We start from the raw sequence: 57,671 nt of genomic DNA, 5'->3' as shown, positions 1-57,671 counted from the left end.
AAGCGGAACGAATTTCGGTTTCCATTTTCATCGCTTCAAGAATAATAACCACATCCCCGTTGGACACAGCATCACCTTCAGATACTAAAACTTTGAACACATTGCCGGATAACGGAGCATTGATTGCCTGTCCGCCAGCCGGTGCGGCTGTGCTGCTTTGAGCCGGTGCGCGCGCTGTTTCGGCCGGTGTAACACTGGTCAGCGTGCCGGATTCAGCCACTTCCACGTGATACACTTTGCCGTCTACTTTCACATCGTAACTTGAGGGCTGTCCCGCGGCGTTTGGAGCAGCAACAGGTGCTGTAGCCACTTCCGGCTCCTTGCCCGGCGCAGGTTCAAAGGCATCCGGGTTGCCGCGGTTTTGCAGGAACTTCAGACCGATTTGCGGGAACAATGCGTAAGTGAGTACGTCGTCAACTTGCTCTTCCGCCAACAGGAAGCCTTTTTCTTTGGCCAATGATGCGAGGTCGTCAGTCAGGCTTTCCATTTCCGGCTTGATCAAATCAGCCGGACGGCAGGTAACCGGCTCACCACCATCAAGCACACGGGCCTGCAATTCAGCATTCACCGGCGCAGCAGTTGCGCCATATTCGCCTTTCAGTACACCCGCCGTTTCTTTGGAAATACTTTTATAGCGCTCACCGGTAAGCACATTCAGCACCGCCTGTGTGCCCACAATCTGCGAGGTGGGTGTGACCAGAGGAATGAACCCCAAATCTTCACGCACACGGGGAATTTCTTTCAATACTTCGTCAAACTTATCTTCTGCGCCCTGCTCTTTCAGTTGGCTTTCCATATTCGTCAACATGCCGCCGGGTACTTGCGCCAGCAATATACGGGCATCCACACCTTTGAGGCTGCCTTCAAAACTGGCGTATTTCTTTCTCACGTCGCGGAAGTAAGCGGCAATGTCTTCTAACCCCTCAAGCGACAAGCCAGTGTCTCTTTCTGTGCCTTCCAGAGCCGACACGATAGTCTCTGTGGCGCTGTGACCGTATGTCATACTCATTGAAGATATAGCGGTATCCAGCATATCAATGCCGGCATCGATGGCCTTCTGATAGGTTGCAGTACTCAGGCCGGTTGTGGCGTGACACTGCATGGCGATAGGTACCTGCACGGTTTCTTTCAGGCGGGTAACCAGCGTTTCACACTCGTAAGGTTTAAGTAAACCGGCCATGTCTTTGATACAAATGGAGTGCACACCCATGTCTTCTAATTTTTTAGCCATATCCAGCCAGCCGTCGATGGTGTGCATAGGGCTAATGGTATAGGACATGGTACCCTGAGCATGCGCGCCACAATCAATAGCAGCCTTAACTGCCGTTTGCAGATTACGAACATCGTTCATCGCATCAAATATGCGAAAAACATCTACACCGTTTTCATGGGCACGTTCAACAAACCGGGTAACCACATCATCAGCATAGTGGCGGTATCCTAATAAGTTCTGCCCACGCAGCAACATTTGTTGCCGCGTTTTCGGCATGGCTTTTTTCAGCGCCCGGATACGCTCCCACGGATCCTCCCCCAGATAACGGATACAGGCATCAAACGTTGCCCCTCCCCAGGATTCAACAGACCAGAAACCTGCATTATCGAGCTCGCCTGTAATGGGTAACATGTCTTCCAGGCGCATGCGGGTAGCCAGTAAAGACTGGTGTGCATCACGCAATACAAGTTCTGTCAGTGCCAGTGGCTTAGACATAAAAAATCCTCTTTAATGCTATTTTTGATTGTTTCTGTGCTGATGAATGGCTGCTGTGATGGCAGCTATGGTTTGCCCGCTTACGGCTGACTGAGCAGGTGCTGATGGCGTTCTTACCGGTGCAGCGACGTCTTCATTGCCTGGATAACGCCGGCAGTACCAGGCAATGGCTTTAACACCTGCGATGAGCAGTGCCAGAAAAGCGAACACAAATACCATGCCGGTTAACATTAATGTGGCAGCTTCACCAAGCAAACTAACTAACGAATCCGATGCCATGTCAGAACCTGTTTATATTGTGATGTGAGTATTAAGAATAAGTAACATGTTAAACATGCAGAAACAATGCGACTTCGGCCTTATATTCACCAACAAAAGCAACATTTTGCGATGAAAATCAGACAGAACACCGGACAAACCTGCACATGTGCTATGCATTCAGTGTGGGCGATATTTAAGCAATCGCAAGGTAGAAAAGTCAAAGAGGAAGGTTAAAACGAAAAAAGCCCACCTGATGGTGGGCTTTCCGGTATGGCGCGTGTGGAAGGATTCGAACCTCCGACCGCCTGGTTCGTAGCCAGGTACTCTATCCAGCTGAGCTACACACGCTTTAACTGTACTTTTACGTTTTACCGTAAAAGGTGGTGCTTTTATAAGATGGCGCGTGTGGAAGGATTCGAACCTCCGACCGCCTGGTTCGTAGCCAGGTACTCTATCCAGCTGAGCTACACACGCGCATTAAAACTTATTGTTGGCCACCACGTCCAACCTTGAACAATGGCGGAGAGGGAGGGATTCGAACCCTCGATACCAGTAATAGGTATGGTTCCTTAGCAGGGAACTGGTTTCAGCCACTCACCCACCTCTCCGTAACAGTGGTGCGCATTTTACTGATACTCGTGAGGGAGTCAAACCCTTTTTTCAATAAAATGAATCGTATGCTGCCATTTTAAACAAATCGGATAAAAAGCCCGCTCTGTCATACCTCAGAGTCAAAAAAGGCCGGTTCAACCGGCCTTTTTCTATCGGGATTATTCGGTAACACTGTTACCCGGCTGCCCGCCTTTCTCAGCCTGTATACGCATGTAAATCTCTTCACGATGCACTGATACTTCTTTCGGCGCATTCACACCAATTCGTACCTGATTTCCTTTAACGCCTAATACGGTAACCGTTACATCATCACCGACCATCAGGGTTTCACCTACACGACGAGTCAAAATAAGCATTCGCTTGCTCCTGATCCTTTACAAATGAAAATATCCTTTAACCTTATGTCACTCGCCGGCACGACCCGACGGTAACGACAGTGATTCCGTGTTTTTGTGTCACTCCAAAAACTCACTGATTACCTTACAATCTGGATTATAGCTTATCTGACAAATATGCGTTAACCGAAGCCAATGCACTTGCCAAATTTTCTGGCTGACTACCACCAGCTTGCGCCATGTCTGGTCTGCCACCACCTTTTCCGCCAACCTGTGAGGCAATAAAGTTTACTAATTCGCCTGCTTTCACTTTGCCGGTAAGCTGTTTGGTCACACCAACTATCAAACTGACTTTCGCACCATCAGCCATACCTAGTACTACGACCCCTTCGCCGATTCGGTTTTTAAGATCGTCCATCATTCCACGCAACGCTTTCGACTCAACGCCTTCCAGTTCAGAAATTAACACTTTCACACCGTTAATTTCGATAGCCTGACCCAGCATGTCAGCGCCTTGTTGAGAAGCCAGTTTTTGCTTCGCCGCTGATAATGCTTTCTCAAGCTCTTTCGTTTGCGTTTGCAGTACACCGATACGGTCAACCAGTCCTGATACGTCAGTTTTCAGCAATCCGGCTGCGGTCTGTAATTGAATTTGTTGTTGTTGAACAAACTCAACTGCAGTTGCGCCGGTTATCGCCTCTATGCGACGAACGCCTGATGCGATACCACTTTCTGACACAATCTTAAATAAACCTATATCACCTGTACGTTTGACGTGAGTACCACCGCAAAGTTCAACAGAGAACGGACCCATTGTGACAACGCGTACTTTCTCGTCGTACTTCTCACCGAACAATGCCATCGCACCAGAGGCTTTGGCTTCATCCAGTTCCATTAATTCAGTTTGCAGCGCATGGTTAGCGCGAATTTCTTCATTTACCCGGTTTTCAATTGTCAGTAACTGCTCTGCCGTCACGCCCTCAAAATGGGAGAAGTCAAAACGCAGGCGTTGTGCTTCTACCAGAGAGCCTTTCTGAGTGACATGATCACCTAAGATTTCTCTCAGCGCAGCATGCAGCAAGTGCGTCGCACTGTGATTTTGCTTCACTGCTTCACGATTACTGTTGTCGATAGCCGCAGCCGCTTTTTCGCCTTTACGTATTTCACCGACAACCTTACCTTTATGCGCGAATGCATTACCCATTTTCTGGGTATCAGTAACAATAAATTCACCGTTAGCCACTTTAAGCACACCACGGTCGCCGGCCTGACCTCCGGATTCGGCATAAAAGGGCGTCTGGTCTAATACCACAACACCTTCCTGTCCGTCGGTGAGCGATTCGCAAAATTGATTGTCATGAATAAGTTCGACAACGTTTGCCTCGCCTTCCACATCGGTATAACCGGTGAATGCTGTTTCATGTTCAACTTTCAGCAAGTCATTATAATTGGCACCGAAGTTACTGGCTTTCTGAGCACGGGCACGCTGAGCTTCCATGGCCTTTTCAAAACCGGCTTCGTCAATTTTTACATTGTGCTCGCGGGCAACATCGTTGGTTAAATCAACCGGGAATCCGTAAGTGTCATACAGTTTGAACACCACTTCACCGGGAATCGTATCGCCTTCCAGTGAAGATAACGTGTCATTGAGCATGTTCATGCCCCGTTCAAGAGTCTTACTGAATTGCTCTTCTTCAACCCGCAATACTTTCTCAATAACAGGTTGCTGATCAGCCAGTTCAGGGTAGAACTCACCCATTTCTTGCACCAGAGCCGCTACCAGTTTGTAGAAGAAAATGTCTTTCGCGCCAAGTTGATAGCCGTGACGTACTGCACGACGAATGATACGGCGCAGTACATAGCCGCGACCTTCGTTGCCGGGCATTACGCCGTCACATACCAGGAAGCCGCATGAACGGATGTGGTCAGCTACAACACGCAAAGACTTGTCTTCCAGGTCTTTAGCCCCGGTAATGTCAGCAGTCGCTTTTATCAGGTTCTGGAACAGGTCAATTTCATAGTTGCTGTGCACATTCTGAAGAATGGCAGAAATACGCTCCAGGCCCATACCGGTATCGATAGAAGGCTTAGGCAGCGGTTCCATGGTACCGTCTGCCTGCTTATTGAACTGCATGAAAACCAGGTTCCAGATTTCAATAAACCGGTCACCGTCTTCTTCAGGCGTTCCCGGAGGACCACCCCAAATGTGCTCACCGTGATCATAGAAAATTTCAGAGCAGGGACCGCAGGGGCCGGTATCACCCATCGACCAGAAGTTATCTGACGTGTTAATCCGGATGATTTTTTCTGCCGGTACGCCAATGTGGTTCTCCCACAAATCAAAGGCTTCATCGTCTTCTGAATAAACGGTTACCAGCAGTTTCTCTTTTGGTAATCCAAGCTCAACAGTCAGGAAATTCCAGGCAAAGGAAATGGCGTCTTTTTTGAAGTAATCGCCAAAACTGAAGTTACCCAGCATTTCGAAAAAGGTGTGATGACGGGCAGTATAGCCAACGTTCTCCAGGTCATTGTGCTTACCACCGGCACGCACACAACGTTGTGAAGACACTGCACGGGAGTAGCTGCGCTTTTCTGCGCCAAGGAAAACGTCTTTGAACTGGTTCATCCCCGCGTTGGTGAACAGGAGCGTAGGATCATCTGCAGGTACCAATGAGGAACTCGCCACTGCCTGGTGGCCGTGACTTTTAAAGTAATCGATAAACTTTTGGCGTATGTCAGCAGTTGATAATGTCATTGAAATCCTAACTTCCTACTCTTGTTAACGGTGAACATCGGGAGCACAAATTTACTCTGATAAAATGGCTCGTCAGATGCTGGGAATTGTGGTGCACAAGTCACTAAATCGGGCATACGGCCCGCAGGGCGCAAACATATCATGGAACACGCGCCGTTGTTAAGGCATTCGCGGTTAATTTAGTCACCATTTACGGCGTATTGGATGTGTTCCTGAGTAAAGCCCCGGTAATTGAGAAACTGCATTTGCTTTTGTCTGGCTTTGAAGTCCCGCTCCTGCCCTTCGCCAAATTTCTTCTCTTTTACCTTCAGGGCTAATTCAAACCAGTCAATATCGGCTTCGCTCATCGCAGATGCGATGGTAGCGTCATCGAGTTTATGCTGCGCCAGCTCACGCTTTATTCTGGCCGGCCCCTGACCTTTCGATGCGCAGGCGCGGACGCGCATTTCGGCGTATCTGGCATTACTTTGAATATCAGCGTCGGTGAATTCCTGCAAAATAGCCGACGACAAACCGGCGTCGAAACCTTTCTGTGTCAGTTTTGTCAGTACCTCCACATGGCTGTGCTCTCGTCGTGCCAGCATGCGCGTAATCGCGTCGATAATGATTTTGCGGTCAGGGTCTGTCATGTTGAAGAATGTTTAATTTAGCTCTAATGTAAACGTACCGGCATTCATGGAAGAGTTCGTCGCAGTACAATGCAGTGACTAACCACGATACAGCAGTGAATTAAAACGTGTTTACTGCGAAAGTAAAAATGAAATATACCACATCCTTTATCTCATCGATTAAAGACATTGATTCATCACAGTGGCAGGCACTTGCACGGGATGCAGGTCCTTTTCTGCAATATCCGTTTCTTGCTGCCATGGAAGCATGTCACTGCGTGGGTCCTGAAACAGGCTGGCAACCTCATCATTTGAGAGTCTGCGACGGTGATAAACTCGTTGCGGTGATGCCGGGGTATCTGAAAGAAGACAGTTACGGGGAATATGTTTTTGACCACGGCTGGGCACATGCTTACGATCAGCACGGGCTGAGTTATTATCCTAAGTGGATAAGTGCAGTGCCTTTTACACCGGTCACCGGCATTAGACTTCTGATATCCCCTGAGTATGAAGAAAGGGACATTCTCCAAGTAGCGGTGCCTGCTCTGAAGGCATTATCAGAACAAGGATGCTCTTCTTCCCATATTCTTTTTTCTCCATACCACAACAGCAAAAGCTGGTATGAACAAGGCTTTGCCCGCCGTTATTCCGTGCAGTTCCAGTGGTACAACTATGGCTATCAGACGTTCAGTGACTTTACCGCCGCACTGACATCGAGAAAGCGTAAAGCCCTGCGTAAGTCACGGGAGAAACTTGAACAGACCGGTGTTTCGCTGACAAGAATTACCGGTGATGCCCTCACCTCTGAACACATTGAATTTTTCATCCGCTGCTATCAGCAAACTTATTTAAAACGCTCCGGCCACACGGGATATCTGACTCCGGCTTTTTTTCGCCAGATCTTCAGCTCTATGGCATCGAATGTTTTGTTGGTCGTCGCCGCACAAGAACAGGAACCTGTAGCCAGTGCACTGTTTTTCTATGACGATAACGGGCTTTACGGGCGCTACTGGGGTGCGATGAAAGAGGTCGACGGCCTGCATTTCGAAACTTGTTACAATCAGGGCATTGCTTTTGCAGTCGAGCGTGGCATACCTTTATTCAACCCCGGCACACAGGGCGAACACAAGATTTTACGGGGCTTTGAGCCCACCTGGTGTGTATCTCTTCACAAATTGTATGATGCAGATTTCCACCATGCTGTAGAACAATTTTTACAGCAGGAAACGCCACAGATTGCCTGTTACTTTCAACAGGCAGCCACTGTGTTACCTTTCAATGAAGCGATGCAAACAACACTAAAAACAACAAGTACAGCAGTGGTCACTCCGGACGCTGCAACAACAAAAAAGAGAAACGACAATGAAGTATAAATTACTCGCTGCCACCATTGCAGCGGCCTTAAGTTTAACCGGTTGTAGCAAGCCGGAACAAAACACCACAGCCTCATCATCAGAGTCACAGTCTGCCGTACAGAAAGGCAGTGCGGAACTAGGCAGCTTCGGCATCGACCTGACAGCCATGGACAAAGCCGTAAAACCCGGCGACGACTTTTTTTCCTACGCCAGTGGCACCTGGTATAAAAATTATGAACTTCCGGCAGATAAAACCCGCTTTGGTGCATTTAATGCCCTGCGGGATCGCAGCGAAGAACAGGTTAAAGCCATCATCGACGACCTGATGACCAGGCAAGATCTGAATGCTGAAGAACAGATGGTAAAAGATTTCTACACCGCTTATATGGATGTGGAAGGCATAAATGCGAAAGGTATTGAGCCTGTTTCGGATGTATTGTCGAAAATTCAGGCCATCGATAACCGTCAGGCACTGACAGAGGTGTTCGGGAATGCCTGGTTGTACGGCACAGCAACGCCTCTGCTGGGCAGCATGTGGTACAACCGTCTTGATCCCAACGAGTATCAGGTCAGTGTCAGTGTTGGCGGCCTGGGTCTGCCTGACCGGGACTATTACTTAAGTGATCAGGAACGCTTTGTTGATATTCGTGAAGCATACCTGTCTCATATCGAAAAAATGCTATCGTTTGCCGGTGTTCAGGACGCTGCACAGCAGGCACAACAAATTATGGACCTGGAAACCCGTATTGCTCATGCTCAATGGCCGCGGGAAAAACGCCGGGACCGTGATCTGACATTAAACCAGATTGAAAGAGCGTCTCTTTCCGATGCGTATCCGGGTTTTAACTGGGATACCTTTTTCGCACAAAGTGGCTTAAAAGTACCTGAACTGAACATCACTACCCCGCAACCCGTTAAAGATGTCATTACCATCATCAACGAAACGGATCTTGCTGTGTGGAAGGCGTATCTGACATTCCATACTCTGAGTGAAAATGCCTCTCTGCTGCCGGAAGAGATTTATCAGACATCTTTTGAGTTCTATAACAAAAAGCTGAATGGTCAGGAAGAACCGGAAGCCCGCTGGAAACGCGCTGTTGCACAAATGTCCGGTACGCAGTCTCTGGGTTTCGCGCTGGGCAAGATTTATGTCGACCGTTACTTCCCCCAGTCTTCGAAAGAGCAAATGTCTGAGCTGGTTGAAAACCTTCGCGCAGCGCTGGGCAAGCGCATTGACAACCTGGACTGGATGGGTGAAGAAACGAAAAAAGAAGCGAAAGAAAAACTGGCAGCTTTCCATCCTAAAATCGGCTATCCGGACGAATGGGTAGATTTAAGTGGTCTGGAGATATCTTCAGATAAGCTGGTGCAAAACATTCGTAACCTCCGCAAATTCTTTAACGCTAAAGATGTGGAAGCAGAACTTAAGCCGACTGACCGCGAACGCTGGGGCATGACACCGCAAACGGTCAACGCATATTACAATCCGTCATTTAATGAGATTGTATTCCCTGCTGCCATTCTTCAACCTCCTTTCTTCGATCCGAATGCAGACCCTGCTGTGAACTATGGTGCTATCGGCGCTGTTATCGGACACGAAATGGGACACGGTTTCGACGATCAGGGTGCCAAGTCAGACGCCAAAGGTATTCAGCGCAACTGGTGGACTGAAGAAGATCTGGCTTCTTTTACTGCCAAAGTTGACCAGTTGGGTGCTCAGTATGATCAGTATGAACCAATCCCCGGCAACCATGTAAATGGTCGTCTGACCATGGGTGAGAACATTGGTGATGTGGGTGGTTTGTCAATGGCCTATGAAGCCTACAAGCTGAGCCTGAATGGCAAAGAAGCCCCTGTCATCGACGGCTTCACCGGCGATCAACGCTTCTTCCTCGCCTGGGCACAGGTATGGCGTGAGAAACGCACTGAGCAAAGCCTGATTAACCAGCTCCGCTCTGATCCGCACTCTCCGGCCCGATACCGTACACAGGCGCCACGTAATCTGGATATCTGGTATAAAGCTTTCGACGTCCAGCCCGGCGATGCCTTGTATCTTGCACCGGAAGACCGCGTTCAGATCTGGTAACACGCTGACAAACATGCTCCTCCGCACGGGGGAGCAAAATAATCTCCTAATGCCCTCCAACAAACTATTTTCCTTACTACTTCCTCACACCTGAGAAACCAATATTTATTAAATACTTTGACACCAAATGCCACCGGTAGCATTATTAACTCATTGTAAATATTGTAAATCAATTAATTTCCCGCAGTTGTAACACGACTCTTTCGGGAATACCGGAGCTTTCATGATATTCCGCCTTACCCTGATCCTGTGTTTTCTGATCCCGCTATCAACCCGTGCTTCTACTGAGCAAGACTGGCGAATTGCGACCGGAATTTTGCAGCAAATACGCTTGCCGGACATTCCGGATAAACAGTTTGTTGTCGAAGACTCACCTTCAATCAGAAAGGCTGCCAGACAAACCATTCAGCAAACTATCAACAAAGCTGCGGCTGCCGGTGGTGGTATTGTTCATATTCCGGAAGGTATCTGGCATGTTAACGGGCCTTTACACCTGAAAAGTAAAATCAATCTGCATCTCGGGAAAGACGCCACACTTCTCTTTTCAGCTACGCCCTCTGAATTTCTCCCGGTTGTGAAAACACGCTGGGAAGGAACGGAAGTATTTACTTACTCACCAATGATTTACGCTGCCAATGTGGAAGATGTGGCTATCACGGGTGAAGGCACAATAGACGGCAATGCAAACTCTGCTTTTATCAACTGGTACGAAAAGCAAAATACTGACATGCATGCGCTGAGAAGAATGGGTTTTGACAGTGTGCCTGTGCAACAAAGGCAATTCGGTGAAGGGCATTTTCTTCGCCCCCCGCTTATCCAGTTTTTCCATGCCAAACGTGTTCTGCTGGAAGGCTACACGGCCAAAAACTCCCCCTTCTGGGTTAATCATCTGGTATACACCTCTCACGCAACGGTTCGCAGGGTGAAAGTAGACAGCCACCTGTACAATAACGACGGACTGGACATTGAATCCAGCCAGTTTGTACTGGCAGAAAACAACCATTTCCGCACCGGTGATGACGGTATTGTAATTAAGTCCGGCCGCGATGCGGATGGCCGTAACATAGGTATTCCCAGTACTGATATTGTTGTAAGAAATAATGATCTTGGTGGCGAAGACGGCATTGGTCTGGGGTCGGAAATGTCCGGTGGCATCAAACGGGTATTCTTTGAGAATAATACCCTCCACGAAGGAGATTCGGCTTACCGTTTCAAAAGCAACTTAGATCGTGGCGGACGTGTTGAAATGATACGGATCCGCGGAAGTAAAGTCGCCTCGTTTAAACATCTTTTCTGGTTCCAGCTCAATTACCCGAGCAATCTGCACGGTAATTTTCCGGCAACTTACACTGACATCATCATTGAAGATATGACCGTAGAGAATGTGGGTACTGTGCTTGAAATCCATGCTCCGGATGCAGCCCCTGTTCACGACGTGACCTTCCGGAATATCCGTATCAAAAAGGCTGACATCCCGCTGATCCTGGAAAATGCAAAAAATATTCACTTTGAGAATGTGCAGATTGGCAACCAGTTCTGGAACGGTAAATTCTCTGCGTTGAAGGATGCGGAAGCGGTGAAAGATTAGTTAACTATTTTGTAATCGCGATCACATTTTTATTGACAATATAATTAACAATTCTGTAACGTTACGCTTAATTTGCCACCGGTGGCAAATTTAACACTGCCCATTTCACACATACATTTTCATTTATAAATATGTGTGAACATGGCTGTCATACCCTACGACACCCATTGTTGATTTCGTGCGGCTGTTAAGCACCCTACAACAATGCAGGACGAACTGAGCAGAGGAACACCATGAATAAAAACCGTTTCCGTAAAAACCCTGTATTCAGCGCGATGATTGTTGCGCTGAGCTGTTCTACTCCTTCCCTGGCATTTGCACAGGAAGTACAAACTGAAGATACCACAGCAGAAGATTATGAAATCATTGAAGTCAGCGGCTTTCGTGGCGCGCTGAACCGTGCATTGTTTGAAAAACGCAGTGCTGTGACTTCAAAAGAAACCATACTCAGTGAAGACATTGGTAAATTTCCGGACCTGAACATTGCAGAGTCATTGCAACGGGTACCGGGTGTGGCAATTTCCCGCGAAGGGGGTGAAGGTCGCCAGATTACGCTGCGTGGCTTAGGTCCCGACTTCACCCGTACCACGTTAAATGGAATGGAAGTCCCGTCCAGTACCGACGGAACCGATTCCGGTGGTGGTGTAAACGGTGGACGTGCTTTTGACTTCAACGTCTTTGCTTCGGAGTTATTTAACCGGGTAGACATTCAGAAAACCTCGTCAGCATCTACGGAAGAAGGCGGTATTGCAGGTACTGTCGACCTGTATTCCGCGAAACCTTTCTCTAATCCGGGCTTTCACGTAGCTGCGTCAGGTCAGGCCGGATATAACGATGTTACGGAAGAAGTCGATCCGCGTATGGTCTTTATGATCAGCAACACCTTTGCTGACGACACCATCGGCGCGCTGTTTTCCGTTGCCAAATCACAGCGTACCGTCCGCCAGGAAGGGTTCGGCACCGTCCGTTGGACCACGCCGGTAAGGGACGGTGGTGGTATTTATACCAACACCAGTAACACAATCGTCAACGGCACAATCAATTCCGGTCCCTGTGAAGCTGACGGCGAAGCTGTCGACCCGGCAAACTGTTTGTGGACACCCCGCCTGCCCCGCTATGATTTCTTCGGTAACAATCAGGACCGTCTGGGCATAACCGGTTCATTGCAATTTGCAGTCGGAGACGCAGGTACAATCACTTTCGATACCCTGCATTCCACGCTGGAGAACCAGCGTACCATGTACAACAACTTTGAAATGTTCCGCAGCACATTCAGCGATATCACACCGGTGTCACTGACAGTGGATGAAAGCGGTAAGCAGGTTGTTGCCGGTACCTTTGACAATATGACATCCCGGGTAGAGAGTCGTCAGCAGTTATCAGAAACCGACTTCAGCCAGTATGTGCTGAGTGGTGAATTCTATTTATCTGATGAACTGAAAATGAATGCTATGGCCGGTACCGCTAAATCAGACGCCCGTTCTGAACAGTACCGCTATAACATGACGAACCTGACACCCCATACGTTCAGTTTTGATTTCAGTGGCAATGCCAATGTTCCGGTGATGGATTACGGTTACGATATCACCGACGCCAGCCTGTACGATTTATCTGATGGCCGGTTACGGGCCACTGACGTTGAACGCAAGAACGACACCGCGAAAGTCGACTTTATCTATACCAATGACAGTGTAGAAATCAAAATGGGTATGGCCTGGAACGACCGTACCGTCGGCTACAGTGAAGAGCAAATTAACGGCTTCCCTGATCAGGACTCGGCGGTAGGATTTGCAGAACTCATCCCTTACGACGACTTTGGTAACGGATTTGACGGAGAACTGAATCGCTTTATTGTGGCTGACTTTGGTGCCATCGAGTCTCAGCTGCTGGATAAAACCTGGACTCCCCGCACAGAGCAAAGCTGGGAAGTTGGCGAAGAAACGCTGGGTGGTTACCTTGAGTTTAATTCTGAGTACGATATCGCTGACATGAGCTTACGCACTAACTTCGGTATGCGTTATGTGAAAACCACGTCCACGGCCTCGGGCTACATTCAGTTGGATGAAGTCACGGTTGAGAACGACTATGACAATTTCCTGCCATCGATGAACCTGTCTTTGTCGGTGACTGAAGATGTCATTGCCCGTCTGGGTTTATCACGCACTATGACCCGTCCGAGCCTCAGTTCACTGAACCCGGGTAATCCTTCATTTTCTTACGTAAACGGTACTGTCAGTTCCGGTAACCCGTATCTGGACCCGTTCACGTCTAACAACGTCGATTTGGGACTTGAATGGTACTTTGCGGAAGAGTCTTTGCTGGCAGCTAACTACTTCTATAAAGATATAGAAACGTTTATCACCTCAGCAACAGAAGAGCGCCTGGTTGATGCGGTATATCTGCCATTTATTGATTCGGATCCGCAGTACGATCCTGCACTGGCCCTTGACCCGCGAACTGTGCCGTATACACATACCTCACCAGTGAACGGTGAAGGCACTACAGTAAATGGTTTTGAGATTATTTATCAGCAGCCTTTCCGTTTTCTGCCGGCTCCGTTTGACGGTTTAGGCACGGTGATGAACTATACCCGTGTGTCAGCAGGTGAAATTACCGGTCTGTCAAAAAATACCTATAATGCGACCCTCTATTATGAGCGGGAAGATTACGGTATCCGCCTGTCGCTGAACAAACGTGATGACTACATTACGGATTACAGCGGCAGTAACGGTAACGCGGAAGAAGCCACTACCGGCCCGACATACGTTGATTTGTCTGCTTATTACAATTACAACGAGAACCTCACGTTTACCATCGAAGGCATTAACCTCACTGATGAATATGAGCGTTTGTTTACCACAGGTGACGGTTCACAAAACCTTATCCGTGAATACAACCATACAGGCACTCAGATTTTCCTGGGCGCCAGATACACCATGTAATTGCAGCCATGCCGGATAGATATCCGGCTCGTTCTGACTACGATTCAAACTAAAAAAGGCTTCCCCGGGGAAGCCTTTTTCAGTATTACTGAAAATTAATTAATTCAGTTACACGCTGGCAAGATGCTGGGTAGCTGAACCGCTACCCTCAGCCTTTCCCGGCTGATTCACCATTTCAACAGCTTTCGCCAGTGCCTCTTTACGTGTTGCACATACTGTCACACCACTTTGATGCGCATTGATGTTATTCAGTACCGTGTTAACTGCTTCAACAGCACCGCACATCAGTACCTGACGGCCAGCGGCCTTAGCATCAGAAGTAATGGTCTCAACGGCCATGGCAGCGGAAACATCCATGGCAGGTACACGACTGAAATCGAGGATAAGAGCACTTGAACCACCGCTGACTTTTTCGCGGACATGGTGCCCTAAGTCTGCTGCTGCACCAAAGCTCAGAGGACCGCCGAAACTGAAGATCTGCACCTTGCCTTTCGTCTGCTTGAGCAGCGCATCTTCTTCCGGATCCTGAAGTGTGTCAGGGATTTTCTTCACTTCATCTAACTGCAGTTGTGCAACCTGCTTAACATAGGCCAGGGCAGCCAGAACAACACCCACACCTACTGCCGTAATCAAATCGACAAATACAGTCAGTCCCAGTACCAGCAGCATCAGCGCGAAGTCCCAGCGAGGCCCGGTGTGGGCACGCTTCAGATAACTCCAGTCGATAATATCAAGACCTACCTTCACCAGAATGCCAGCCAGAACAGCATGAGGGATCTTAGCCGCAAGAGGACTCAGACCCAGCACAATAGCCAGTAACACAAGCGCGTGGACCATACCTGATAAACGATCTTTACCACCGCTACGGATATTCACCACAGTACGCATGGTTGCACCGGCACCGGCAATACCGCCAATCAAACCGGCAACCGTGTTACCCACACCCTGCCCGATCAGTTCTTTATTACTGTCGTGACGGGTACGGGTCATGTTATCAGCAACCAGGGAAGTCAGTAATGAATCGATAGCACCCAGAATCGCCAGAATGAAAGCAGCTTCAAACACCAGCAACGCCTTAGACTGGTCGAATACCGGCATGTGCAACTCAGGCAATCCTGTAGGAATGTCACCTAATACCGGGGTTTCCAGAGACAAACTCACCAGTGTGCCGATGATAAGGGCAGCCAGCGCGCCGGGTACAATTTTGCCAAGTTTGGCAGGCCACTTATAGGCAATAATAAGCGTGCCCAATCCCAGACCCAGGGTCACAAAATCGATATCAGCAAGAGCCGTAGGCAGATAGATTAATGCGCCCATTGTACCGCCCGGAGGCTCATGGCCCATTAACCGGCCCAGTTGCAGGATGATGATGATCGCACCGATGCCTGACATAAAACCGGAAATGACCGGGTAAGGCACAAGCCGGATATACTGACCAACCCCGGTGAAGCCCATTATGATTTGCAACAAACCGGCAAGCATAACAGCGGTAAATATGAGGCCTAAGTCTCCCGACAGAGATGCAAACAGACCAGCCAGAACCACAACCATCGGACCTGTCGGACCGGAAATTTGCGAAGGTGTACCACCCAGCAAAGCTGCAAAGAAGCCAACGGCAATCGCGCCGTATAAACCCGCCATCGGGCCTACGCCCGACGCAACACCTAACGCCAGCGCGAGAGGTAGAGCAACAATACCGGCCGTTAACCCGCCGGTAAGATCACCACGTACATTATTAAATAAGCCTTTCATGGGTTATTCCCCCTTGCTGTCTTTTTTACCGAAAGGCTTACCGCCGTAAACCTCTTGTAACAGTCTGAATTCTTCAGCTTTTTCGTCGTAGCAAAGTACATTGCCTGACTCTATGTCGTACACCCAGCCATGCAACTGCACCTGCTTTGTAGCAATTTTAGCTGCAACGGCAGGATGGGTTCTGATGTGCTGTATTTGCTGTAACACGTTTTCTTTAGTGACTTCATCAAGGTGATCAGCTGTCAGCTTTCCGTGTTTTTCTTTCACCACTTCTGTGGCACAACGACAGTGACTCAACCAGTCTTTTACATGCGGCAGGGCGTCTAACTTTTCAGGTGCCAGTGCGCCTTTCATTGCACCGCAGTCTGAGTGTCCGCAAATGATGATATGGCTTACGCCCAGAGCCGCTACGGCAAACTCAATTGACGCTGTCATACCACCGGTATGATTTGAATGCGGCGGTACAATGTTGCCCGCGTTACGGCAAATGAAGAGGTCACCCGGGCCGGTTTGAGTCACGAGGTTGGGGTCGATTCTCGAATCAGCGCAGGTGATGAACAGGACTTCAGGATTTTGGCCGTTTGCCAGTTTCTGAAAAACTTCTTTGTTTTTCGGAAAGACTTCTTTTTGAAACTTGGCAACGCCGGAAATGACATGATCCATGATAATTACCTCATATTAACATATTGTTATCATTATTTTCTAAAGAAAGTTTTAACTGATAGCTTCATAGAAAAACACCGTATCTCGCGATAGATAAAAACTATCAACATGAGATAAGTATCAAAAATGCAGTCAGATGAACGATATCGCAGTTAGCGGAGGTAAAGCAAAGGGGCCAAATTGCCGCCCCTTTTTAAAGGCCGGTACGAAAGTACCGGCAGGTTGGGAAAGGTAAGTTACCTATTGCTGAAACTGAATCGTTTCAACTTTGATATTTTTACTGTCAGCCTGATTAAGGTAGTCTTTCACCAGCTCTTTCACATCAAAGGCTACAGATTTACTCTTGGAGAAATCCAGTACAACTTTTGAATTGCCGGGAATAGAGTTAAGCTTTTTCAGAATGCTTGGTTTGTTGAAGAAAGACACTTCTTCGGCCATAACAATGTGGTGCGTTTTGCTGCCACCTTCGTCTTCGTTCACTGTTTCAGTGAACTGGTACGAGTTGCGGTAGCTGTGTTTAAGCGTAAAGAAAACACTCACACCCAGACCAACAACAACACCGGTCAGCAAGTCTGTGAACAACATTACGCCAATAGTAATGATAAACGGCAGGAACTGCTCCCAACCCGTTTTGTACATTACTTTGAACATAGCAGGCTTAGCCAGCTTATAACCTACAGTAATCAGAATAGCTGCCAGAGAAGCCAGCGGGATCTGATTCAGCATAGACGCAGCGGCAAATACAGCAATCAACAGAAACACACCGTGTAGAATGGCTGAAACTTTCGTTTTACCACCAAACGCAATGTTCGCAGAACTGCGTACAATTACCTGAGTGATTGGCAGACCACCAACCAGACCAGACACGATGTTACCGATACCCTGCGCTTTCAGTTCGCGGTTTGTGGGTGTGGTATTTTTCTTCGGGTCCAGTTTGTCAGTCGCTTCAACACAAAGCAGTGTCTCGATGCTGGCAACCGCCGCCATAACCAGCGCAATGGTGAAAACATCAATGTTCAGCATCTCTGAAAAGGCCGGAAACGCCATTTCTGCCTTGAACGCCTCGAAGCTGTCGATAACCGGTAAACTTACCAGTTGATCAGCCTGCAAAGGCATACCAGCCTGAGCCAGCATGACTGAAGCTACGATACCCAGTAACACAACGACAATCGGTCCCTGAATCAGCTGGAAGACTTTATGTGCCTTTGTAAGGTACTTATCCCAAATCACCAGCAGCGCAAGAGACACTGCCGAAATGGCAATAGCAGCCGGAGACATCATAGAAACCGCGTGCTCAATAGCAGAGAACGTATTCTCACCGTTAACCTGATTAAAAGCTTCTTCGCCCAGAAAATCAGAGTGCCAGCCGAACAGGTATGGCAATTGTTTAAGCACGATAAGCAAACCGATACCGGCAAGCATACCTGTGATAACTGACGTCGGGAAAAAGTACGCGACAAATCCGGCACGCATGAAGCCCAGAATTAACTGGAACACACCCGCCAGAACCACAGCACAAAGGAATAACTCCCAGCTTCCCAGGGTACCGATGGCATCAAAAACGATAACAGCAAGACCCGCCGCCGGACCACTCACACCAAGGCGAGAACCACTGGCCAGACCTACGATAATACCACCGATGATTCCGGCGATTACGCCGGAAAATAACGGTGCGCCGGATGCCAGGGCGATACCCAGGCACAACGGCAGAGCTACAAAGAAAACGACAATACTGGCAGGTAAGTCGCTTTTAATTTCTTTGAACGATAAATCAAGTTTCATAGGCTATCCTTATGCGCCTGCTACCAGAGTGCGCTCAGCATAGGCCTGTTCCATTTCCTTAAACGTTTCCGTTTTCGGGTCATAACAATGGATCATGCCGGTTTCAATGTCGTAAACCCAACCGTGAAGCTGAACGGCTTTCGTAGCCAGCTTCGCAGCAACAGCAGGGTGAGTACGTAAGTGTTGTAACTGCTGTAACACGTTTTCTTTGGTTACTTCGCCAAGCTGATCGGCAGTCAGTTCGCCGTGCTTTTCTTTCACAACTTCAGTGGCACAACGGCAGTGACCCAGCCATTCTTTAACATGTGGCAGGCTGTCCAGTTTCTCAGGCGCCAGTGCACCTTTCATTGCGCCACAGTCTGTGTGACCGCATACAACAATGTGCGTTACGCCCAGGGCAGCAACAGCAAATTCGATAGAAGCAGTCATGCCACCGGTTTGATTGCTGTGTGGAGGTACAATGTTGCCGGCATTACGGCAGATAAACAGTTCACCCGGGTCTGTTTGGGTAACCAGGTTAGGATCGATACGGGAATCGGCACAAGTGATGAACAACACTTCCGGATTCTGACCGTTAGCTAATTTTTGGAAAGTTTCCTTTTTCTCAGGATAAACATCACGCTGGAATTTAGCTACGCCAGAGATTACGTGGTCCATTTAATACTCCTAAATTAAATTGAATAAAATACTGCTACATTCAGATACTATTAAGATTGACTGATAGCTTTATAGAATTATAGAGTAAATGGAGATAGACATGAGCTATCAGAGACAGCGGATTTTAATCGAGTTAGCAGGACTACACCATGTTATTCAACGGCAAAACCCCATCGTTGAACCAGATCAGGTACTTCGTCACCGTCGCAAAACACCTCAATTTTCGCAGGGCGGCAAATATTTTAGGGATCAGTCAGCCCACTTTAACCAGCCAGATCAGTGCGCTGGAAAACACATTGGGTCTGATTTTATTCGAACGTTCCCGATCAGGCACGCTGTTATCAGCACAGGGGAAGTCGTTACTTGAATACGCAGAAGCTGTGCTTCAGTCGACGATGCAGTTCGGTGAGATGGCACGATCACTTGCCCAGGGCGAATCCACAACCTACCGGTTGGGGATCCCGCCGACGCTGGGCCCTTACCTGCTGCCCCATATTTTGCCGGACATTCATCGTCTGCGTCCCGGGCTGAAATTCTATGTCCGCGAAGCAGCACCCAAACAGTTGCTGCAAGGCCTGCTGACCGGCGAATTTGACATCACTTTGTCTCCCATGTCGAACCGTGACTCGCAAATTCAGGTTCAGCCTTTGTTTATAGAACCGCTGAAATTTGTATTGCCTGCGGACCACCCGATGTCCGGCAGGCAATTTATTGAACCGGAAGAAATTAGGGGCCAGAAAATTATGGCACTGGAAGACCGGCATCACTTTCACTATCAGGTACAGGAAATTTGTACTCAACTGGGCGCGAATGTGGACCGCGACTATGAGGGGACGAGCCTTGATACCTTGCGGCAGATGGTGGTTATGGGCATGGGAATGGCTTTTATGCCCGGACTCTATGTTCATTCTGAGTTGCATAACCCGGAAGCCCTTCATGTGTGTGAACTCGCTGATATGCCGGTAGTACGTCAGCACATGCTGGCATGGCGGAACACCTCCCCTGCCCGCGCTACGTTCAGAGAACTGGCGAGTCTGATGCGAAGTGTGATCAGCGACCGGCTGGCCACAGCGGTGTCTGTCACTGATATTTCCCCGTCCTGAGCAAGGTAAACCATTAGCCGGATATTGCGGCAGCTTCACCGCTGCCTTTCACAATCTATGAATTTAAGTGATACATTTAGCAAAACCAGTGAAATTTGCTCATTCCCGCTATGTTAGATCGTCAACACCTCAAAATTATTGCTGCCATTCATGACTACGGCACGCTCACAGAAGCCGCCGGACATCTGCATCTGACCCAGTCTGCACTGAGTCATAGTATGAAAAAGCTGGAACAGCACAGCGGTGCGCCGCTATGGGAAAAAGATGGCAGACGACTGCGACTGACAGATGCGGGCAATGCAGTACTTAATCTTGCCCACCGGCTGTTACCCCAGTTTGAGCACACAGAAGAGCAGCTGCGTCAGATCGCCTCGGGAAAACAAGGCGTGCTGCGCATCGGAATGGAATGCCATCCCTGCTATCAATGGCTCCTGAAGGTCGTCAAACCGTTTCTGGCGGATTATCCGGGGGTAGATGTAGACGTACGTCAAAAGTTTACGTTCGGCGGCCTGCAGGCGCTGCACGGCTATGATATTGATCTGCTTTTAACACCTGACCCTCTTCACCTGCCCTCTCTGCAATACGAGCCGGTATTCGGCTATGAGCAGGTGCTGGTAATGAGCCGCGACCACAGACTGGCAGCCAGTGAATGGGTACCGCCACAAGCGCTGGCAGAAGAAACCTTACTGACCTATCCGGTAGAGCCTTCCAGACTGGACATCTTTTCACACTTTCTGACGCCTGCGGGCTGTACAGTGAAAAAGCACAAAACCATTGAAACCACTGAAATCATGTTGCAAATGATCAGTGCCGGCCGGGGCATCGGTGCACTGCCTAAATGGCTGATTGAAGAGCAGGACGGCAGCTTAAACCTTACAACTGTCAGGCCGGGAAAAAACGGTATCGCCAAGTCACTGCACATGGGGTTCAGAAAGAGTGATGCTGATGCACCGTTTATCAGAGCCTTTATCGGACTCGCCAGAGCGTTAGGTACGCCCTGAGCAGGGGCAGCATGCCAATTAAAAAGAAACTGACAGATACGCTTTAAACGGCTGGCAGTTGCGGCGTTTCACCCGGGCGGCACAGCAATACCTGACAATGATGTTGGGTCAACGCCGTTCCCATATCTGAAAGCCAACTGTGATAATCATCTTCGCAGGCACAAAACACGGCTTTTATATCGTGTTTTTTCACCAGAGAAAGCAGCTCACTGGCGTAACGCAGTTCAACACCCAGTATAAAGGTGCGGTGATGCCAGGGCTCTTCATTCATAAAATAAGCCAGATGAAACGCAGGATTTTGCTGAATTCTGGTCGCCAGCTGGTATGACGGATAGTCAGTTCCTGCCACCACCACCGCCGCTACGGGTTGCGCTCTGAAACGGCTGAAAATACGTCGGATGTTAATCATTCATCGATAAAGCTTAACCGGTAGCACTTTACCCTCCGGCTTTGCTGGTTTAAGGTTATACAGTAGAAATATAATAAATTAATTCTTTTGCAGAACCAAAGCAGTTTGCCACTGACAACGGGTTCATGCTTTGCATTTTCAGGCTCAGGACCGGCGCACATACGCCTTTATTACTTAATCAGAGCCCTCACTATGAACAAAAAAATTTACTGTCTGACAGCCATTCTCAGCTTAATGGCGGCCGATGCGATAAGCTGTCAGTTCCATGAGCCGACGGAAAATAATATTCCTCAGTTTCCGCCGCTGAAGCCTGCGTTGCATCCGGTCATGTTGCAGCATTTCAGTCCGCCGGTACAGGCCCCTATCCAGGTTTCGCTGTCAGTGTCTAATGATGCCTTTAACCGCGCCAACCTGTTACTGAGCTATGAAGTCCACCCTGATTATCATAATGTGAAAGCTGACATTATTGCCGGCAAAGGCGTAAGAATAATGGGAAGAGACAGTCTTTATCTCACCCGTCTGAAAGAAGACAAGCAAATTCAGTATCGCAGTGGCAGCGGCGACGATAAACGGGTAAGAGTGCGCATTTCTGCAGTGCGTAACGGTGTGCCTGTTATTGTAGAAAAAAGAATTGATTTGACGACATAAAAAACGGTGCCGGAGCACCGTTTTTCAATGATTTTTGAACAGACCCGGCGTTCAGTTTTTTACCCACTGCAATAACAAATTATTGGCCGGCATTTCATGGATGTTCTCCAGCGTGAGTGCCGGCGCCCATGCCTGCAATTCCTGTATATCCCGGTAACCGCCATAGCCACTGGCTATCAGATGCTGATGAAACTCTCTGTTACTCTCGCTGCTGAATGCACCGTTGTCGGTAAACGGGCCATACTGGCAAAATACTGCACCTTGCGGTAGTAATTCAGACAGGCTCTGCATCATCATTTTAATTTCGGCTTTCTGCATAATATGAGCAGTATTCGCTGAATAAACACCGTCATATTCAGAAAAAGGCAACCTGTCTTTGCCCACGGTCAGGTTAAGCGGAGGTAACAGATTTTCAGACGGGTACGCAGCTATCCATTTCAGTACCCCTTCGTGATACCGGGGCTGATCGCTGGTCTGCCATATCAGGTGAGGTAACAAGGGTGCAAAGTGCACCGCATGCTGTCCAGTGCCACTACCCACCTCAAGCACACGCTTACATTGACTCAGGGCCACTTCCAAAATGGCAGAAATGGGCCCTTTGTTATTTTCGCATGCCTGTGAGAAAGGCAGTTCATCAGTCATAAGGGACTCCGGCTGTCAGGCGGGTTAATCATCCAGATTCGGCGCTAACCATTTTTTAGCTTCTTCTGTGCTCCAGCCTTTGCGCTGTGCGTAATCTTCAAGCTGATCACGCTGGATTTTTGCCACAGCGAAATATTTGGATTCAGGGTGCGAGAAATACCAGCCTGATACTGCTGCTCCCGGCCACATAGCGTAACTTTCTGTCAGCTTCATGGTGGTATGCGCTTCGGCATCGAGCAAATCCCAAATTAGCTGCTTCTCAGTGTGTTCAGGACAGGCTGCATAACCGGGCGCAGGACGGATCCCCTGATACTTCTCGCGGATGAGCGCATCGTTGTCGAAGAGCTCATCAGGCGCAAAGCCCCAGTAGTCTTTTCTCACCTGCTCGTGCAGATATTCGGCAAACGCTTCTGCCAAACGGTCAGCCACAGCTTTCACCATGATAGCGTTGTAATCGTCTCCGGCTTTATTGTAGGACTCAGCGAGTTCGTCTTCACCGATCCCGCCGGTAACAGCGAACGCACCGATGTAGTCAGCAATACCACTTTGCTTCTCAGCAACGAAGTCTGCCAGACAATAATTCGCAAACTTGTCTTTTAACGTTTGCTGACGCAAGTGACGGGACACGCCCAGCACGGCATCGCGGTTATCATCCCGATAAATTTCAATGTCGTCGCCAACCCGGTTAGCAGGGAATAAACCAATTACTCCTTTTGCCTGCAGACTGCCATCAGCAATGACTTTATCCAGCATTTTATTGGCATCGGCATACAGTTCTTTCGCCTGCTCTCCCACCACTTCATCATCAAGAATGCGGGGGAATTTACCGGCCAGTGACCAGGTCAAAAAGAACGGTGTCCAGTCGATATAATCTCTTAATGTCGCCAAATCGACGGACACAGGTGTTACGCCCGGCGTTTTGGGCTTTACAGGCAAAACAGAAAAATCCGGCTTATACGCATTTGCCCGTGCTTCTGCCAGCGTAACCGGCTTACTGCGGGGTTGTTTCCGGGCATGCTGGGCCCGTACTTTTCCATATTCGTCTGACAGCTCTTTTTCAAAGACTTTGCGGGACTCAGGGTTAATCAGCTTCTGGCACACACCCACGGCGCGGCTTGCATTAGGTACATAAGCGACCGGATGGCTGTAGTTTTGCTCAATTTTCACCGCAGTATGGGCTTTGGATGTCGTCGCACCGCCTATAAGCAGTGGTAAATCTAACCCCAGGCGCTCCATTTCTTTAGCCACGTGTACCATTTCGTCCAGCGACGGGGTTATAAGACCGGATAACCCGATCATATCCACGTTTTCGTCTTTGGCCACCTGCAAAATCGTAGCGCAGGGCACCATGACGCCCAAATCTACTACTTCGAAATTGTTACATTGCAGTACTACGCCGACGATGTTCTTGCCGATATCGTGCACGTCGCCTTTAACGGTGGCCATCAGGATTTTACCGTTACTCGATGACTTGCCGTCCTTTTCTGCTTCGATAAACGGTTGCAGGTGAGCAACCGCTTTTTTCATCACCCGGGCAGACTTCACCACCTGAGGAAGGAACATTTTACCTTCACCGAACAGGTCGCCGACCACGTTCATGCCGTCCATTAACGGCCCTTCAATCACATGAAGGGGACGTTCAGCCGCCAGCCGGGCTTCTTCAGTATCTTCTATGATGTAATCGGTGATACCTTTGACCAGCGCATGTTCAAGCCGCTTGTTCACCGGCTGCTCACGCCAGGTGAGATCTTCTGCCGCCGCGGCTTTGCCATCCCCCTGATATTTGGGTGCGATGTCCAGCAGACGCTCCGTGCCGTCTTCCCGACGGTTCAGGATCACATCTTCCACTGCTTCACGGAGTTCTTCTGGGATCTGATCATACACTTCCAGCTGACCGGCATTCACAATGCCCATATCCATACCCGCGCGGATAGCGTGATACAAAAACACCGAGTGCATGGCTTCACGTACCGGGTTATTGCCCCGGAACGAGAATGAAATATTTGATAGTCCACCGCTGATATGTGCGTAAGGACAAGTCTGACGGATTACACGGGTGGCCTCGATAAAGTCCACCGCATAATTGTTATGTTCTTCAATGCCCGTCGCGACAGCAAAAATATTCGGGTCGAAAATGATATCTTCCGGCGGGAATCCGACTTCTTCGGTGAGCACCTTATAGCTGCGCTGACAAATCTCAATTTTGCGCGCTTTGGTATCGGCCTGGCCGGTTTCATCAAACGCCATGACCACCGTTGCGGCACCGTAGCGCTTGATCAGTTTAGCCTGATGAACAAACTGCTCTTTTCCCTCTTTCAGGCTGATTGAGTTCACAATCGCCTTTCCCTGAACGCACTTGAGTCCGGTTTCAATGACTTCCCACTTTGAAGAGTCAATCATAATCGGAACACGGCAAATATCAGGCTCTGAAGCAATGAGGTTCAAAAACGTACGCATGGCCTCAACAGAATCTAACATGGCTTCGTCCATGTTGATGTCTATTACCTGCGCACCGTTTTCCACCTGCTGGCGGGCTACATCGAGGGCCTTTTCGTACTCAGCATTTAAAATTAAGCGTTTGAATACGGCCGATCCGGTAACGTTTGTCCGTTCACCGACATTAATAAAGGTTGAAAACTCTGCTGTCACAATAACACCTTAGTGAACAAAAGATTCTAGCCCGGAAAGGCGCATTTTAGGTTCAAAAACCGGCACGGTACGTGGTGTCACGTCTTTTACCGCTTCTGCCATGGCACGGATATGTTCAGGTGTACTGCCGCAACAACCACCTACCACATTCACCAGACCGGACTCTGCCCATTCTTTAATGTGTGCTGCCATTTCTTCTGCGCCCAAATCATATTCACCAAACTCATTGGGTAAACCGGCATTGGGGTGAGCCGAGACCAGGCATTCAGAAATATTACTGATTTCTTCAACGTACTGACGAAGTAAATCCGGACCCAGTGCACAGTTGAGGCCCATGGAAACCGGCGATACATGACGCATGGAATAGTAAAAGGCTTCAGCAGTTTGTCCTGACAAGGTTCTGCCCGATGCATCGGTAATGGTACCTGATACCATCACCGGTGCGCGCTCACCACGTTTCTCAAATACGGTTTCTACCGCGAATACTGCCGCTTTGGCATTCAGGGTATCAAAGATAGTTTCTATTAAGATGATATCTGAACCACCATCTAACAGCGCTTCTGTGGACTCGATGTAGGCTTCTACCAGCTCATCAAAGGTTACATTCCGCTTGCCGGGGTCGTTAACATCTGGTGATATCGATGCTGTGCGATTTGTGGGACCGAGGACCCCTGCCACATACCGGGGCTTATCCGGTGTTTTTGCAGTAAACTCATCACAGGCTTTACGGGCCAGCTTAGCAGCAGCAAGGTTAATGTCTTTCGACTGCGCTTCCATGTCGTAGTCAGCCATGGCGATGGTGGTAGCATTGAACGTATTGGTTTCAATGATATCTGCACCGGCTTCAAGATAAGCACAATGGATATTATAAATAATGTCCGGCTGAGTAATCGCCAGCAAATCGTTATTGCCTTTTACATCGCAATGCCAGTTAGCAAATGCCTCACCACGATAATCGGCTTCTTCCAGTTTGTGCTCCTGAATCATAGTACCCATGGCACCGTCCAGAATCAAAACGCGCTTTGCCGCTGCATCCAGAAGTTGTTGTTTTGTACCTGATGTCACTTATTACCTCTTTGGCCGGGGTTTCTCAGCCAGCTGACTCAAATCATAAGGTGTTGTCTGATAAACATAGTAGTTCAGCCAGTTATTGAACAGCAGACTACCATGGGAGCGCCAGCGAACCAAAGGCGCTTTTGCGGGGTCATCGTCTGTAAAGTAGTTAGCCGGCACTGCCGGATGGGTATCCGCCTGTAAATCACGGAAATACTCGTCATGCAGAGTTTCCGGATCGTATTCAGGATGCCCGGTAACAAACACCATACGCTTATCTTCAGATGCGATGGTGTATGCACCCGCCTCATCAGATTCCGTAATGACCTTCAAACCTTCAACACTGTTATATTCACCGGAGTCAATATACCCGAAACGGGAATGAGGCGCATAAAAAACCGGATCGAAACCTCTCAGCAACTCGTTATAAGGGTCGAGCACTTTATGCTCAAACACACCAGAAAGTTTGGTTTCCCTGAGTTTTCTCTGCACGCCGTAAAAATGATACATAGCTGCATGAGCCGCCCAGCACAGATAGAGTGTGGACTGCACATTACGTTGCGCCCACTCCAAAATTTCTGTCATCTGATCCCAGTATTTTACTTCCTCATAAGGCAAGTGAGCCAGCGGTGCACCTGTCACGATTAAACCGTCGTATTTCTTATCAGCAATTTCAGAAAAGTCGTGATAGAAGGCGTCCATGTGAGATTGCGGCGTGTGCTTTGGCGCTAATTTGTCTACACGGATCAGGTTCACGTTCACCTGCAGAGGTGTGTTAGACAGCAAACGTAAGATTTGCACTTCCGTTTCAATTTTATTGGGCATGAGATTCAGGATCCCCACTTCCATGGGGCGGATATCCTGTGTCGCTGCGCGGGTGCTGTCCATTGTGAAGATATTCTCACCTGACAACACATCCTGCGCGGGAAGTTGTTCGGGAATACAAATAGGCATGGCAGCTCCAACAATTAACGGATAATAACGTTATTGTGGCTGAATCCCGATAGATGTCAACATCTTTACGGCTGGACGTCTAAACGGCTCAATGCATTTATCTAACTCTGGTAGAAGAGAGAACTTACCGTTAGTTGCGCTGACGATGCATGCTGATAAGCAGCTCAGCTTCAGCCCGGGGCAGGTCGCAGGCTTGCATTACCTCTTCGACGTCAGCACCGGCTTTGACCAGCTCAGCGGCGCGGGTGTATAAGCGCATGGACGGGTCCTGACTTTTTACTTCACGTAGCTGGTTTTCGAGTTGTGTGCATTGATCTGCCAGCTCCCGCATGTGTTTGCCCTGTACCATCGAACGGGTTTGCATTTCACCGTTCTGGTTTTCCAGGTCATTAATTTCCAGTTGCAGGGTATCGATGTGTTCTTTTTGATAGCGGACAGTATCGTCGAGTTGTTTAAACTGACGGTTGAAGAAAAAATACATCCATATAACAGCAATGACGGCGAGTAACCCTGTAGCAACAGCGAGTAAAGATAGTGCCGGCACGTCCATATTGATGTGCTTTCTCCCTTTGATAATAGCGCGCGCTGAACAGCGCAGCGAAGATACAGGCATTGACAAGCGCCCGCCGGATTAGCAGGCGCTGCATGACATTACAGACTGCTCAGTTCATCCCACTCGTCATCACTGAGAAGCTTATTAAGATCTACAAGAATCAGCAATTCACCATCACGGTTGCTCACGCCCTGAATGAACTTGGCGCTCTCTTCAGTACCCACGTTAGGCGCACTGTCAATTTCAGATGATTTCAGATAAACCACTTCGGCAACGCTGTCTACCAGGATGCCGACAACCTGCTCATCGGATTCAATAATTACAATCCGTGTGTTGTCGGTCATATCGGTTGGCATAAGGCCAAAGCGGGCGCGGGTATCAATAACCGTCACAACATTACCACGCAGATTGATAATGCCTAACACATAATCCGGTGCACCGGGAACAGGCGCAATTTCGGTATAGCGTAAGACTTCCTGAACCTGCATTACGTTAATACCGTAAGTTTCGTCACCTAAACGATAGGTAACCCACTGAAGCACCTGATCGTTATCCGGCGCGTTATTCGTTGTGCTCTTGTCATTCATGAACCTGGCTCCCCGGGCTATGGCGTCTGGTCGTTACTGCCTAAGCCGCTATTTAGCATTGCGATTAACTGATATACGTCTATTAACGCACACATTTTTTCTTTTACCATGCCCGCTAACCATGGACGCTTGCCTCCTGACTCACGCCATTTTACCTCGTCCCTGGTCAATGTAACGGTGTTGACCAGTTTGTCGCTGGCTAAGCCCCACAAACTGTCCCCTAACATAATAAGATACTGATAGTTTAGCGTTTCTGCGAGATTTTGGTCGTATTTTTCTGGCATAACCCACATTGCAGTATCGACAACGTTTATTTTTTGATCACGATGAAGCATTACGCCCTTGAACCATTTGGGTTTTCCTATCAGCCCACCCACTTTTTCAATCCGGTGAATGCCACCTAAAGTGATAAGCGGTACAGCCAGCGTTAACCCCGCCACTTCAAAAAACAATGCCTGAAAACGATTTTCCAGCATGTCTTTCACAGGCGTGGTTTTGACCGGCGGAGGTACTGCCCCGCTCAGTTGTTCAACGGCCGTCTCCGTAACATCATCAGTGACTGGCGGCGCTATGACCGGCTCAGCCACAGGAGCAACCACAGGTTCTTTGGCGATAATGTCCGCCGTGGCCTGTTCCAGCAAACGGGCAGTGTTAGCCGTTACTTCAGCTGGATCTTCCGGACTTTGTAACAAGCTGTCGAGATACGCCTGCATCACATCTTCGCGGGCGAAGGGCGTACTTTTACTCATAGGTGACTCACTGCTCCAGTTCATCTAACAATTTGGTGTAGGCGTAAACGCCCCGTGCTTTCGGATAGACAACAGACGCAGGCGACTGCGCCTGGCTGGCATCACGGAAGCGGGTATCTACAGGAATCATCCCGTGCCAAACCTTATCACCGTAATCTTCGTTCAGTTTTTGTAGTGCCTGGATGGCCGCATTAGTCCGGCGGTCAAACATAGTCGGCACTATCAATGTATCAAATTCTTTTCTTAACGAACGACCCATAATCTCAAGTGTATGGATCATCCGGTCAAGGCCTTTTAATGCCAGAAATTCGGTCTGCACGGGCACAATGACTTTATGGCATGCAGCCAGCGCATTAACCATTAACACGCCCAGAACCGGCGGACAATCCAGCAATACGTAGTCAAATTCGTTGCGTACAGTATCCAGTGCTTTTTTGAGAATAAGCCCCATACCGTTTTGCATACCCATTTGCCTGTCCAGCGTGGCAAGTGCCATTGAGGCAGGCAAAATATACAGACTGTCTAATTTTGTCGGACATAAACAGTCAAGCACTCTATCGGCAGTAATCTGTTCATGATTAATAAAAATATCGTAAACAGAAGCATTTAGCTCCTCGGCATCCATACCAAAATAATAACTCAGCGATGCATGAGGGTCGGTATCAATAAGCAGAACGCGCTTTCCCTGTTGCGCCAGAATGCCGCCTAGCGTCACGGTGGTAGTGGTCTTCCCTACCCCGCCTTTCTGGTTAGCAATCGTCCATATTTTCAACCTTCAACTCCTGCTGACTGAACTATTTCTGCATCATTTCCGTGAGTATGCACGAAGCGATATTATCAATGGCTATGCTCTTTTCTGCGATGTTCGCTTTCGCTACCGCTTGTGGCATACCGTATACCACACAGGTGTCCTGATCCTGCGCCCACACTTTGGCGCCTTTAAGGTGAAGTGCTTCACAGCCTTCACGTCCATCAGATCCCATGCCCGTCAGAATAATACTCAGTACATCGCCGCCGTAAATATCCACCAGACTGTTAAGTGTAATATCCACACTGGGTTTGTAGGTATCTTTCTCATGTTCATGGGCATCACGGATAACAATATTTGGCAGTGATATAGACTCCACCACCATTTGCTTGCCCCCGGGCGCAAGATAAGCACAACCGGGTTTAAGAATATCCCCGTGCTCAGCTTCTTTTACCGAAATTTCGCAATTATTATTCAGCCGCTGGGCAAACGCATTAGTAAACGTGCCTGGCATATGCTGAACCAATAAAATCGGATAAGGAAAGTTAGCCGGCAGCCCTGACAACACTTTTTGCAATGCCACAGGACCACCTGTAGAAGCCCCGATGGCCAGACATTTATACCGCTTTCCTGATGCCTTGACTTTAGAAACAGTAGGCTGGGATGCAGTTTCAGTACGTCCGGTGAGAATAGACGAGCTTTTAAAAAACGTCGACTTGGGGGCATTGGCAGGCATTGGAGGAGCGGGCTTTGCCACAGGTTCTTTTCTGGAGATAACAGGGCGGCGTATGCCAACTCCCCGTCGCGCCAGTAAACGTACCTTGGTCCGTAGTAAGCCAACAGCTTCTTTACGCTCTTTAGAAATCTCCTCAAATTTTTTCGGCAGAAAATCCAGCGCACCGGCCTCAAGCGCATCCAGAGTTGCCTGCGCGCCGGCATGTGTTAGAGACGAAAACATGAGAATAGGTACAGGGCGTTTCTGCATGATCGCTTTTACAGCGGAAATACCGTCCATAACCGGCATTTCCACATCCATTGTCACTACGTCGGGTGACAACTTAATCAGCATATCCAGCGCTTCTTCACCGTTTTTGGCTTCGCCAACAACCTCGAGTTCTCTGTCCTCATCCAGAATTTCGCGTACACGACGACGATAAAACGTCGAATCGTCCACAACAAGGACTTTAAAAGCCATAGTAATGATGTTCCTTTAATAGCGACTATGACCTGCGCGCATATCGCTTAAGCAGACTCGGGATATCAAGGATTAATGCGATTCCGCCATCCGACGTAATGGTTGCACCAGCCATACCCGGTGTACCTTGTAATAAGGCATCCAGTGGCTTGATCACCACTTCTTCCTGACCAATCAGTGCATCCACCACGAAGCCCACCTGCTGCGTACCAATTTGTACTACAACAACATGACCTTTTTCTTTCTCGATATTTTTCGGGCCGCGGATAAGCCATTCACCAAGGAAGAATAACGGGATAGCCTTAGAGCGGACAATCATCGTCAACTGACCATCTACCGTATTGGTTTTCTTGATGTCCATGTTGATAATTTCGTTAACAGCGCCCAATGGCAATGCAAAGGTTTGCTGACCGACAACAATCATCAGAGTTGGCAGGATTGCGAGCGTTAACGGTACTTTGATTTCTAACCGGGTACCTTTGCCCAGATGAGAATCAATGTTTACGGTACCATTCAACTGGTTGATTTTGGTTTTAACCACGTCCATGCCCACACCACGACCGGAGATATCACTGATCTCTGTCTTGGTTGAAAAGCCCGGCGCGAATATCAGATTAAATGCTTCCACGTCGGACATACGGGCGGCCGCATCAGCATCAAGCACACCACGACTGATAGCGATTTCTTTCAGCTTTTCCGGATCCATCCCTTTACCATCATCGGTGATAGTAAGCAGGATATGATCGCCTTCCTGTGATGCAGCCAGTTTCACTGTACCCATGCGCGGTTTACCCGCATTAGCACGGTCATCCGGCATTTCGATACCATGGTCGACGGAGTTACGCACCAGGTGAACCAGGGGATCGGCCAGCGCCTCAACCAGGTTCTTATCCAGATCCGTTTCTTCCCCTTCAAGCTCAAGGGTAATTTCTTTTTTCAGGCTACGGGCAAGGTCGCGGACAACCCTGGGGAAACGACCGAAGACTTTCTTAATGGGCTGCATGCGGGTTTTCATTACCGCGCCCTGAAGATCACCGGTCACCACATCCAGGTTCGCGATAGCCTTCGACATATCTTCGTCATTGGTATTAATACCAAGGCTTAACAAGCGGTTACGAACCAGCACCAACTCACCGACCATATTCATAATCTGGTCAAGGCGTTTGGTGTCTACCCGAACAGTAGTTTCTGCCTGCGGGGCCTTTTCTTCTTTTTTAGGTGCAGCTTTGGCAGCAGGCGCTGCGGGCTTTGAAGGTGCAGCGGGTGCGGCTGGCGCAGCCGGAGCCGATTTTGCGGCCGGAGCAGGTGCCGCAGCTTTAGCAGGTTGAGCCGGCTTGGCAGGCTCTGCAGGTTTAGACTGTTCCGCTTTGGCAGCCTGAACGGCTTTGGTTGCCTGAGTGTCTACTTCAACACCACCGGCAATGCCGGGTCCCTGACCTTTACCGTGTAACTGGTCAAGCAAAGCTTCAAATTCGTCATCGGTGATTTCGTCACCGTCAGAACCGGCTGCAGCCTCTTCCGCTGCCGGAGCTGCGGCCGCTGGTGTAGCGGCAGGTGCGGCATCGCCACCAAACTGTCCTTTACCGTGAAGCTCGTCTAACAGAGCCTCAAATTCATCATCGGTGATATCTTCACCATCTCCGCCAGCCGCTGCTGCCGGAGCGGGCGCAGGTGCAGCTGGCTTAGAAGGTGCATCTGCTGACGGTCTGCCGGGCGCACCGGAACCATGCAGCTGGTCCAGTAACGCTTCAAATTCATCTTCGCTGATATCTTCAATGCTGTTATCGCCGGCAGGCTCAGCAACAGCGGCGGCTTCCGGTGCAACCGGTACCTCTTCAAAAATCAGCTCAGGTTCTTCTGCTACCGGCACTTCTTCTGCTGGTGCTGCCGTTTCCCCGCCAAAAATATTTTCGCCGGGGGCTTCTGGCTTGCTCAACTTATGCAGAACATCAACAAGATTTGAATCAGCGGCTTCGAGTGGTTCACGGGCTTTTACCCGCTCAAACATTTCCACTACGACGTCTGTCGCTTGCAGAATGACATCCATTAATTCCGGCGTCAGTGTACGCTGGCCATTACGCATTACGTCAAAGACGTTTTCTGCGCCGTGACAAATCTCAACCAGTTCAGTCAGAGATAAGAAACCTGCGCCACCTTTTACCGTGTGATATCCACGGAAAATCGCGTTGAGGAGGTCAGCGTCTTCCGGATTATTCTCCAGGTCAACTAACTGTTCCTGTAATTGTTCCAGGATTTCTCCGGCTTCGACCAGAAAGTCCTGTAATATATCCTCATCAACATCAAACGACATTCATTCGCTCCCCTAAAAACCAAGGCTCGACAGGAGATCATCCACGTCATCCTGGCCTTGTACTACGTCATCCCGCTTCTCAGCGTTCATGATTGGCCCTTCCGCTTCAACAGCGTCCGGCTTGTTCGTGGTGCTCTGTGCTTTAACAGGTGCATCCCGTTCACCGAACACGGTCAGCATGTTCACAAGGCTGTCTTCGACTTCTTTCACCAGGTCAATCACTCTGCGAATAACCTGGCCTGTCAAATCCTGATAACCCTGTGCCATTAATACTTCGGTCAAAAGGCTGTTAAGTTTAGAAGAATCTTTCGACATGTCCTTAAACAGGGCGTCGATATCCATACATAAACTCTTGAATTCACCGAGCTCAATCTGACGGGTCATAAGCTTTTGCCATTCAGGCTCAAGAGTTGTGATCCGGTCTGATAAAGATTCAGCAATGGGCATACAGGACTCTACAGCGTCCATTGTAGTATTAGCCGCTTTTTCAGTTTCTTCAATAACGTAGGTGAGACGCGTTTGCGCATCAGGAATATCATCATTAGCCAGACCAGCAATTCGCTCGTCTAACTGGAAGGTGTTGAGGGCGTCATGAAGTTGACGGGTAAGTTTGCCAACTTCAGCAAAAAGTTCGACAGACTCTTTGGCAGATACGGCTTCAAGCAGGGCGCTGGCGGAGTCGTCATCGCCCTGCTCAAGATATGCTACCAGCTGTTTTGCTTCTTCGAGCGAAATAGGGACTTTTTTAGTAGGAGACATCCAGTAATCCTCTTCTCTGGCGGGAGCGGCTGGATCAACCTAAACGCTCAAAAATCTTATCGAGTTTTTCCTTAAGTGTAGCGGCTGTGAAAGGCTTCACAACATATCCGTTTACACCTGCCTGTGCTGCAGCAACGATTTGCTCTTTTTTCGCTTCAGCTGTCACCATTAATACTGGCAAGTGCTTGAGTTTGTCGTCTGCACGAATAGCGCGTAACAGGTCGATACCCTGCATACCTGGCATGTTCCAGTCGGTCACGACAAATTCAAAGTCGCCTTGCTGGAGCATGGGGAGGGCCGTACTTCCATCGTCAGCTTCCTGAATATTGGAAAATCCAAGATCTTTAAGCAGGTTCTTTATGATTCGTCTCATAGTAGAGAAGTCGTCTACTACAAGAATTTTCATACTCTTGTCCAAAATAGCCTCCGGTGAGGATTATCAATCGTTATTAATATTAGTATGTTTTATTCTTCTGCCTGCCATGATTGCATTCGGGCTTTTAGTTTTAACATGGCCTGGCTATGAATCTGGCTGACCCTTGACTCACTGACTTCAAGAACTTCACCGATTTCACGTAAATTCAGTTCTTCATCATAGTACAGGGACAGTACAATTGCTTCCCGTTCAGGTAATGTTGTGATGGCATGCGCCAACGCCTTTTGAAACGCCCCCTGCATTAAATCTTCGAGGGGTGAATCATTACCTTTATTCTGTTCTGTGCTGATTACATCTTCTGACACACCCAGGTCTTCAATACCGACAAGTTTACCGGCATTCACCTCGTTAAGCATTTGATGATAATCATTAATACTGACATTTAGCTTAGCAGCAATTTCTGTATCACGCGCGTCTCTGCCAGTTTCTCTTTCAACTTGTGTTATGGCTTCCGTAATTGCACGGCTATTTTTATGCACTGAACGGGGTGTCCAGTCGCCCTTACGGATTTCATCCAGCATAGCACCACGAATACGGATGCCTGCGAAGGTTTCGAAACTGGCCCCTTTCGAGCCGTCGAAATTTCTGGCGGCTTCCAGCAATCCGATCATCCCTGCCTGAATCAGGTCATCCACCAGCACACTGGCAGGCAAACGCGCCATCAGGTGATGGGCAATACGTTTTACAAGGGATGCATGGCGCTCGACCAGCTGCGACTTGTCGGTCTGCTGCTGGTAAGCTGCCGCTTTACTATTCAACGTTGGCTTCCTACTGCTTGCTTCGTCACCAGTTGTTCAATGAAAAATTCCAGGTGACCACCCGGCTGAGCCGGTACCGGCCAGTTAAGCGCTTTGGTGGCTAACTGACTAATCGCTACGGCCGCAGGAGAACCGGGAAATGCATCCACAATAGCGGTTTGCTTTCTGACTGCCCGACGAATATTTTCGTCGAAAGGTACAGTTGCCACCAATTCTAGTGCCACATCCAGGAATCTGCCTGTCACTTTTGATAACTTGCTGAATAATTCCTGCCCTTCACGGATGTCCCTAACCATGTTTGCCACAATTTTAAAACGGAACACGCCATGCTCACGGTTTAAAATTTTAATCAATGCGTAGGCATCGGTCAGAGAAGTCGGTTCGTCACAAACCACGACCATGATGTCCTGCGAGGCACGGGAGAAACTCAGTACCATATCGGAAATACCGGCTGCGGTATCTACAATCAGCACGTCAATCTGCGACCGCAACTCACTGAAAGCACGGATTAATCCGGCATGTTCTGTGGGCGATAACTCAGTCATTGCCTGAGTACCTGAAGTCGCCGGAGCGATTTTAATACCGTGAGGTCCGGTTACCAGAACATCATCAAGTGTGCATTCACCGGACAATACGTGAGAAAGGTTCTTCTCAACACGCAGACCCAGCATGACGTCAACGTTCGCTAATCCTAAATCGGCATCGAGTACCATGACCCGCTTACCTTGCTTGGCCATAGCAATCGCCGTGTTTAATGTAATGTTGGTTTTACCAACACCACCTTTGCCGCCGGTAACGGCAATAACCTTTATGAGGCGTGATTGATTCATCTTTCGTAAGCTACTCGCTTGATCTTCGATCATACTGCCTGAACTGAATTAACTTCATGATTACGCTTAGTATGATTCAAACCGTACTTTTTATAAAGCTTTGCAGCGGCAGATACGAGAGATTTTGCATCAGCAACTTTAATATCTTCAGGTACCTGCTGCCCGTCGGTCACATAACTAACTGGCAATTGCTGTTCAACAGCAACACTTAAAACCTCACCCAAACTGTAGCATTCATCAACTTTCGTGAAGATACATCCGTCAAGCTTAACGGAATTATACGCTTCAATGATGCGTTGCAATGCAGGATATTGGGTATTTGCCTGCGCAACCAGGTATTTACGGACAGGTTGCATTTGTCCGTGATTAAATTGACCAAGTTGTTTAATTAAACGACTGTCGCGCTGACTGAAACCAGCCGTGTCTATTAATATTAGACGCTTATGGCGTAACTGGAAGAGAAGTTCGGCTAATTCTTCACTGCTTTGCGCCTTCCTTGTGGTACAGCCAATAATTTTGCCATACGTTGCCAGCTGTTCATAAGCGGCAATACGGTAGGTATCGATAGTGATCATAGCCACCTGATCAGCACCGTATTTTTGCGCATAGCGTGCTGCTAATTTAGCAACAGTCGTGGTTTTGCCTGTTCCCGTTGGACCAACAAGAGCAACCACACCGGTTTGGGTCAGGATATCATTACCGGAAACATTAAGGCGATTAGCCAAAAGGTTGAGAAGGTAAATCCATGCTTCCCGCTCGGTGTATTGAGAAGGGGTGTAGTGCACCAGTTGCTCAGCCAGTGAAGCACTCAGCCCCATACCGGTTAAACACTGAGTCAGATAGCTGTGTACGGGACGCTGACGCTGCTTTTTAGCATCCATCAAGTCTGCGACCTGATATTGTAAAACGCTGCGAAGAGAAGCCAGTTCCTCTTTTATCGCATCCAGCTCACTGGCAGGGGCACCGGCAGACTGCTGACTTTCCGCCGCTTTAAAGTCGGGGTTCATTTGAGATACCGGTGCAGGCTTGGGTTCTTTTGCAGAAAATACATCCGCAAATGAAAATGCCTCTTCGTTGTGAGATGCAACGGGTTGTGAATTGACTCCACGGGTTTCTCCGGCGAAGGCAGACGATGTTTGTGGTGCAGGAGAAACAGCAGGGTTCTGACCGTCCCTTCCGGCAGCCGTAGCTTTTTCTGCAGCCTGCTTTTCAAGTAACGCCCGTAAAGTATCCGGACCGTCGTCACCGATAATTTCGCTGAGGCTTGGCGTCCCCTTCTGTGCAGCTGGTTTACCTGATTCATGGCGGGTGTTGAGTTTTATTTTTGCATCCGGCTCTTTATCGTAAGCGGCGACCAGCTCAATACCGTCTGCCACTTTGCGATTCGACATGATTACGGCGTCACTGCCCAATTCTGCTTTTACCTGGCTTAATGCTTCCCGCATATCTTTGCCAAAAAACCGTCTGATTTTCATCTCAACCTCTTCACTCACCCGGCGTCAGATTATTGACCCACAGAGCTGACAATTTTGATTTGTTTGTCATCAGGGATTTCCTGATAAGACAACACATGCAGGCCAGCTACCGAATACTTCAGGAAGCGTGACAGCACAGGTCTTAACATGCCTGACGTCAACAGTACCGCAGGCTCGCCATTCAGTTCTTGTTGTTGTGCGGCCTGTTGCAGGGATTGTTGGAGCCGGTCTGCCAGTCCCGGTTCGATGCCGGCGCCGTCTTCTCCTCCTGCCTGAAGTGACTGGTGCAACATCTGTTCCAACTCTGGTGCCAGAGTTATGACAGGCACTTCTTTCGCTCCCTGACTGATTTCCTGCACAATCAAACGCTTCAGCGCAATACGCACTGCCGATACCAGCACATCCGGATCCTGACTGCGGGGGCCGTATTCCGACAAGGTTTGAACGATAGTACGCATATCGCGGATGGGAACGCCTTCGAACAATAAGGTTTGCAGTACTTTTACTACGGTGCTCAGCTGCAGAATATCCGGTACCAGCCCTTCCACCAGTTTAGGACTGGATTTCGCCAGCATATCGAGAAGTTGCTGCACTTCTTCATGACCGAGCAACTGGTAAGCATTGTTGCTGAGTAACTGGCTGAGGTGTGTCGCTACTACAGTAGCTGCGTCCACTACTGTGTAACCAAGGGTTTGCGCATGCTCCCGCTGATTCGGCCGTATCCACACGGCATCCAGTCCGAAAGCGGGGTCTTTAGTCGCCCGTCCTTCCAGCTTACCGAACACTTGCCCGGGGTTAATCGCCAGCTCTTCATCATGACTGATTTGCGCATCGCCGATGGTCACACCCAGCATGGAGATCGTGTAAGCATTCGGGTCGAGATCCAGATTATCGCGGATGTGCACCGGCGGAACCAGAAAGCCCAGTTCCTGAGACAGTTTCTTCCGCACACCTTTTATACGTGTAAGCAATTCGCCGCCCTGTGATTTATCCACCAGCGGAATGAGCCGGTAACCTACTTCAAGGCCGATAGTGTCAACTTGCTGTACGTCATCCCAACCCAGCTCTTTAATTTCCGGAGCAGGCTGGTCAGCACCACCTTCCATTTTGGCCGGCACAGCCGGTTTTTCTGCCGCTTTCTTCGCCTGCACACCTTGCCAGTATGCATAACCGGCAGCAATAGCAGAGAATCCCAGAAAGGCCACGTGAGGCATGCCGGGCACAATCCCCATGACAAACAGCACCGCTGCGGCAATATACAGAGCCTGCTGATTACCCAGCTGTGACCGGATTTCCTTACCCATTTCCTGGGTTTCGTTTTCACGGGTGACGATAATTGCCGTTGCCACCGACAACAACAGGGATGGGATCTGGGCAACCAGACCGTCACCGATGGTCAGGATAGTGTAAACTTCCAGCGCATTTCCGAAGGACAAGTCATGCTGAATCATGCCGATAAATAAACCACCGACGATGTTAATCATCATGATGAACAAACCGGCTACCGCGTCACCTTTAACGAATTTTGACGCACCATCCATCGAACCATAGAAGTCTGCTTCTGCAGTGATTTCTTCACGGCGCTTGCGGGCTTCATCCTGATCGATATAGCCGGCATTCAAATCGGCATCAATGGCCATTTGCTTACCGGGCATGGCATCAAGTGTAAATCTGGCGCTAACTTCAGATATACGGCCGGCACCGGCTGTCACTACTTTGAAGTTGATAATGAGCAGGATGGCGAATACCACCACACCCACCGCATAGTTACCACCAATAACCACGGCTCCGAAGGCTTCGATTACCTTCCCCGCAGCATCGCCGCCTTCATGACCATACAGCAAAACGACCCGCGTCGAGGCAACATTCAATGCCAGCCGCAACACCGTAGCAATCAGCAAAACCAGGGGGAATATACCGAAATCCACCGGCTTTTGGGTAAATACAGCTACAAGAATAATGACCAGACTGAGGGCGATGTTAAAACTGAAAAGAACATCGAGCAGAAAGGGCGGCATTGGCAAAATAACCATGCCCATGATCGCCAGCAAAACGACAGGCGCCCCCAGACCACTGGTGATATTTTGAATCTGGTTTTTGTCGAACCGCTGCAGATAGCCGGATAGCTGCATAAAATTTGCTCTCGCTAACAGAAAATTGACGCTTACTTCGTGTCTGTCAGTGTCAGTTCAACTAATGTGCCAGTTTGAAAATGTTTGTCTGCGTGTGCCCGCCAGTGTTTTTTGAACTATAGTTAAACTGGATGAGACATGCTCAGGACATCATGTGCCGGAATACCCGTTAAAACAGCGATATATTGCATTTAAGAATTATTTTCTTCCTGTTGTCGCCGCGACAGGCCTGATATGTATGTCTGATTGCACCTTTGCGGCACCGGCACAGGTATCTGCGCCCGACGATGCGGTTATCCGCGTCATTAAGTCTTTTCATCAGCACCCGCAGGAAACCGTGCTCGGTCTGGAAGAGATGCTTGATGATGTCCTGCCCGAATATACGCCTGCCACTATTCAATATCTGCTGTCGTACTTTTACATGAAACTGGGTGATTTCAGCCGCTCAGAGTCTCTTCTGGAACAGGGGCTTGAAAACGTAGATCAAATAGGCGAACCATTGCTTTATCACCGTCTGCTGCTGCAAAAATCGCAACTTTACGAAAAAACAGACCGCCAGGTACTGGCTCTGCATTATGTTGCTGTCGTCAGTGAGTGGGCGCAGCAGCAGACTGTCACCCAGCTGTACATCGGTGCATTAATGACGGAAGGATTAATTCAGCAATCACTACAAAACCGGGAGGCCGCGCTGACAAAGCTGATCATTGCCCACAGAATTGCATCGGAGAACGCTACTCAAATCCCGCCTGCTCACATAGCCGGTCTTATTGCATCGGTATTTCAGCAGGCTGAACAGTACGACAATGCCCTTCCCTATTTGCAGGAGGCACTGGAATTTGCCATCGCCAGGCACAACCGGGTTAATCAGCAAAACCTGTTACACAAGCTTGCTCTTTCTTACTTCTCAACGGGCGACGAAATTGCAGGGCAGCGTTACTTTGACGAAGCGATGACCATTGCCCGCGAACTGGCAGACAAAAACGCACAGGTTGAATTACAACTTCTTGACGCTGACAGGCTGATGAAAAAGAAAGCCTTTGCAGAGGCACTGGCTATTTACCAGCACTTAACGGCGATTCAGGAAATACTGCCGTCTGAACAGTATTACGGGGACATTTTACGGGGCTTATCAAATGCCCATTATCATACCGGCAACTTCGGCACCGCACTGGATACTCTGGCCCGCGCAGAAACGATCTCCGCATCCGCTACGCCCAAAGAAATGATTGAGTCACGGTTACTGGAATCAAGAATTCAGGCGGCGTTAGGCAACTACAGCGAGGCTTATCAAACTCTTGAAGACGCACGCAATAAACAAGTAAAGCGCCTGAATGAAATCAGTGCTGAAAAGCTGTTCAAACTGCAGACTCTTTTCGACGTTGATAAGAAAAATCAGGAAAATGCCGCCCTCAAAGCGATGACGAAAGCTCAGGAGTTGCGCATAAAAACCGAGCGCCAGCGGGGCTTCTTTATGATATCGGCGCTCGTTTTACTTTTCAGTCTGTGCGTGGCACTGGTTATTTTGCAGAAAAAGCGCGCCAGGTATCAGCATAAACTGGAACAGATTGCGATGACTGACAGCCTGACATCTCTGCTAAACCGCCAGCATACCTTTAAATTACTGGAAGAACAGACTGACATCGCCGGGGCCTGCGGCAAAAAGCTTGCTGTCGCCCTTCTCGATATCGATTTATTTAAACAGGTAAATGATAATTTTGGTCACGCTGCCGGTGATGAAGTATTACGCACCTTTGGCGCTCTGGTCAGAGACAATTTCAGAAAAACCGATATTACAGGCAGAATAGGGGGTGAAGAATTTTTACTCATATTCCCTGATGCAGATATTACAGAGGCAAAAGCTGCTACAAACAAATTCAGAGCAGCCCTGAAAGCGGCAGGTAATGCGCTTCCCTATGCATTGGGCCCGCTCACGGTATCCGGCGGGATAGGATACGTTACCGGACCGGATACGATGGCCGCAGAACTTGAAGCCATCGACAAAGCATTATATCAGGCCAAAGAAAAAGGCCGCGACGCCATCATTACTGTAGATTAAAGTACTGACGGGTTTACCGTCTGAGTTCAGGTGGGATCGGCAAGTCTTTCTTAAGTGGTTTAGGACGTTTGCCTTTACCCGCCTTAAATGCCCGTAATTGATACACATACGCCAGTACCTGTGCCACCGCCATGAACAATTTGTGGGGAATTTCGTGCTCAACTTCAGTGGAATAATAAATAGCCCTTGCCAGCATGGGTGACGGCACAACAGGCACTTCATGGGCACCGGCAATTTTACGGATGTGCATGGCCAATTCATCAATTCCTTTTGCCACCACCACTGGCGCTCTGCCGCCGTTATCATCGTATTTAAGTGCCACGGAATAGTGCGTCGGGTTAGTCACAACCACATCCGCTTTCGGTACTTCCTGCATCATCCGGCGGGCTGCTGCCTGATATTGCAGGCGACGAATACGTCCTTTCACCTGAGGATCACCCTCGGCATTTTTACGTTCGTCTTTCACCTCCTGCTTTGACATTTTCATTTCTTTGTTGTGCTTGTACAGCTGGTACGGCACATCAAAAATAGCGATGGGGATCATGCCCAGTGTCAGCAGGAAAAACGCCCATTCGAGCATATTCAGTGCGTGGAACAAATTATTCGGGTACAGCTCAAGGTCAAGATGCAGTGCTTCATCCTGAAAGTACATTAACGATACCAGTGCCATGGAACCGATAACGAAGAACTTGGCAATGGACTTAAGCAGTTCCACCAGGCCATTAATACCGAACATGCGCTTAAAGCCGTTTAGCGGATTCAGCTTATTCATTTTCGGCGACGCCGATTCCCAGGTGAAATTGTATCCGCCCAGCGCGATAGAGCCATAAATACCGGCGGCCATCGCCACGACCATGTACAGTAAAACAGGCGCTGCCACCGCAGAAAAACCATAAACCCAGGCACCAAACATGTGAGTTGCGTCATAGGTTTGGTCGCGGGAAAGCTGGAACATGTTTTTCATCATGCCGAAAATAGCCTGTGCGATGGTGCCTCCCATGACAAGAAACATGACGCCACTGACCACCAGAACCAGTGTCGTAGATAACTCTCTGGACCGGGCCAGCTGGCCTTTTTTTCGTGCGTCGTCGAGTTTTTTCCCCGTGGGGTCTTCTGTTTTTTCCTGTTCGTCAGCCATCGTCTACCTCACACGGGACAGATCATCAGCAACTCGCACATGAATTGCTGAGCACGTTGCCACTGGGTGGCAAAGTGGGACGTAAAATTATCGAGGGTAATCCAGATAATGATTAACCCCATGATTTGTGCAATGGAAAAACCAATGCTGAAAATATTTAACTGTGGCGATGCTTTGGTCATCACCCCGAACGCAAGGTTCACGATCAGCAGTGACACGATAGGCGCCAGCGATAACGTAATCGCAGACACAAACATCCAGCCGCCCCATTCTGCGATATCGCGGAACTGATCTGCTGTCCACCAGGCTTCGCCGATGGGAAACGCATCAAAGCTGATAACAATCATCTGGATCATGGCCAGATGGCCGTCAACGGTCCAGAACAGCAACGTCGCCAGGATGAGATAAAACTGACCGACTGCCGGCACGTTAATTCCGTTTACCGGGTCGACAATGGAGGCGAACCCCAGACCGGTTTGCATGGCGATGATCTGACCTGCCAGAACAAAGGTGTTCAGGACCATCATAGAAATAAACCCGATGGCGATTCCAATCAGCAACTGCTGAATAACCATCAGAAAAGATCCTACGCCGACCAAATCGTCCACGGGTACCGGTTTAACGACCGGCATAATCACCAGGGTCAGAAAGATAGCCAGCAGGGCTCTTACCGACTGGGGGATAGATTTGGCACTTAATCCAATCATGGCTGCAAACATGCCGCTGATGCGCATAAACGGCAGCAACATATCAGCCAGAAACTGATTAATGGTAGATAAATCCACGTTCACGGAACGTAACCTTTACCCGACGACCTGAGGGATTTGATTGACCATATGAAAGGTAAAGTCCATCAGTTGCTCCACCAGCCAGTTACCTCCCCACGCCAGTGCCAGCAAGGTCACGATAAGTCTGGGCAGGAAACTCATTGTCTGTTCGTTAATTGACGTGGCCGCCTGAAATACTGCCACAATCAGACCCACAATCATGCTGGGCACAATCACCGCAGACACCAGCAGGATAACCATAAACATGGATTCACGGAGAATCTGAACAAAGACTTCAGGTGTCATGTGTTGTCTCCTAAACGCCCATGCCGAAACTGGTTGCCAGGGTGCCGAATATCAGATTCCAGCCATCCACCAGTACAAACAGCATTAATTTGAAGGGCAGTGAAACAATCATCGGCGACAGCATCATCATACCCATCGCCATAAGAATGGATGCCACGACCAGGTCGATAATGAGGAAAGGAATAAACAACATGAAGCCGATTTGAAATGCGGTTTTCAGCTCGCTGGTCACGAATGACGGGATAAGAATGGTCAGCGGCACATCTGCTGGTTCATCATACTTGTCTTCATCGCCGGCAATACGGACAAAGGTTTCCAGATCTTTCACCCGGGTTTGTGACAACATAAACGCCCGCATGGGTTCTGCTGCTTCTTCCAGCGCCTGGCGGGAGGTCATTTCCTCGTTCAGATAAGGTTGCAGGGCGCGCTCGTTTACCTCTTCAAACACCGGCGTCATGATAAACATAGACAGAAACAGGCTCACGCCGATAAGAATTTGATTGGAAGGAGACTGTTGCAGGCCGATGGCCTGACGGAGAATGGATAATACTACGATAATGCGGGTAAAAGACGTCATCATCATAATAAACGCAGGAATAAGGCTCAGCGCAGACATGATGAACAATGCCTGCAACGTCATTGAATAATCCTGCGTGCCGTCCGCATTGGTGGTCACAGTGACAGCAGAAATCCCCTGCTGGGCACTGGCAGGCAGAGCCAGAAGAAATAACACCGGACAGAGTGTCAGAAAACGGCATAACCATTTATTGTTTATCATTGCCCTCTCCTTTCACTGCCGGATTCATGGCGCCAGCCATAGCTTTAACCAGCTTCTGACGAAAATCGGCACCGTTATTCTCCTGTCCGTTTCCGGCAGGTGCTAATGGCGTTTCCAGTTTACTGAGATGATTGATGTTGTGAGCAGTAACGCCGATGAGATGCTGCTCGTCACCCACCTGAATAACCATAATGCGCTCTTTGGCACCGGCCATCATGCTGGCAACCACTTTCATCTGCCCATTCGCAGCATGAGTGACATTAAACCGGCGCATAAGCCAGGCGAGGGAAAATATAATGCCGACAACCACCAGCAATGACAGGAAAATTGACAGTACAGACGTGGGATTAGTTATTGACTGGGTGCTTTGAGCACAGGCCTGATGGCTAAATAACAGGGGCAGCAGAATGCAACCCCCTGTTTTAGAAAGCGTTTTAGCGAAGCTTTTTGATTCTCTCGATTTGACTGATAACATCCGTTAACCGAATACCAAACTTATCGTTGACCACTACTACCTCTCCATGAGCAATCAACGTGCCATTTACCAGAACATCCAGTGGTTCACCGGCCACCCTGTCCAGCTCGACCACGGAACCCTGGTTCAATTGTAGCAGGTTACGGATGCTTATCTGGCTGCGTCCCACTTCCATAGAAATGGTCACAGGAATATCTAAAATGGTATCGAGTTTCTTTTTCTCTTCCTGAGTAATCGGCGCATCATCGGTCAGCTCATCTAATTCAGCAACCTGAACGTCATCGCCACCTTCACCTTCGCCCGCTTCAGCATCAGCCTGCTCGGCCATGGCTGCGGCCCAGTCGTCCATTCCGTCATTATCACTCATGACTTTGCCCTCTTACTAAGATCGTCACTACAGATCTTCTTCAAGTACTTGCAGCTCAGCGTCGTTATCAATAACGCGCCCGCCGCGGGTTAATAATTGCAGTTCCGATTTCACCGACGTCGGACGCGGGATCTTATCGGAAATCTTCAGTGCCAGCGCATCTCTGGAGCGTCCGAGCTTAGCCCGGAACGTGGGGAGATCTTCGATCAGCACAGTAATGTGCTCCGGCATTTCCACCGGAATGATATCCCCGGCTTTAAATTCCATAATTTGACGCAGAGGCACGTCCACATCCAGCATATGCGTAGTTAATGCCACTTTTACGTCAAGGATTTCGTCACGCAGTGCCTTACTCCAGCGTAAATCGGTGTCTTCTTTATCAGATTGCACACCGGCATCGAGTAATTCACGAATAGGTTCCAGCATGGAATAGGGCAACGACACGTGGAAGTCACCACCGCCGCCGTCCAGTTCTATGTGGAAAGAACTGATAACCACCACTTCCGTGGGGCTGACAATGTTAGCCATGGCCGGGTTAACTTCAGAATCCAGATACTCAAAAGAGACATCCATGACCGGCGCCCAGGCTTCTTTGTAGTCTTCGAAAATAATTTTCAGCAACATCTGAATAATACGCCGTTCAGTAGGCGTAAATTCGCGACCTTCGATTTTCGCATGATAGCGGCCATCACCACCGAAGAAGTTATCCACCAGAATAAACACCAGCCGGGCTTCCATGGTGATGAGCCCCGTTCCTTTCAACGGACGGAAGCGCACCATGTTCAGACTCGTGGGTACAAACAGCGTGTGAATGTATTCGCCGAATTTGATCATCTGGATGCCGTTAATAGAGACTTCGGCAGACCGTCGCATCATGTTAAACAAGCTCACCCGCAAATGCCGGGCAAAACGCTCGTTAACAATTTCCAGCGTTGGCATACGGCCACGTACAATCCGGTCCTGCGAGGAGAAATCATATTCCAGCGCAGATCTGTCGGAGGGTGCGTCCGATACATCTTCTTCTTCGACATCATCGACACCGTGTAAGAGCGCGTCAATTTCGTCTTGTGATAATAAATCGCTCACTGTGATAACCCGTTATTGCATCACGAAACCTGTGAACAATACCTGTTCAACCACTTCTGACCCTGTATATTCCTTCATGGCCGACTGTACTTCTTCAAGGGCTTTTTCCCGCAATTCGATTTTACCTGCTTCTGTGACCAGATCATCGGCATTACTGCTACTGAATACCTGCAATAAACGCCCCTGGATAAGCGGAATATTCACTTTCGCAGTTTCTTCATTATCAGTGCCCCTGACCAGCAACTGAATTTTAATCTGTACCGTACGCTCACGGCCACTGCCCGGAATATGGAACAGTAAGGGTTGCGGTAAAGCAACATACAAGGCTGTTCCCACTTCCGCTGAACCTGATGCCGGAGCAGCTTCCGGTGCTTCGCCTTCACCTTCGGCGGCTGCGCCCTCTTCATCTTCAGCTAATGCTTCTGCTGCAGGCTCATCACCACCGGCAAACAGAAAGAAATAAGCGCCGGCACCGCCACCAATCAATACCACAGCAATAATGATGATCAACATCATCTTACTTTTCTTGCCGCCACCTTCTTCTTCGATTTGTAACTCTTCATCAGCCATTGCGCTTTCCCCGTTAACCATTTTGGCGAGTATTATGGTGAATTACAGACAATTGGCAATAACCATTGCGTATGTCTGCTCATGGTTAAGCATAGTCATCAATTCCGCCCTGTGCCTGGCGGGTAAGCGATTGTTCTGTTACTTGTGTGTCTTCGCCGGCTTCCTGTGCAAGCTGGCCATTTCCGCCCCCCTGCTGACTGCCTTCACCACCTTCACCGTTGCCGCCTTGTTGTTGCTGACTGACAAAAGATTCACCCAGATTAATTCCCTGCTCTGCCAGCATTTCACGCAGCCGTGGCTCGGCCTGAGCCAGAGCATCTCTGGCCTGCGCTGACTGTACGACAAAGTTTACCGTCGCTGCGTCACCGGATACATTCACCCGCACCTGCATGCTGCCCAATTCCGGCGGATCGAGGCGGATTTCCGCCATGGAATTTCTGGCATTGACCATCCAGCGTACTTTCTCAGCCAGTTGCTGCTGACCTTCCGGTTGATGAATATTCACCGGCTTGTCTGCATCAGCGACCTGTTGAGCGGCTGACCGTTCAGTCCGGGCCTGCTGAATATCAGCTACGGTAGTATCTGAGCCCGAATGAAGTGATGCCAGAGCTGTCACTGTGGTGCCCTGCGCCAGTTGCGAAGCGGTCCCCGTAATGGCAGTGAGTTGTCTCATTTCAGTTTGCAGCATGACCTCAAGGTTCTCCACCGGCGCCACCCCGGCTTCTTCTATGGCACCGGCAATCATCGCTTCCAGCGCTGATTGTTGTTCACTGCCGCTTTGCAACTGAGCCTGAAACTGCTTAACAGCGTCGATGACGCCTTGTTTTACCTCTGCTTTCTGACCTTCACTGGCGTTATCGGGTAACATAGCCACCACCTTATCAGCCAGGTTGTCTGTCACCAGTGTCTGTGATTCTTCTGATGATGACGCCAGCATTTTGGCAAACTCGCCGGCTGCACTTTGTGCGACAATACCCGCTTCAGCATTCGCAGATGCACTGTTGTTCAGTGTTTGCTGTTCTTTCCCGCTTTGTTGATTATCCGCACCGGATTCGCCGCTCATTTCTGCTTTCATCAGAGAAACCAGCAAGGCAGCTTCTGCTTCCAGTTCACTTTCAGTCAGTCCGGCATTTTCAGCATTCTCTGAGGCCGCTTTGTTCACACCTTTGCCTGACGCCTTATTCATAGCAGCAATCATGGCGGCAGCCAGCTTCATTGCCTCTTCATCTGAGATTTCTGCATCCCCGGCGGCAGCGCTTTCCTCTTCCTGTGCGGCAATCAGCGCTTTGGCGGCTTCGGTGAGGGCATCAGCAAGGGCCTGTAATGACTCACTGCCGTCAACTTCATTGCTTTCACCCGTTCCGGATTGCGTTTTTTGCGCCTCTTTCAAGCTGGCGATCAACGCTTCAAGCTCATCACTGCCGTTACCGGCAAACAGTTCTTCGCCGCTGATCAATGCGTCAAGGTGCAGTTCCTCCGGCAACGCTTCAACACTGGTAGCCAGAGTGACATCACCTTCTACCTGTGCACCGGTGTTAAGTTCACCTTCGTTCAGACGCCGCACGGCATCAACAAAAGACAGCCAGTCTGTGGCATCACCGGATTCGTCAGTGGCACTCTGCGTATCTGCAGAGGCGGTGCTTTCCACGTTTGTTTCTGACTCAGCCTCTGCTGCTACAGCGGCATTTGCGTCACCGTTTTCAGATGCATTACTTTTCTCAACGTCTGCCTTTTCTTTAGCAGATTGTTTTGCGGCAGTTTGCGCAGATTCAGTCACTTTGTGTTCGTCTGCCACATGGTTTTTATTCCGTTCCATGGGCTCACGGCTTGTTTGTGAATCACGGGAGGAGACACTGCGTTTACTGTCCGCGGATTTGGCGTCTGTAGTATTGTCAGGACGCAGGCTGGCAGAAGAGGATTTTCTTGCTTGCTCTGCCGGTGTGGCAGCGCGGTTAAACACATCAGCAAAGGCCTGTTGCTGTCCGTCAGACGTCGATACACCGGCGGATGTATCGATATCTATCGGCAAAGCGGCAATTTCTGAACGCTGAGTGGCAACTTGTTGCATCATAATCTTAATCCTCTTCCCGGAAACCCCGTATTTCTGTCAAAAAACAGTGGTATTTGCGGGTTAGTTACTTTCACGTTAACAACTACGCAAAACCTGTTCCAGATCGCCGGTTTCAGACTTTAAAGAAGAAATTAATTACAGCACCGCCGGATTTGTTCATACCGCAACAGGGGCACAGGCAGTTAGAATGGTGATTTAGTTAATTGATTTCTGTAGAATTTCTGAGAGGCATATTCATCAAGCATTTGCTGTTCGCGGCGGGCTTCAATACGCTGTGCTTCCTGTGCTTTTTTGTCGATGAGCATATCCACCGCTTTACGGCGCTTTTGCTGCTCCAGCCAGGCCCGTTTTCGCTGCTCAGCGACCAGTGATGCCTGAGAAATCACATTCATTTGCTGCTGACAGGCTTTGTCCAGCTTACCGACAAACGACAAATGCTGATGGTAAGCTTTCGCCGCCACGCCACCTTTGCCCGTTGCCTGTATTTGACGGACATAATCAAGACGGTACTGTTGCAAATTGCTGAGTTTTTGACGCTGTTGAGTAACGTGCTGTTGAGCAAGCTGAAACTGCTGCGCAGCTTTCTGCTCTTTTTCCAGTTCGAATTTTGCAACCAGTGCCAGCTGACTCATTGACGTTATCCTTTACCTAACCCGCCGGCCAGTGCCGACATGCCCTGCAGACACTCATCATAGGGCAAAACGTTTTTCATGCCTTGCTGCAGGAATGCATTAATAGCCGGTTCCGCACGGATAGCGAGATCAATACGGGGATCAGAGCCTTTCGCATAGGCACCGATAGAAATAAGGTCGCGATTTTGCTTATACGTGGAATACACCTGACGGATACGCCGCGCCTGCTGTAAATGCTCCTCACTGGTCACCATAGGCATCACCCGGCTGATAGACGCTTCAATATCAATTGCCGGATAATGGCCACTGTCTGCCAGCGTACGTGACAACACCACGTGACCGTCAAGAATAGCCCTTGCCGCATCGGCAATGGGGTCCTGTAAATCGTCGCCTTCGGTTAAAACTGTATAGAAAGCAGTGATCGAGCCCTGACCGGCACTGCCATTACCGGCACGCTCAACCAGTGCCGGTAAGCGTGCAAACACAGAGGGCGGATAGCCTTTAGTTGCCGGGGGTTCGCCTACTGCGAGCGCGATTTCCCGTTGCGCCATGGCATAACGGGTCAGAGAATCAATCAGCAGCAATACGTTCATGCCCTGGTCGCGAAAATACTCAGCAATCGTCACGGCTGTTTCACAGCCTTTCAGGCGCATTAACGGTGAGGTGTCTGCCGGTGCAGCCACAACCACGGCGCGCTGACGTTCCTCTTCAGTAAGGATATCGTGGATAAACTCTTTAACCTCACGGCCCCGTTCTCCCACAAGACCCACGACCACCACATCAGCTTCACAACCACGGGTCATCATGCCCAGCAACACCGATTTACCCACACCGGATCCGGCAAACAGCCCCATCCGCTGGCCTACGCCTACTGTGTTCAATGCGTTAATTGCGCGTACGCCCACATCCATAGGTTCAGAGATGGGCCGGCGTGTCAGCGGGTTGATAGGCGGCTTGGTAGTAGGTACGCGGGTGTCAGTTATTACCGGTCCTAATCCGTCAAGAGGCTGACCATTACCGTCGACCACACGACCAAGCAGACCCATACCCACAGCCAGACCACTTTCACGGTTTAGCGGCAACACCCTCGAACCGGGTACAATCCCGCGCACCGCTTCAGTGGGCATCAGATAGGTAATATCGTCGCCGAAACCGACGACTTCAGCTTCGATTTCCCCTTCGATGGTCTGCACCATACACTGACTGCCAACAGGCAGCTGACAGCCGACGGCTTCAAGAGTGAGACCGATACCACGAACCAGTTTTCCGGCGGCAACCACGGGTGGCTGGGGGATCTGGTCGACTAGATCTTCAAAATAACTGCCCCAGGGACTAGTCATCTGAAAGCCCCCGGTCGAGGAGGAATTTGTTAAGTATGTCTTTGCAGCGGCGTTCTACAGACACATCAACAGCATTCTGTTGGGTGGTAATATCGCAGCCGCCACGGGACATTGCCGGAGATTCAATAAACTGCCAGCCTTTCTGCTCTACCGTGTCTTTTCCGTAATGCTCTGTGACCAGCTGTATGTCGTCGGGGTGCATGGTGATGTGATAACGGGTTTCGTTCACCGGCAGGGCTTTTAATCCTTCTGCCAGCGCCTGCAGAATAGCGTCTTCACCGGTTTTCACTTCGGTGCGGATCACTGCCCTTGCCAGTGATACAGCCAGCCTGACCAGTTGTTTGCGGGTATCATCATTTACCTGCGATAACGGCGCAGTGAGATTATCTGCCAGAGATGTCCAGTTTGCAGCCAGTGCATCTATTTCAGCCTGAGCGGCCTCCAGACCTTCGACTTTGCCGGCCTCCAGACCTTCACCATGGCCCTGCACTTTGCCTTCGGTATATCCCTGCGCTTTGCCTTCTTCAAAGCCGGTCTGCTTGCCTTCGTTGTAGCCTTCATCATGGGCTGACTGACGGATGGCTTCAATTTCTTCGGCAGTAGGAGGCAGGATCTCTTCTTCTTCCGGCTCCGGAGGTTCATATTTCCAGTCACTGCGACGATTCAGCGCATTGGTGCGTTGTAAATCCTGCGTTGATTTTTCGTCAGACAAAAACGGTAAATCCCAGGATTTAGCCTCGTTAAATTCGTCATCTGGTGTTGAATTATCATTCATACAATCTGGCACCCGTTAACTGCACAAGCACTTATCACAGGAATTCTTCACCGCCGCCGCCGCCCAGCATAATTTCACCGGAGTCAGCCAGACGTCTGGCAACAGACAGAATTTCTTTTTGCGCAGTTTCCACTTCAGACAAGCGGACCGGCCCCAGTGCTTCGAGATCATCCAGCAGCATTTCAGCAGCACGTTTGGACATGTTACCGGTGATTTTGTTTTTAAGCTCTTCGTCAGCACCTTTAATCGCTTTGAGCAGTGAATCCTGATTAACCTCGCGGAGGATGGCCTGAATACCTCTCTCATCCACATCAATCAGGTTATCGAAGACGAACATCAGATCCTGGATCTGCTGGCTCATTTCCTCATCCTGCTCACGGATAGCATCCATCAACTGACCTTCAATGGAGGTATCGAGGTAGTTCATGATATCGGCAGCAGACTTCAGGCCGCCCATTTTCGCTGCCTGAGTACCAGCCTGACCGGCAAACTGTTTCTCCATGATCTCGTTCAGCTCCTGCAGTGCCGCCGGCTGCACTTCTTCCAGATTGGCGATACGCATTAACAAATCGAGACGCACTTTTTCCGGGAACTGAGACAAAATCTCGGCACTTTGCTCCGGCTCAAGGTAAGACAATACAATAGTCTGGATCTGGGGGTGCTCGTTCCGGATGATGCTGGCAACCTGTTTGGAGTCCATCCATTTGAGAGAGTCGAGGCCTTTTGCACCACTGCCCATGAGGATTTGGTCAATCAGGTTTGCCGCTTTATCTTCACCTAATGCCGCAGTCAGCGCCCGTTTCACGAAGTCCTGGCTCTGGAATCCGATGGTACTGTAATTCTGAATTTCTTCGATGAAATGCTTATGCACCGCCGTAATTTTCGGCTGTGTCATGTCTTCAATTTTTGCCATCTCACCACCGAGCTTCTGCACTTGCTTCGGCTCCAGGTGTTTTAAAATTTGCGCGGCATCTTCTTCCGATAAGCTCAGTAACAGGATGGCAGCTTTCTCCACCCCTTCTAATTTACTGATATCGTAACTTTGTTCGCTTTGAGCCATTTCATCAGGCATTACGTTGAACCTTAATCATCCAGTGTCAACCAGCCCTTAACAACCTGTGCAGACAGCTCCGGCTCATTGGCCACCAGCGCACGCACGGCTTTAAGAACATCTTCATCTTTATGCAGATCCGGCAGCATCAGTGAGCCGTCCGGCGCGAAGCCAACCTGTGCTTCGTCGAAATCCTGACTCAGCATGCTGATGGTGTCATCACCCAGGTCGAGACTTTCATCTGCATCAAACTCGTCGGTGTCTTTCGATTCTTCAGGATTGATAAGACGACGTAACATGGGTCTTATCACGAAGATAATCAATACAATGATGATCAACCCACCCACTACCAGTTTAAGTATAGGTAAGATTTCCGGTCGTTCCCAGAAAGGCACTTCTTCAACACCTTCTGCATCCATCCGCGTGAACGGTACACTGACGACTTCCAGAGAATCCCCGCGGGCGACGTCGAATCCTATACCACCCTGCAGCAGACGGCGGATATTCAGCAGTTGCTCCTGACTTTTCGGTGCGGTAGTGACACTGCCGTCTTCAGCAACGGTACGATCGTGATCCACCGCCACAGACACGCTGAGACGTCTGATCACACCGGTTTGCTTTTTGGTATGGCTGATGGTGGTATCCAGCTCATAGTTTTTCGTGGACTCGCGGTTGCTGCGTCCGGGAACCGGCGCTGACTGACCATCCTGTCCGACGGCGTTTTCAGGAATATTGGACTCCAGCGGCGGCTGGTTACTCAGCGCGCCCGGGATACCGCCGGCGATAGAGCCAACGGAATTTGATTCTACGGTCATTTCACTGCGAACAGCTGGAAGATCCGGATTGTATGTACGCTGGGTTTGTTCCATGGCCGTAAAGTCCATGGAGATATCAGCCTGAGCTGTATAATTACCAATTCCGAGAACAGGGATCAGAATGGCGTCAATTTTCTCCAGATATTCCTGTTCACGCTGGCGCTCGATTTCATATTCTTTCCGCGCTCTTGCGCTCATGGAACCCTGCGAACCGGAATTCAGCAGACGCCCATTGCTGTCTGTAACGGTAACCCGTGACGGCTCCATGCCCTGTACAGCGGAAGCGACGATATCCACCACCGCATCCACTTCTTCACCGGCAATCACTTTGCCACGTTTTGCCGTGAGCACAACAGTAGCACTGGCTTTCTTTTCCCGGCGGGCAAACACGTTTTCTTTTGGCATAGCCAGTAAAACACGGGCTTTCTGAATGCTTGCCATGTCTTCGATTGTAGCTGCAATCTGTTGTTCACGGGCGTGTTTAAGACGCTCCATCTCAACCCGTTGTGATACACCGAACCCCATGTCCTGCATGATGATATCGGTGCCGGCATCTCCTGCACGGGTAAGTCCCTGACGGGTCATTCCCAGGCGCACATCCTGAAACTCGTCGCTGCGCACATATATAGTATTACCTTCCAGCTTGTATTCGATTTGACTGGCATCCAGGTAATCCAGTGTTTCGATAAGCTCTTCGGTTTCCATTTTCGCCAGCGGCCGGAAATCCGGCTCCTGTGCCCACAATAAAATGAAAATGGCGATGGCCACACAAATCACCAGTACAACGACCAGTGCCATCTGGCGCACCATGTCGGCACTGCCCAGCGTGTCCATGAATCCGGATTTATTCTCCGCGTCTGAACCGCCGGTTTCGCCGGTTGAGTCGCTGACTGTCAGGTTAGTACCTGTTGCTTCGGCCATGACGTACTACTCCACTACACCGGCATGTTCATGATGGTTTTATAAGCTTCCAGCACCTTGTTGCGTACCTGTACGGTCGCTTCAAAGGCAATGCCTGCCTTTTCTTTGGTCAGCATGACTTCGGCAAGACTTAATGACGGGTCGCCCATCTCAAAGCGTTGTTGCATTGATTTTGATTCCATCTGCATGTTGTTCACACCTTCAACGGCCTGTTTCAACATGGCTGAAAAATCGCTGGCAGAGGCATTTTTTACTTCGAGTGCCTGTTCGGGCATCTCTGTAGCCTGCAGACGAGTCTGGCCGATCATTGATTGCATCTCCTGATACAAACTGTTGGCTTTAACGTCCATACCCCACTCCTCATTATATTGCTTATCGTCAGAAAGCTGTCTGACACTGGTTCTTAAACAGACAACAGCAAAAGCAATACCAACTTTTATTTTTCAATTTAATCAGCAAGTTAGAAAGAATGCCAAATTAATGACACAGGCAAGAGAGAAAAACGAAAAAAGCCACGGCGGCTGCCGTGGCAAGAGGCTTTAGTGTGAAACACACACTTGCAATGAATACATTGATGTAATATTAATCAGGCAGGAACGTCGATACCTTCTTCCCGCATTCTGGCCAGTTTATAGCGCAGGGTACGGGGACTGATACCAAGCTTTTCAGCCACTTCTTTACGTTTCCCTTTACACAACTGCAGGGTATCAAGGATTATCTGATGTTCCTGATGACGAAGCTCAGAACCGAGCTTACTGTCGTCGGTTACCACTTCATCAGCCTGAATACTGTGGCTTGCCAGTGTAGCGGCCATATCAATCATCAGATCAGAGGATTCGATAACTTCACCGTCACACAGGATTAAAGCGCGCTGGATAACATTTTCCAGTTCCCGCACATTGCCCGGCCAGTCATATTGAACCAGCTTGTTTCTGGCGGCACCGGACAAACGCAGCGTACTTTCACGCTGACCGCCGGTATGACGCTGGATCAGGTGTTCGGCCAGCGGAACAATATCACCCGGCCTTTTCGCCAGCGGCAACCAGACTACCGGAAAGACATTCAGGCGATAATATAAATCTTCGCGGAACTCCCCCGCCTCTACAGCCTGACGCAAATCACGGTTACTGGTGGCAATGACCCGAACATCCAGTGCAATAGTTTTGCGTCCGCCCAGGCGCTCGACCTCTTTTTCCTGTAATACACGCAGTAATTTCGCCTGCAGAGCCAGGTCCATTTCGGTAATTTCATCCAGCAGAATAGTGCCGTTCTGCGCCTGCTCAAATTTGCCGGGACATGCCTGAACCGCACCGGTAAAGGCACCTTTTTCATAACCAAACAATGTGGCTTCCAGCATATTTTCAGGAATGGCTGCGCAGTTGATTGCCACGAACGCTTCTGCAGCGCGGGATGACTGATCGTGGATATAACGAGACAGTACTTCTTTACCGGAACCGCTTGGCCCCAGTACCATTACCGTGGCATCAGAACCGGCAACCTTGCGGGACAACTCCAGCAATCTGAGACTGCCGGGATCTGCCGCAATGGGCGTACGGGACTCAATTTTATGTGCCGGCGCATAGCGGCTGACCAGATTCAGCAGTACCTCAGGAGCAAACGGCTTGGACAGATAATCTGTCGCTCCGTCACGCATGGCCTGAACCGCATCATCAATGGTGGCATACGCCGTCATCAGCAATACCGGTAACTGGGGATAACGGGCTTTAATATTCTTCAGCAGGGTCAGACCGTTCATGTCACCCATCTGAATGTCACTGACCACCAGATCGACTTTCTCCGCAGCCAGCTGAATCAGTGCATTTTCTGCAGAAGCCGCAGCAATAACCCGGTAATCAGCCAATTTCAGCGTGTCATTTAATGCTTCACGCAACCCCGCGTCGTCTTCAACAATCAAAATAGTAGAGTGGCTCATACAAGGTCTCCTGTATTCTCAGGGGATAAAGTGGTTCGGGTAACAGGCAGCGTCACGGTGAAGCATGCTCCCTGTCCTTCTAAATTAGTCACACCAAGCCGGCCTTTGTGTGCATTCACAACAGATTTCACTACAGCGAGTCCCAGGCCCGTGCCGTGTGTTTTGGTAGTGAAAAACGGTTCAAAAATTTTCTGGCGCACAGCTGCCGGAACCCCCGGCCCCTCATCAATAACGGACACAGCAATGTGTTCCCCGCTGCAAACAGCATTAACGTAGACCGTCCCGCCTGCTTCACTGACCTGACAGGCATTATGTATAAGATTAAGTAACGCTCCCTGCAGGGCTATAAGATTGCCGGTAAGTGTGGCGTCAGTGCTGAAACCGCTGACAGATAAATTCACGCCGGCCTGACGGGTCATGGTTTCTGCAACAGGAACAATGGCATCTTCAAGTTGTGCAGGTGTCAGTACAGACACGACCTGATCTTCCCCGGA

The 57,671-nt window shown here is 49.4% G+C and carries 51 protein-coding genes and 3 tRNA genes (2 of these 54 only partly in view); 8 read left to right on the top strand and 46 right to left on the bottom strand.

What is annotated here, in order from left to right:
* The 8 genes from oadA to ACXAGC_RS12670 form a co-directional block, all read right to left on the bottom strand.
* Positions 1 to 1,708: the 5' portion of a sodium-extruding oxaloacetate decarboxylase subunit alpha gene (gene oadA / locus ACXAGC_RS12705; RefSeq protein ID WP_474844691.1), read on the bottom strand. It extends 80 nt beyond the left edge of the window; only the first 1,708 of its 1,788 coding nucleotides appear in the window; it begins with the start codon at positions 1,706 to 1,708; its stop codon lies beyond the left edge, outside the window.
* Positions 1,709 to 1,726: 18 nt separating this feature from the next.
* Entirely contained in the window at positions 1,727 to 1,987 is a 261-nt protein-coding gene (locus ACXAGC_RS12700) for an OadG family protein (protein ID WP_474844690.1), read from the bottom strand.
* Positions 1,988 to 2,240: 253 nt separating this feature from the next.
* Positions 2,241 to 2,317 (bottom strand) — tRNA-Arg (locus ACXAGC_RS12695).
* Between the two features lie 49 nt (positions 2,318 to 2,366).
* A tRNA-Arg gene (locus ACXAGC_RS12690) sits at positions 2,367 to 2,443 on the bottom strand.
* A 43-nt stretch (positions 2,444 to 2,486) separates the two neighbouring features.
* Positions 2,487 to 2,577, bottom strand: a tRNA-Ser gene (locus ACXAGC_RS12685).
* A gap of 162 nt (positions 2,578 to 2,739) precedes the next feature.
* A complete protein-coding gene (csrA, locus tag ACXAGC_RS12680) occupies positions 2,740 to 2,937 on the bottom strand; it encodes a carbon storage regulator CsrA (protein WP_119500605.1) in 198 nt (65 codons plus the stop codon).
* 136 nt (positions 2,938 to 3,073) lie between these two features.
* The gene (gene alaS, locus ACXAGC_RS12675) at positions 3,074 to 5,671 is read right to left on the bottom strand and encodes an alanine--tRNA ligase (protein ID WP_474844689.1); all 2,598 of its coding nucleotides are present in this window, start codon (positions 5,669 to 5,671) and stop codon (positions 3,074 to 3,076) included.
* Between the two features lie 179 nt (positions 5,672 to 5,850).
* On the bottom strand, positions 5,851 to 6,300 hold the full coding sequence (locus ACXAGC_RS12670) for a regulatory protein RecX (RefSeq protein WP_119500603.1): 450 nt from the start codon (positions 6,298 to 6,300) through the stop codon (positions 5,851 to 5,853).
* A 128-nt stretch (positions 6,301 to 6,428) separates the two neighbouring features.
* On the opposite strand from ACXAGC_RS12670, the gene ACXAGC_RS12665 reads away from it, so the two are divergent.
* From ACXAGC_RS12665 to ACXAGC_RS12650, 4 genes are all read left to right on the top strand, one after another.
* Positions 6,429 to 7,652 carry a GNAT family N-acetyltransferase gene (locus tag ACXAGC_RS12665; protein WP_474844688.1) on the top strand — a complete coding sequence of 408 codons (1,224 nt, stop codon included), beginning with the start codon at positions 6,429 to 6,431 and terminating at the stop codon, positions 7,650 to 7,652.
* The gene (locus ACXAGC_RS12660; protein WP_474844687.1) at positions 7,642 to 9,720 is read left to right on the top strand and encodes a M13 family metallopeptidase; all 2,079 of its coding nucleotides are present in this window, start codon (positions 7,642 to 7,644) and stop codon (positions 9,718 to 9,720) included. The genes ACXAGC_RS12665 and ACXAGC_RS12660 overlap by 11 nt, the downstream gene beginning before the upstream one ends.
* 223 nt (positions 9,721 to 9,943) lie before the next feature.
* Positions 9,944 to 11,308, top strand: coding sequence for a glycoside hydrolase family 28 protein (locus tag ACXAGC_RS12655; protein ID WP_474844686.1), 1,365 nt, complete (start codon positions 9,944 to 9,946; stop codon positions 11,306 to 11,308).
* Between the two features lie 233 nt (positions 11,309 to 11,541).
* Positions 11,542 to 14,250: a TonB-dependent receptor gene (locus ACXAGC_RS12650; RefSeq protein WP_474844685.1), complete on the top strand. Its 2,709-nt coding sequence runs from the start codon at positions 11,542 to 11,544 to the stop codon at positions 14,248 to 14,250.
* 108 nt (positions 14,251 to 14,358) lie between these two features.
* Here the strand turns inward: ACXAGC_RS12650 and ACXAGC_RS12645 are convergent, their stop codons facing one another.
* The 4 genes from ACXAGC_RS12645 to ACXAGC_RS12630 all read right to left on the bottom strand — a co-directional run bounded on the left by ACXAGC_RS12645 (position 14,359) and on the right by ACXAGC_RS12630 (position 19,104).
* Entirely contained in the window at positions 14,359 to 16,002 is a 1,644-nt protein-coding gene (locus tag ACXAGC_RS12645) for a SulP family inorganic anion transporter (RefSeq protein ID WP_474844684.1), read from the bottom strand.
* Positions 16,003 to 16,005: 3 nt separating this feature from the next.
* A complete protein-coding gene (locus ACXAGC_RS12640) occupies positions 16,006 to 16,665 on the bottom strand; it encodes a carbonic anhydrase (protein WP_474844683.1) in 660 nt (219 codons plus the stop codon).
* A 240-nt stretch (positions 16,666 to 16,905) separates the two neighbouring features.
* Entirely contained in the window at positions 16,906 to 18,447 is a 1,542-nt protein-coding gene (locus ACXAGC_RS12635; RefSeq protein WP_474844682.1) for a SulP family inorganic anion transporter, read from the bottom strand.
* A 9-nt stretch (positions 18,448 to 18,456) separates the two neighbouring features.
* On the bottom strand, positions 18,457 to 19,104 hold the full coding sequence (locus ACXAGC_RS12630) for a carbonic anhydrase (protein WP_303574352.1): 648 nt from the start codon (positions 19,102 to 19,104) through the stop codon (positions 18,457 to 18,459).
* A 149-nt stretch (positions 19,105 to 19,253) separates the two neighbouring features.
* On the opposite strand from ACXAGC_RS12630, the gene ACXAGC_RS12625 reads away from it, so the two are divergent.
* Positions 19,254 to 20,207, top strand: a complete 954-nt coding sequence (locus tag ACXAGC_RS12625) for a hydrogen peroxide-inducible genes activator (protein ID WP_119500596.1) — start codon at positions 19,254 to 19,256, stop codon at positions 20,205 to 20,207.
* Between the two features lie 110 nt (positions 20,208 to 20,317).
* A complete protein-coding gene (locus ACXAGC_RS12620; RefSeq protein WP_474844681.1) occupies positions 20,318 to 21,208 on the top strand; it encodes a LysR family transcriptional regulator in 891 nt (296 codons plus the stop codon).
* Positions 21,209 to 21,251: 43 nt separating this feature from the next.
* Here the strand turns inward: ACXAGC_RS12620 and ACXAGC_RS12615 are convergent, their stop codons facing one another.
* Positions 21,252 to 21,617 carry a hypothetical protein gene (locus ACXAGC_RS12615; RefSeq protein ID WP_474844680.1) on the bottom strand — a complete coding sequence of 122 codons (366 nt, stop codon included), beginning with the start codon at positions 21,615 to 21,617 and terminating at the stop codon, positions 21,252 to 21,254.
* 192 nt (positions 21,618 to 21,809) lie between these two features.
* On the opposite strand from ACXAGC_RS12615, the gene ACXAGC_RS12610 reads away from it, so the two are divergent.
* Positions 21,810 to 22,265: a hypothetical protein gene (locus tag ACXAGC_RS12610; protein WP_303574355.1), complete on the top strand. Its 456-nt coding sequence runs from the start codon at positions 21,810 to 21,812 to the stop codon at positions 22,263 to 22,265.
* 51 nt (positions 22,266 to 22,316) lie between these two features.
* Here ACXAGC_RS12610 and ACXAGC_RS12605 read toward each other — a convergent pair whose 3' ends face one another.
* The 16 genes from ACXAGC_RS12605 to flhA all read right to left on the bottom strand — a co-directional run bounded on the left by ACXAGC_RS12605 (position 22,317) and on the right by flhA (position 40,096).
* Complete coding sequence (locus tag ACXAGC_RS12605) at positions 22,317 to 22,907, bottom strand: DUF938 domain-containing protein (protein WP_474844679.1); 591 nt, start codon at positions 22,905 to 22,907, stop codon at positions 22,317 to 22,319.
* A 24-nt stretch (positions 22,908 to 22,931) separates the two neighbouring features.
* A complete protein-coding gene (gene metH, locus ACXAGC_RS12600) occupies positions 22,932 to 25,556 on the bottom strand; it encodes a methionine synthase (protein WP_474844678.1) in 2,625 nt (874 codons plus the stop codon).
* Between the two features lie 9 nt (positions 25,557 to 25,565).
* Positions 25,566 to 26,621, bottom strand: a complete 1,056-nt coding sequence (locus tag ACXAGC_RS12595) for a homocysteine S-methyltransferase family protein (RefSeq protein ID WP_474844677.1) — start codon at positions 26,619 to 26,621, stop codon at positions 25,566 to 25,568.
* Positions 26,622 to 26,624: 3 nt separating this feature from the next.
* Positions 26,625 to 27,563, bottom strand: coding sequence for a homoserine O-succinyltransferase MetA (gene metA / locus ACXAGC_RS12590; RefSeq protein WP_474844676.1), 939 nt, complete (start codon positions 27,561 to 27,563; stop codon positions 26,625 to 26,627).
* Between the two features lie 130 nt (positions 27,564 to 27,693).
* On the bottom strand, positions 27,694 to 28,176 hold the full coding sequence (locus ACXAGC_RS12585) for a DUF2802 domain-containing protein (protein ID WP_474844675.1): 483 nt from the start codon (positions 28,174 to 28,176) through the stop codon (positions 27,694 to 27,696).
* 38 nt (positions 28,177 to 28,214) lie between these two features.
* A complete protein-coding gene (locus ACXAGC_RS12580) occupies positions 28,215 to 28,703 on the bottom strand; it encodes a chemotaxis protein CheW (protein WP_474844674.1) in 489 nt (162 codons plus the stop codon).
* 17 nt (positions 28,704 to 28,720) lie between these two features.
* Positions 28,721 to 29,452 carry a chemotaxis protein CheW gene (locus ACXAGC_RS12575; RefSeq protein ID WP_349585124.1) on the bottom strand — a complete coding sequence of 244 codons (732 nt, stop codon included), beginning with the start codon at positions 29,450 to 29,452 and terminating at the stop codon, positions 28,721 to 28,723.
* 7 nt (positions 29,453 to 29,459) lie between these two features.
* Positions 29,460 to 30,224, bottom strand: a complete 765-nt coding sequence (locus tag ACXAGC_RS12570; protein ID WP_119500586.1) for a ParA family protein — start codon at positions 30,222 to 30,224, stop codon at positions 29,460 to 29,462.
* A gap of 22 nt (positions 30,225 to 30,246) precedes the next feature.
* Positions 30,247 to 31,395 (bottom strand): protein-glutamate methylesterase/protein-glutamine glutaminase, encoded by a 1,149-nt coding sequence (locus tag ACXAGC_RS12565; RefSeq protein ID WP_474844673.1) that lies wholly within the window; start codon positions 31,393 to 31,395, stop codon positions 30,247 to 30,249.
* 25 nt (positions 31,396 to 31,420) lie between these two features.
* Entirely contained in the window at positions 31,421 to 33,706 is a 2,286-nt protein-coding gene (locus ACXAGC_RS12560; protein ID WP_474844672.1) for a chemotaxis protein CheA, read from the bottom strand.
* Positions 33,707 to 33,718: 12 nt separating this feature from the next.
* Positions 33,719 to 34,465, bottom strand: coding sequence for a protein phosphatase CheZ (locus ACXAGC_RS12555; RefSeq protein WP_474844671.1), 747 nt, complete (start codon positions 34,463 to 34,465; stop codon positions 33,719 to 33,721).
* 34 nt (positions 34,466 to 34,499) lie between these two features.
* Complete coding sequence (cheY, locus tag ACXAGC_RS12550; protein WP_119500582.1) at positions 34,500 to 34,883, bottom strand: chemotaxis response regulator CheY; 384 nt, start codon at positions 34,881 to 34,883, stop codon at positions 34,500 to 34,502.
* Between the two features lie 47 nt (positions 34,884 to 34,930).
* Positions 34,931 to 35,659 (bottom strand): RNA polymerase sigma factor FliA, encoded by a 729-nt coding sequence (locus tag ACXAGC_RS12545; RefSeq protein ID WP_119500581.1) that lies wholly within the window; start codon positions 35,657 to 35,659, stop codon positions 34,931 to 34,933.
* Positions 35,656 to 36,522: a MinD/ParA family protein gene (locus tag ACXAGC_RS12540; protein WP_119500580.1), complete on the bottom strand. Its 867-nt coding sequence runs from the start codon at positions 36,520 to 36,522 to the stop codon at positions 35,656 to 35,658. The genes ACXAGC_RS12545 and ACXAGC_RS12540 overlap by 4 nt, the downstream gene beginning before the upstream one ends.
* Positions 36,519 to 37,964: a flagellar biosynthesis protein FlhF gene (flhF, locus tag ACXAGC_RS12535; RefSeq protein ID WP_474844670.1), complete on the bottom strand. Its 1,446-nt coding sequence runs from the start codon at positions 37,962 to 37,964 to the stop codon at positions 36,519 to 36,521. Before flhF ends, ACXAGC_RS12540 begins: the two co-directional genes overlap by 4 nt.
* A 29-nt stretch (positions 37,965 to 37,993) precedes the next feature.
* A complete protein-coding gene (gene flhA, locus ACXAGC_RS12530) occupies positions 37,994 to 40,096 on the bottom strand; it encodes a flagellar biosynthesis protein FlhA (RefSeq protein ID WP_474844669.1) in 2,103 nt (700 codons plus the stop codon).
* Between the two features lie 238 nt (positions 40,097 to 40,334).
* Between flhA and ACXAGC_RS12525 the strand changes: the two genes are divergently transcribed.
* The gene (locus ACXAGC_RS12525) at positions 40,335 to 42,152 is read left to right on the top strand and encodes a sensor domain-containing diguanylate cyclase (protein WP_474844668.1); all 1,818 of its coding nucleotides are present in this window, start codon (positions 40,335 to 40,337) and stop codon (positions 42,150 to 42,152) included.
* Positions 42,153 to 42,165: 13 nt separating this feature from the next.
* On the opposite strand, the gene flhB is transcribed toward ACXAGC_RS12525, so the two are convergent.
* The 17 genes from flhB to ACXAGC_RS12440 form a co-directional block, all read right to left on the bottom strand.
* Positions 42,166 to 43,290, bottom strand: a complete 1,125-nt coding sequence (flhB, locus tag ACXAGC_RS12520; RefSeq protein WP_474844667.1) for a flagellar biosynthesis protein FlhB — start codon at positions 43,288 to 43,290, stop codon at positions 42,166 to 42,168.
* A gap of 8 nt (positions 43,291 to 43,298) precedes the next feature.
* Complete coding sequence (fliR, locus tag ACXAGC_RS12515; RefSeq protein WP_119500575.1) at positions 43,299 to 44,081, bottom strand: flagellar biosynthetic protein FliR; 783 nt, start codon at positions 44,079 to 44,081, stop codon at positions 43,299 to 43,301.
* A gap of 12 nt (positions 44,082 to 44,093) precedes the next feature.
* The gene (gene fliQ / locus ACXAGC_RS12510; RefSeq protein ID WP_119500574.1) at positions 44,094 to 44,363 is read right to left on the bottom strand and encodes a flagellar biosynthesis protein FliQ; all 270 of its coding nucleotides are present in this window, start codon (positions 44,361 to 44,363) and stop codon (positions 44,094 to 44,096) included.
* A 10-nt stretch (positions 44,364 to 44,373) separates the two neighbouring features.
* Positions 44,374 to 45,141: a flagellar type III secretion system pore protein FliP gene (gene fliP, locus ACXAGC_RS12505; protein ID WP_303574368.1), complete on the bottom strand. Its 768-nt coding sequence runs from the start codon at positions 45,139 to 45,141 to the stop codon at positions 44,374 to 44,376.
* Positions 45,128 to 45,547: a flagellar biosynthetic protein FliO gene (gene fliO, locus ACXAGC_RS12500; RefSeq protein WP_474844845.1), complete on the bottom strand. Its 420-nt coding sequence runs from the start codon at positions 45,545 to 45,547 to the stop codon at positions 45,128 to 45,130. The genes fliP and fliO overlap by 14 nt, the downstream gene beginning before the upstream one ends.
* Before the next feature lie 28 nt (positions 45,548 to 45,575).
* Complete coding sequence (fliN, locus tag ACXAGC_RS12495; protein WP_119500572.1) at positions 45,576 to 45,983, bottom strand: flagellar motor switch protein FliN; 408 nt, start codon at positions 45,981 to 45,983, stop codon at positions 45,576 to 45,578.
* Between the two features lie 27 nt (positions 45,984 to 46,010).
* Positions 46,011 to 47,069 (bottom strand): flagellar motor switch protein FliM, encoded by a 1,059-nt coding sequence (fliM, locus tag ACXAGC_RS12490; protein ID WP_474844666.1) that lies wholly within the window; start codon positions 47,067 to 47,069, stop codon positions 46,011 to 46,013.
* 12 nt (positions 47,070 to 47,081) lie between these two features.
* Positions 47,082 to 47,639 (bottom strand): flagellar basal body-associated protein FliL, encoded by a 558-nt coding sequence (gene fliL, locus ACXAGC_RS12485; RefSeq protein ID WP_474844665.1) that lies wholly within the window; start codon positions 47,637 to 47,639, stop codon positions 47,082 to 47,084.
* Positions 47,640 to 47,724: 85 nt separating this feature from the next.
* On the bottom strand, positions 47,725 to 49,710 hold the full coding sequence (locus ACXAGC_RS12480) for a flagellar hook-length control protein FliK (protein WP_474844664.1): 1,986 nt from the start codon (positions 49,708 to 49,710) through the stop codon (positions 47,725 to 47,727).
* A gap of 182 nt (positions 49,711 to 49,892) precedes the next feature.
* Positions 49,893 to 50,342: a flagellar export protein FliJ gene (gene fliJ, locus ACXAGC_RS12475; RefSeq protein WP_303574370.1), complete on the bottom strand. Its 450-nt coding sequence runs from the start codon at positions 50,340 to 50,342 to the stop codon at positions 49,893 to 49,895.
* Positions 50,343 to 50,347: 5 nt separating this feature from the next.
* Positions 50,348 to 51,682 (bottom strand): flagellar protein export ATPase FliI, encoded by a 1,335-nt coding sequence (gene fliI, locus ACXAGC_RS12470; protein ID WP_474844663.1) that lies wholly within the window; start codon positions 51,680 to 51,682, stop codon positions 50,348 to 50,350.
* Positions 51,675 to 52,457, bottom strand: coding sequence for a flagellar assembly protein FliH (gene fliH / locus ACXAGC_RS12465; RefSeq protein ID WP_474844662.1), 783 nt, complete (start codon positions 52,455 to 52,457; stop codon positions 51,675 to 51,677). Before fliH ends, fliI begins: the two co-directional genes overlap by 8 nt.
* Positions 52,458 to 52,491: 34 nt before the next feature.
* Positions 52,492 to 53,529, bottom strand: a complete 1,038-nt coding sequence (gene fliG / locus ACXAGC_RS12460) for a flagellar motor switch protein FliG (RefSeq protein WP_119500565.1) — start codon at positions 53,527 to 53,529, stop codon at positions 52,492 to 52,494.
* Between the two features lie 11 nt (positions 53,530 to 53,540).
* Positions 53,541 to 55,244, bottom strand: coding sequence for a flagellar basal-body MS-ring/collar protein FliF (gene fliF / locus ACXAGC_RS12455; RefSeq protein WP_474844661.1), 1,704 nt, complete (start codon positions 55,242 to 55,244; stop codon positions 53,541 to 53,543).
* 14 nt (positions 55,245 to 55,258) lie between these two features.
* Positions 55,259 to 55,594 carry a flagellar hook-basal body complex protein FliE gene (gene fliE, locus ACXAGC_RS12450; RefSeq protein WP_119500563.1) on the bottom strand — a complete coding sequence of 112 codons (336 nt, stop codon included), beginning with the start codon at positions 55,592 to 55,594 and terminating at the stop codon, positions 55,259 to 55,261.
* A 236-nt stretch (positions 55,595 to 55,830) separates the two neighbouring features.
* Complete coding sequence (locus tag ACXAGC_RS12445) at positions 55,831 to 57,177, bottom strand: sigma-54-dependent transcriptional regulator (RefSeq protein ID WP_119500562.1); 1,347 nt, start codon at positions 57,175 to 57,177, stop codon at positions 55,831 to 55,833.
* Positions 57,174 to 57,671, bottom strand: the end of a protein-coding gene (locus tag ACXAGC_RS12440; protein WP_474844660.1) for a sensor histidine kinase. Its footprint extends 639 nt past the window's final position; only the last 498 of its 1,137 coding nucleotides appear in the window; its start codon lies beyond the right edge, outside the window — the gene reads right to left on this strand; it ends in the stop codon at positions 57,174 to 57,176. The genes ACXAGC_RS12445 and ACXAGC_RS12440 overlap by 4 nt, the downstream gene beginning before the upstream one ends.

Source organism: Alteromonas sp. AWJ4_197 (assembly GCF_056160285.1).
The sequence above is the reverse complement of the archived record's forward strand: the minus strand, read 5'-3'. Positions and strand labels throughout refer to the sequence as shown.

What these genes read in the sequence shown, in the direction of transcription:
- ACXAGC_RS12700 (WP_474844690.1), bottom strand. Translation starts at nt 1,987, where the DNA reads ATGGCATCGGATTCGTTAGTTAGTTTGCTTGGTGAAGCTGCCACATTA.
- csrA (WP_119500605.1), bottom strand. Translation starts at nt 2,937, where the DNA reads ATGCTTATTTTGACTCGTCGTGTAGGTGAAACCCTGATGGTCGGTGAT.
- alaS (WP_474844689.1), bottom strand. Translation starts at nt 5,671, where the DNA reads ATGACATTATCAACTGCTGACATACGCCAAAAGTTTATCGATTACTTT.
- ACXAGC_RS12670 (WP_119500603.1), bottom strand. Translation starts at nt 6,300, where the DNA reads ATGACAGACCCTGACCGCAAAATCATTATCGACGCGATTACGCGCATG.
- ACXAGC_RS12665 (WP_474844688.1), top strand. Translation starts at nt 6,429, where the DNA reads ATGAAATATACCACATCCTTTATCTCATCGATTAAAGACATTGATTCA.
- ACXAGC_RS12660 (WP_474844687.1), top strand. Translation starts at nt 7,642, where the DNA reads ATGAAGTATAAATTACTCGCTGCCACCATTGCAGCGGCCTTAAGTTTA.
- ACXAGC_RS12655 (WP_474844686.1), top strand. Translation starts at nt 9,944, where the DNA reads ATGATATTCCGCCTTACCCTGATCCTGTGTTTTCTGATCCCGCTATCA.
- ACXAGC_RS12650 (WP_474844685.1), top strand. Translation starts at nt 11,542, where the DNA reads ATGAATAAAAACCGTTTCCGTAAAAACCCTGTATTCAGCGCGATGATT.
- ACXAGC_RS12645 (WP_474844684.1), bottom strand. Translation starts at nt 16,002, where the DNA reads ATGAAAGGCTTATTTAATAATGTACGTGGTGATCTTACCGGCGGGTTA.
- ACXAGC_RS12640 (WP_474844683.1), bottom strand. Translation starts at nt 16,665, where the DNA reads ATGGATCATGTCATTTCCGGCGTTGCCAAGTTTCAAAAAGAAGTCTTT.
- ACXAGC_RS12635 (WP_474844682.1), bottom strand. Translation starts at nt 18,447, where the DNA reads ATGAAACTTGATTTATCGTTCAAAGAAATTAAAAGCGACTTACCTGCC.
- ACXAGC_RS12630 (WP_303574352.1), bottom strand. Translation starts at nt 19,104, where the DNA reads ATGGACCACGTAATCTCTGGCGTAGCTAAATTCCAGCGTGATGTTTAT.
- ACXAGC_RS12625 (WP_119500596.1), top strand. Translation starts at nt 19,254, where the DNA reads ATGTTATTCAACGGCAAAACCCCATCGTTGAACCAGATCAGGTACTTC.
- ACXAGC_RS12620 (WP_474844681.1), top strand. Translation starts at nt 20,318, where the DNA reads ATGTTAGATCGTCAACACCTCAAAATTATTGCTGCCATTCATGACTAC.
- ACXAGC_RS12615 (WP_474844680.1), bottom strand. Translation starts at nt 21,617, where the DNA reads ATGATTAACATCCGACGTATTTTCAGCCGTTTCAGAGCGCAACCCGTA.
- ACXAGC_RS12610 (WP_303574355.1), top strand. Translation starts at nt 21,810, where the DNA reads ATGAACAAAAAAATTTACTGTCTGACAGCCATTCTCAGCTTAATGGCG.
- ACXAGC_RS12605 (WP_474844679.1), bottom strand. Translation starts at nt 22,907, where the DNA reads ATGACTGATGAACTGCCTTTCTCACAGGCATGCGAAAATAACAAAGGG.
- metA (WP_474844676.1), bottom strand. Translation starts at nt 27,563, where the DNA reads ATGCCTATTTGTATTCCCGAACAACTTCCCGCGCAGGATGTGTTGTCA.
- ACXAGC_RS12585 (WP_474844675.1), bottom strand. Translation starts at nt 28,176, where the DNA reads ATGCCTGTATCTTCGCTGCGCTGTTCAGCGCGCGCTATTATCAAAGGG.
- ACXAGC_RS12580 (WP_474844674.1), bottom strand. Translation starts at nt 28,703, where the DNA reads ATGAATGACAAGAGCACAACGAATAACGCGCCGGATAACGATCAGGTG.
- ACXAGC_RS12575 (WP_349585124.1), bottom strand. Translation starts at nt 29,452, where the DNA reads ATGAGTAAAAGTACGCCCTTCGCCCGCGAAGATGTGATGCAGGCGTAT.
- ACXAGC_RS12565 (WP_474844673.1), bottom strand. Translation starts at nt 31,395, where the DNA reads ATGGCTTTTAAAGTCCTTGTTGTGGACGATTCGACGTTTTATCGTCGT.
- ACXAGC_RS12560 (WP_474844672.1), bottom strand. Translation starts at nt 33,706, where the DNA reads ATGTCGTTTGATGTTGATGAGGATATATTACAGGACTTTCTGGTCGAA.
- ACXAGC_RS12555 (WP_474844671.1), bottom strand. Translation starts at nt 34,465, where the DNA reads ATGTCTCCTACTAAAAAAGTCCCTATTTCGCTCGAAGAAGCAAAACAG.
- ACXAGC_RS12540 (WP_119500580.1), bottom strand. Translation starts at nt 36,522, where the DNA reads ATGATCGAAGATCAAGCGAGTAGCTTACGAAAGATGAATCAATCACGC.
- flhF (WP_474844670.1), bottom strand. Translation starts at nt 37,964, where the DNA reads ATGAAAATCAGACGGTTTTTTGGCAAAGATATGCGGGAAGCATTAAGC.
- flhA (WP_474844669.1), bottom strand. Translation starts at nt 40,096, where the DNA reads ATGCAGCTATCCGGCTATCTGCAGCGGTTCGACAAAAACCAGATTCAA.
- ACXAGC_RS12525 (WP_474844668.1), top strand. Translation starts at nt 40,335, where the DNA reads ATGTCTGATTGCACCTTTGCGGCACCGGCACAGGTATCTGCGCCCGAC.
- flhB (WP_474844667.1), bottom strand. Translation starts at nt 43,290, where the DNA reads ATGGCTGACGAACAGGAAAAAACAGAAGACCCCACGGGGAAAAAACTC.
- fliQ (WP_119500574.1), bottom strand. Translation starts at nt 44,363, where the DNA reads ATGACACCTGAAGTCTTTGTTCAGATTCTCCGTGAATCCATGTTTATG.
- fliP (WP_303574368.1), bottom strand. Translation starts at nt 45,141, where the DNA reads ATGATAAACAATAAATGGTTATGCCGTTTTCTGACACTCTGTCCGGTG.
- fliN (WP_119500572.1), bottom strand. Translation starts at nt 45,983, where the DNA reads ATGAGTGATAATGACGGAATGGACGACTGGGCCGCAGCCATGGCCGAG.
- fliL (WP_474844665.1), bottom strand. Translation starts at nt 47,639, where the DNA reads ATGGCTGATGAAGAGTTACAAATCGAAGAAGAAGGTGGCGGCAAGAAA.
- ACXAGC_RS12480 (WP_474844664.1), bottom strand. Translation starts at nt 49,710, where the DNA reads ATGATGCAACAAGTTGCCACTCAGCGTTCAGAAATTGCCGCTTTGCCG.
- fliJ (WP_303574370.1), bottom strand. Translation starts at nt 50,342, where the DNA reads ATGAGTCAGCTGGCACTGGTTGCAAAATTCGAACTGGAAAAAGAGCAG.
- fliI (WP_474844663.1), bottom strand. Translation starts at nt 51,682, where the DNA reads ATGACTAGTCCCTGGGGCAGTTATTTTGAAGATCTAGTCGACCAGATC.
- fliH (WP_474844662.1), bottom strand. Translation starts at nt 52,457, where the DNA reads ATGAATGATAATTCAACACCAGATGACGAATTTAACGAGGCTAAATCC.
- fliG (WP_119500565.1), bottom strand. Translation starts at nt 53,529, where the DNA reads ATGCCTGATGAAATGGCTCAAAGCGAACAAAGTTACGATATCAGTAAA.
- fliF (WP_474844661.1), bottom strand. Translation starts at nt 55,244, where the DNA reads ATGGCCGAAGCAACAGGTACTAACCTGACAGTCAGCGACTCAACCGGC.
- fliE (WP_119500563.1), bottom strand. Translation starts at nt 55,594, where the DNA reads ATGGACGTTAAAGCCAACAGTTTGTATCAGGAGATGCAATCAATGATC.
- ACXAGC_RS12445 (WP_119500562.1), bottom strand. Translation starts at nt 57,177, where the DNA reads ATGAGCCACTCTACTATTTTGATTGTTGAAGACGACGCGGGGTTGCGT.